Annotated in this window: 47 protein-coding genes, 1 pseudogene and 1 riboswitch (1 of these 49 running past the window's edge); of the genes and pseudogenes, 11 read left to right on the forward strand and 37 right to left on the reverse strand. The window is 45.3% G+C overall.

Annotated features, from left to right (window positions below):
- Nucleotides 1-143 precede the first annotated feature (143 nt).
- Nucleotides 144-1406, reverse strand: coding sequence for a cytochrome P450 (locus CRO25_RS30510; protein ID WP_079697577.1), 1263 nt, complete (start codon nucleotides 1404-1406; stop codon nucleotides 144-146).
- 35 nt (nucleotides 1407-1441) lie between these two features.
- Nucleotides 1442-2023: a cysteine hydrolase family protein gene (locus CRO25_RS30515; RefSeq protein WP_079697578.1), complete on the reverse strand. Its 582-nt coding sequence runs from the start codon at nucleotides 2021-2023 to the stop codon at nucleotides 1442-1444.
- A gap of 128 nt (nucleotides 2024-2151) precedes the next feature.
- On the opposite strand from CRO25_RS30515, the gene CRO25_RS30520 reads away from it, so the two are divergent.
- Nucleotides 2152-2748: a TetR/AcrR family transcriptional regulator gene (locus CRO25_RS30520; RefSeq protein WP_079697579.1), complete on the forward strand. Its 597-nt coding sequence runs from the start codon at nucleotides 2152-2154 to the stop codon at nucleotides 2746-2748.
- A gap of 90 nt (nucleotides 2749-2838) precedes the next feature.
- Here CRO25_RS30520 and CRO25_RS30525 read toward each other — a convergent pair whose 3' ends face one another.
- Nucleotides 2839-3309: a GNAT family N-acetyltransferase gene (locus CRO25_RS30525; protein WP_079697580.1), complete on the reverse strand. Its 471-nt coding sequence runs from the start codon at nucleotides 3307-3309 to the stop codon at nucleotides 2839-2841.
- Between the two features lie 86 nt (nucleotides 3310-3395).
- Nucleotides 3396-4571 carry an MFS transporter gene (locus CRO25_RS30530; protein ID WP_079697581.1) on the reverse strand — a complete coding sequence of 392 codons (1176 nt, stop codon included), beginning with the start codon at nucleotides 4569-4571 and terminating at the stop codon, nucleotides 3396-3398.
- 202 nt (nucleotides 4572-4773) lie between these two features.
- On the opposite strand from CRO25_RS30530, the gene CRO25_RS30535 reads away from it, so the two are divergent.
- Nucleotides 4774-5322 (forward strand): TetR/AcrR family transcriptional regulator, encoded by a 549-nt coding sequence (locus CRO25_RS30535; RefSeq protein WP_079697582.1) that lies wholly within the window; start codon nucleotides 4774-4776, stop codon nucleotides 5320-5322.
- 150 nt (nucleotides 5323-5472) lie between these two features.
- Here the strand turns inward: CRO25_RS30535 and CRO25_RS30540 are convergent, their stop codons facing one another.
- The 8 genes and pseudogenes from CRO25_RS30540 to CRO25_RS30575 form a co-directional block, all read right to left on the reverse strand.
- Nucleotides 5473-5823 (reverse strand): MmcQ/YjbR family DNA-binding protein, encoded by a 351-nt coding sequence (locus tag CRO25_RS30540; protein WP_079697583.1) that lies wholly within the window; start codon nucleotides 5821-5823, stop codon nucleotides 5473-5475.
- 229 nt (nucleotides 5824-6052) lie between these two features.
- Nucleotides 6053-6382: an antibiotic biosynthesis monooxygenase gene (locus tag CRO25_RS30545; RefSeq protein WP_063565129.1), complete on the reverse strand. Its 330-nt coding sequence runs from the start codon at nucleotides 6380-6382 to the stop codon at nucleotides 6053-6055.
- A gap of 174 nt (nucleotides 6383-6556) precedes the next feature.
- Nucleotides 6557-7936 (reverse strand): DEAD/DEAH box helicase, encoded by a 1380-nt coding sequence (locus CRO25_RS30550; protein ID WP_079697584.1) that lies wholly within the window; start codon nucleotides 7934-7936, stop codon nucleotides 6557-6559.
- A gap of 177 nt (nucleotides 7937-8113) precedes the next feature.
- Nucleotides 8114-8428, reverse strand: a complete 315-nt coding sequence (locus CRO25_RS30555; RefSeq protein ID WP_079697585.1) for a multidrug efflux SMR transporter — start codon at nucleotides 8426-8428, stop codon at nucleotides 8114-8116.
- Complete coding sequence (locus CRO25_RS30560; protein ID WP_063565132.1) at nucleotides 8425-8766, reverse strand: multidrug efflux SMR transporter; 342 nt, start codon at nucleotides 8764-8766, stop codon at nucleotides 8425-8427. Before CRO25_RS30560 ends, CRO25_RS30555 begins: the two co-directional genes overlap by 4 nt.
- Before the next feature lie 95 nt (nucleotides 8767-8861).
- A riboswitch (guanidine-I (ykkC/yxkD leader) is annotated at nucleotides 8862-8962 on the reverse strand.
- Nucleotides 8963-9070: 108 nt separating this feature from the next.
- Nucleotides 9071-10048, reverse strand: a complete 978-nt coding sequence (locus CRO25_RS30565; RefSeq protein ID WP_079697586.1) for an aldo/keto reductase — start codon at nucleotides 10046-10048, stop codon at nucleotides 9071-9073.
- Between the two features lie 106 nt (nucleotides 10049-10154).
- Nucleotides 10155-10472, reverse strand: a pseudogene (locus tag CRO25_RS30570) (aldo/keto reductase); the annotation flags it as partial.
- A gap of 82 nt (nucleotides 10473-10554) precedes the next feature.
- Nucleotides 10555-11142 carry an NAD(P)H-binding protein gene (locus CRO25_RS30575; RefSeq protein ID WP_079697587.1) on the reverse strand — a complete coding sequence of 196 codons (588 nt, stop codon included), beginning with the start codon at nucleotides 11140-11142 and terminating at the stop codon, nucleotides 10555-10557.
- A gap of 244 nt (nucleotides 11143-11386) precedes the next feature.
- Between CRO25_RS30575 and CRO25_RS30580 the strand changes: the two genes are divergently transcribed.
- Both CRO25_RS30580 and CRO25_RS30585 read left to right on the forward strand, forming a co-directional pair.
- Entirely contained in the window at nucleotides 11387-12304 is a 918-nt protein-coding gene (locus CRO25_RS30580) for an AraC family transcriptional regulator (RefSeq protein ID WP_063565135.1), read from the forward strand.
- Nucleotides 12305-12486: 182 nt separating this feature from the next.
- On the forward strand, nucleotides 12487-12945 hold the full coding sequence (locus CRO25_RS30585; protein ID WP_063565136.1) for an OsmC family protein: 459 nt from the start codon (nucleotides 12487-12489) through the stop codon (nucleotides 12943-12945).
- Between the two features lie 133 nt (nucleotides 12946-13078).
- Here the strand turns inward: CRO25_RS30585 and CRO25_RS30590 are convergent, their stop codons facing one another.
- Both CRO25_RS30590 and CRO25_RS30595 read right to left on the reverse strand, forming a co-directional pair.
- Nucleotides 13079-17158, reverse strand: coding sequence for an S-layer homology domain-containing protein (locus CRO25_RS30590; protein WP_179132313.1), 4080 nt, complete (start codon nucleotides 17156-17158; stop codon nucleotides 13079-13081).
- 229 nt (nucleotides 17159-17387) lie between these two features.
- The gene (locus tag CRO25_RS30595; RefSeq protein ID WP_079697589.1) at nucleotides 17388-18899 is read right to left on the reverse strand and encodes a glycoside hydrolase family 30 beta sandwich domain-containing protein; all 1512 of its coding nucleotides are present in this window, start codon (nucleotides 18897-18899) and stop codon (nucleotides 17388-17390) included.
- Nucleotides 18900-19253: 354 nt separating this feature from the next.
- On the opposite strand from CRO25_RS30595, the gene shc reads away from it, so the two are divergent.
- Nucleotides 19254-21149, forward strand: a complete 1896-nt coding sequence (gene shc / locus CRO25_RS30600) for a squalene--hopene cyclase (protein WP_079697590.1) — start codon at nucleotides 19254-19256, stop codon at nucleotides 21147-21149.
- A 126-nt stretch (nucleotides 21150-21275) separates the two neighbouring features.
- On the opposite strand, the gene CRO25_RS30605 is transcribed toward shc, so the two are convergent.
- Together CRO25_RS30605 and CRO25_RS30610 are read right to left on the reverse strand one after the other, a co-directional pair.
- Nucleotides 21276-24659, reverse strand: a complete 3384-nt coding sequence (locus CRO25_RS30605) for a discoidin domain-containing protein (protein ID WP_079697591.1) — start codon at nucleotides 24657-24659, stop codon at nucleotides 21276-21278.
- Nucleotides 24660-25236: 577 nt separating this feature from the next.
- On the reverse strand, nucleotides 25237-26292 hold the full coding sequence (locus CRO25_RS30610) for a YeiH family protein (protein WP_079697592.1): 1056 nt from the start codon (nucleotides 26290-26292) through the stop codon (nucleotides 25237-25239).
- A 182-nt stretch (nucleotides 26293-26474) separates the two neighbouring features.
- On the opposite strand from CRO25_RS30610, the gene CRO25_RS30615 reads away from it, so the two are divergent.
- Nucleotides 26475-27368 (forward strand): LysR substrate-binding domain-containing protein, encoded by an 894-nt coding sequence (locus CRO25_RS30615; protein WP_079697593.1) that lies wholly within the window; start codon nucleotides 26475-26477, stop codon nucleotides 27366-27368.
- 30 nt (nucleotides 27369-27398) lie between these two features.
- Here the strand turns inward: CRO25_RS30615 and CRO25_RS30620 are convergent, their stop codons facing one another.
- From CRO25_RS30620 to CRO25_RS30705, 18 genes are all read right to left on the reverse strand, one after another.
- On the reverse strand, nucleotides 27399-29021 hold the full coding sequence (locus CRO25_RS30620; RefSeq protein WP_079697594.1) for an alpha-glucosidase: 1623 nt from the start codon (nucleotides 29019-29021) through the stop codon (nucleotides 27399-27401).
- A gap of 59 nt (nucleotides 29022-29080) precedes the next feature.
- Nucleotides 29081-29974 carry a carbohydrate ABC transporter permease gene (locus tag CRO25_RS30625; RefSeq protein ID WP_079697595.1) on the reverse strand — a complete coding sequence of 298 codons (894 nt, stop codon included), beginning with the start codon at nucleotides 29972-29974 and terminating at the stop codon, nucleotides 29081-29083.
- A gap of 13 nt (nucleotides 29975-29987) precedes the next feature.
- Nucleotides 29988-30902 carry a sugar ABC transporter permease gene (locus CRO25_RS30630; protein WP_063565144.1) on the reverse strand — a complete coding sequence of 305 codons (915 nt, stop codon included), beginning with the start codon at nucleotides 30900-30902 and terminating at the stop codon, nucleotides 29988-29990.
- 61 nt (nucleotides 30903-30963) lie between these two features.
- Entirely contained in the window at nucleotides 30964-32700 is a 1737-nt protein-coding gene (locus CRO25_RS30635; RefSeq protein WP_079697596.1) for an extracellular solute-binding protein, read from the reverse strand.
- A gap of 337 nt (nucleotides 32701-33037) precedes the next feature.
- Complete coding sequence (locus CRO25_RS30640; protein WP_256863800.1) at nucleotides 33038-34696, reverse strand: extracellular solute-binding protein; 1659 nt, start codon at nucleotides 34694-34696, stop codon at nucleotides 33038-33040.
- Nucleotides 34697-34745: 49 nt separating this feature from the next.
- Nucleotides 34746-36152, reverse strand: coding sequence for a response regulator (locus CRO25_RS30645; RefSeq protein ID WP_072732748.1), 1407 nt, complete (start codon nucleotides 36150-36152; stop codon nucleotides 34746-34748).
- A complete protein-coding gene (locus CRO25_RS30650; protein ID WP_079697597.1) occupies nucleotides 36149-37861 on the reverse strand; it encodes a sensor histidine kinase in 1713 nt (570 codons plus the stop codon). Before CRO25_RS30650 ends, CRO25_RS30645 begins: the two co-directional genes overlap by 4 nt.
- Before the next feature lie 158 nt (nucleotides 37862-38019).
- The gene (locus tag CRO25_RS30655; RefSeq protein ID WP_079697598.1) at nucleotides 38020-38142 is read right to left on the reverse strand and encodes a sporulation protein YjcZ; all 123 of its coding nucleotides are present in this window, start codon (nucleotides 38140-38142) and stop codon (nucleotides 38020-38022) included.
- A 133-nt stretch (nucleotides 38143-38275) separates the two neighbouring features.
- Nucleotides 38276-39118: a DUF427 domain-containing protein gene (locus tag CRO25_RS30660; protein ID WP_079697599.1), complete on the reverse strand. Its 843-nt coding sequence runs from the start codon at nucleotides 39116-39118 to the stop codon at nucleotides 38276-38278.
- 1 nt (nucleotide 39119) lies between these two features.
- Nucleotides 39120-39947, reverse strand: a complete 828-nt coding sequence (locus CRO25_RS30665; RefSeq protein ID WP_079697600.1) for a DUF427 domain-containing protein — start codon at nucleotides 39945-39947, stop codon at nucleotides 39120-39122.
- A gap of 36 nt (nucleotides 39948-39983) precedes the next feature.
- Nucleotides 39984-41528, reverse strand: coding sequence for a histidine ammonia-lyase (gene hutH, locus CRO25_RS30670; protein ID WP_079697601.1), 1545 nt, complete (start codon nucleotides 41526-41528; stop codon nucleotides 39984-39986).
- Entirely contained in the window at nucleotides 41521-42627 is a 1107-nt protein-coding gene (locus CRO25_RS30675) for a DUF917 domain-containing protein (protein WP_079697602.1), read from the reverse strand. The genes hutH and CRO25_RS30675 overlap by 8 nt, the downstream gene beginning before the upstream one ends.
- 45 nt (nucleotides 42628-42672) lie before the next feature.
- The gene (locus CRO25_RS30680) at nucleotides 42673-44343 is read right to left on the reverse strand and encodes a urocanate hydratase (protein ID WP_205412014.1); all 1671 of its coding nucleotides are present in this window, start codon (nucleotides 44341-44343) and stop codon (nucleotides 42673-42675) included.
- 67 nt (nucleotides 44344-44410) lie between these two features.
- The gene (locus tag CRO25_RS30685) at nucleotides 44411-45772 is read right to left on the reverse strand and encodes an LLM class flavin-dependent oxidoreductase (RefSeq protein WP_256863801.1); all 1362 of its coding nucleotides are present in this window, start codon (nucleotides 45770-45772) and stop codon (nucleotides 44411-44413) included.
- A 76-nt stretch (nucleotides 45773-45848) separates the two neighbouring features.
- Nucleotides 45849-46787 (reverse strand): glycine betaine ABC transporter substrate-binding protein, encoded by a 939-nt coding sequence (locus tag CRO25_RS30690; protein ID WP_063565154.1) that lies wholly within the window; start codon nucleotides 46785-46787, stop codon nucleotides 45849-45851.
- Nucleotides 46788-46816: 29 nt separating this feature from the next.
- Nucleotides 46817-47467 carry an ABC transporter permease gene (locus CRO25_RS30695; protein ID WP_063565155.1) on the reverse strand — a complete coding sequence of 217 codons (651 nt, stop codon included), beginning with the start codon at nucleotides 47465-47467 and terminating at the stop codon, nucleotides 46817-46819.
- Complete coding sequence (locus tag CRO25_RS30700) at nucleotides 47464-48603, reverse strand: ABC transporter ATP-binding protein (protein WP_063565156.1); 1140 nt, start codon at nucleotides 48601-48603, stop codon at nucleotides 47464-47466. The genes CRO25_RS30695 and CRO25_RS30700 overlap by 4 nt, the downstream gene beginning before the upstream one ends.
- A 297-nt stretch (nucleotides 48604-48900) precedes the next feature.
- Nucleotides 48901-49647, reverse strand: coding sequence for an IclR family transcriptional regulator (locus CRO25_RS30705; protein WP_257018803.1), 747 nt, complete (start codon nucleotides 49645-49647; stop codon nucleotides 48901-48903).
- A 203-nt stretch (nucleotides 49648-49850) separates the two neighbouring features.
- Here CRO25_RS30705 and CRO25_RS30710 point away from each other — a divergent pair, with 203 nt between their 5' ends.
- The 3 genes from CRO25_RS30710 to CRO25_RS30720 all read left to right on the forward strand — a co-directional run bounded on the left by CRO25_RS30710 (nucleotide 49851) and on the right by CRO25_RS30720 (nucleotide 53664).
- Nucleotides 49851-51377 (forward strand): multicopper oxidase family protein, encoded by a 1527-nt coding sequence (locus CRO25_RS30710; RefSeq protein WP_079697604.1) that lies wholly within the window; start codon nucleotides 49851-49853, stop codon nucleotides 51375-51377.
- Between the two features lie 395 nt (nucleotides 51378-51772).
- A complete protein-coding gene (locus tag CRO25_RS30715) occupies nucleotides 51773-52258 on the forward strand; it encodes a CcdC protein domain-containing protein (RefSeq protein WP_063565158.1) in 486 nt (161 codons plus the stop codon).
- 224 nt (nucleotides 52259-52482) lie between these two features.
- Complete coding sequence (locus CRO25_RS30720; RefSeq protein ID WP_079697605.1) at nucleotides 52483-53664, forward strand: multidrug effflux MFS transporter; 1182 nt, start codon at nucleotides 52483-52485, stop codon at nucleotides 53662-53664.
- 162 nt (nucleotides 53665-53826) lie between these two features.
- Here the strand turns inward: CRO25_RS30720 and CRO25_RS30725 are convergent, their stop codons facing one another.
- Nucleotides 53827-54996 (reverse strand): MFS transporter, encoded by a 1170-nt coding sequence (locus CRO25_RS30725; RefSeq protein WP_079697606.1) that lies wholly within the window; start codon nucleotides 54994-54996, stop codon nucleotides 53827-53829.
- 91 nt (nucleotides 54997-55087) lie between these two features.
- Nucleotides 55088-55678: a TetR/AcrR family transcriptional regulator gene (locus CRO25_RS30730; protein WP_064638602.1), complete on the reverse strand. Its 591-nt coding sequence runs from the start codon at nucleotides 55676-55678 to the stop codon at nucleotides 55088-55090.
- A 145-nt stretch (nucleotides 55679-55823) separates the two neighbouring features.
- Between CRO25_RS30730 and CRO25_RS30735 the strand changes: the two genes are divergently transcribed.
- Nucleotides 55824-56480 carry an NADPH-dependent F420 reductase gene (locus CRO25_RS30735; RefSeq protein WP_072732739.1) on the forward strand — a complete coding sequence of 219 codons (657 nt, stop codon included), beginning with the start codon at nucleotides 55824-55826 and terminating at the stop codon, nucleotides 56478-56480.
- Between the two features lie 73 nt (nucleotides 56481-56553).
- On the opposite strand, the gene CRO25_RS30740 is transcribed toward CRO25_RS30735, so the two are convergent.
- Complete coding sequence (locus tag CRO25_RS30740) at nucleotides 56554-57432, reverse strand: helix-turn-helix domain-containing protein (protein ID WP_079697607.1); 879 nt, start codon at nucleotides 57430-57432, stop codon at nucleotides 56554-56556.
- Nucleotides 57433-57567: 135 nt separating this feature from the next.
- Here CRO25_RS30740 and CRO25_RS30745 point away from each other — a divergent pair, with 135 nt between their 5' ends.
- Nucleotides 57568-57671, forward strand: the 5' end (the start) of a protein-coding gene (locus CRO25_RS30745) for an alpha-amylase family protein (RefSeq protein WP_079697608.1). 1873 nt of this gene lie beyond the right edge of the window; only the first 104 of its 1977 coding nucleotides appear in the window; its start codon is at nucleotides 57568-57570; its stop codon lies off the right edge, out of view.

Genomic DNA, 57671 nt, shown 5'->3' on the forward strand with positions numbered 1-57671 from the left:
GCCGTGGAGGTTATTCGTGTTGGTCGGAAAAAGTATACCACGAAAAGAGAACTCATCCAACCAGAAATGCTTGACAAACATTAGCTGGTTTTTGTGTATTTATTTTTTTCTTACCAATAGAAGCTTAGCTCTAACTCTTGCTGCTAAAATGCGACAGGTAAGGCAGCCAAGCTCTGCGAACTTAGCGCCAAATGCCACTCAATGTTTTCCCGAGGAACATTAAGTCGCAGATTAGGCATGCGTCTTAACAATGTTGTAAAGGCGATATCTCCCTCCACACGAGCAAGTGGAGCTCCCAAGCAGGAATGAATGCCATGACCAAAAGCCAGATGACGATTAATATGACGTGTCACATCCAGATCCTCTGGCTGTTCAAATTGAAGTTCATCCCGATTGGCTGATTTCAGCACGGGGATGACCATATCTCCCTTTTTGATCTGTTGCCCTGCCAGCTCTATATCCTGAGTCGCAAAACGAGGTCCAGCAATGGTTGCAGGCCCGTTAAAACGCAGCAATTCTTCAACAGCAGAAGGTACCAGACTAAGATCAGCCTTAAGCTTCTCCAATTGTTCAGGATGATCCAATAACATCATTGCACCCGTAGCAATCAGATTAGATGTCGTCTCATGGCCAGCAAAGATCAATAACGTAATCATGGATAGCAGTTCTGGTTCACTGAGTCGATCGCCCTCTTCTTCTATAGCAATCAACTGACTGATCAAATCATCCGCAGGATGTTTGCGTTTCTCAGCTACCAGTTGTGCGGTATAGTCACCGAAGGCTTTGAGGTGTTCCTCCACTCCCGGTTCACGCACTCCGAGGCCCAGACCGTGTGCAATCGCGGAGGACCAGGTCTGGATCTGCGGGCGATCTGCTTTAGGTACTCCCAGCATATCCGATATCACATGAATCGGTAAGGGAAAGGCGTAGTCCTTGACCAAATCCATCTCGCCCTGGGCTTGAACCTGATCCAGTAATTCATCAGCGATCTGCTGCACACGTGGACGAAGACTTTCCATATATTTGGGGGTAAAGGCTTTGGAGACCAGTCGGCGTAATCTCCGATGATCAGGATCATCTACAGAGAGCATTGATTTTCCGGTAAAGAACGTTGGAGGAGCATCTGGATCTACGTTTTCCACATAGGCTTTCAGGATATTCTCATTGCCGTCGATAGAGAGTGGGTCTACTGTGAAGTGGGCATGATCTTTGAGTACCTGTGACGCTTCTTCCATTCGTGTGACCAACCACTGCCCGCGATCTGTACCACCCATTGGTAAGGATACTGGAATAACAGGACCTGTTTCACGCAATTGCTTGATCAGTGAAAATGGATTTTCACCACTATCCCCACTAAACAGGCTCAGTGCTGCTTTTTGTGAAACATTAAGATCTAACTCACTCATCATAACCATCCCTTCGCTTCGACCATTTTATTGGTTTACATTAATGAATTTATCCAATCATCTACAGTCATCACATCAGCTTGTTTGGGGAATACGCTCTCTACGAGAACTCGATGAACTTCAGGGTCCCTATCCAGACAAGCATCAGAAAGTACAGTCAGCGCGTAATCCTTATCCGCCGCCTCACACAAGGTAGACAGCACTACTCCACTTGTTGCGATACCGCTAAGAATAAGTGTATTAATGCCATGGGATTGAAGAAGGGTCTCCAGGTTGCTTCCCGAGAATCCACTGACGCGGAACTTGTCCACAATTAGCTCTCCTGGGAGCGGCTGTACCGATTCGTGAATGTCCATTGCCACTTTCATCGCCGGATTGGCTGCGTTCTCTCCACCACGGCTCGACTTTTTTCCAAACAACTTGTTACGCTCACTGATTGGAGGGGAATCCTCGCGATGACCAACCTTCACAAAAATTACGGGTACGTTATGTCTACGAGCTGTTTCTACTGCTTTCTGAAACGGGAACAGTGCATCCTCGTGCTTCGCATATTGCGACACGATGATGTTCTGCATATCCATGACCAGAAGTGCAGCGTGGTTATGATGACTCTCCATGGGTTGCACATCCCTCTCATTTTGATTAAGATTAAGGGGAGAACTCTCCGCTTAACCTCTTCTTGATATTAAACGGAGGGTTCTCCCCTTGTCAAATTTTGAACGTTGAAGGATAGGAAGTGACGATAATGGATAGAACCAATACAACCTCTCGCTCGGAACGACGGGATGCCGCCGAGAATCGCCAACGTATCTTGGATGTGGCTAGCAAATTATTCGAGCTGCACGGCGTCGAGCGGGTCAGCATGAATCAGATCGCTTCCGAAGCGCAGATTGGAGCGGGTACCTTATACCGCCGATACCGCAATAAAAGTGAGTTATGTATGGACTTGATCAAAGATAACGCAGCGCTGTTCTTCGATGATGTGGAGATATATGTGCAGGAGAACGCACAGCATCCACCATCTGAGCGATTGCGGGGTCTGCTGACGTTGTTTATCCAGTTTAGAGAGAAAAATGCGGAGCTGCTCTCGGGCATCGAGAATGCAGTATATCAAGGATCAGAGTCCAGAACCTCAAGTCCTCTTTATGACCAATTGCATCAACAGCTATTTGGATTATTTGAAGAGATGGCAACAGAGAGCGATGAATCGCAGGCCATCAGCTTGTTCAAAACGGACATGCTTCTGACTGCCATGAGTAATGATTCGTATCTGTTTCAAAAAAACGTACGCGGCAACTCTCCCGACCGCATAGTGGAGCAGCTCTGTTTGACGTTTCTTTAAGGTATATGGGTATATAAAAATGCAAAAAAGCCTAATTCATCGTCGGCAATCTGCCGCTTGAACCAGGCTTTTTGAGCATGAGGTGTGAATTTATAATGTTTTGATATACCATGCATCACAAGCAAAATGCTCCGTTGCATTTAACGGTTCTTCTAAAAGAATAAAACCGTTCTTGATATAGAACTTGTTGGCTGCAACCATATTGTTAAGCGTCTCAAGATAACATTGTTCATAGTGTTCATTGGCAAAATCAAGGGAAATCCGAAGCAATTCATAGGAGATTCCGGTACCTCGTGCTTCTTTTAAGGCATACATCTTCTGCAATTCACAAATATGTGAAAATCCCTCCACGGGTCCGATACCGCAGCCAGCTACAACGGTTGAGTTATGCTCAACCACCCAATACCTGGAGCCCTCGCGTTGATAAAGATGATAAAAATCGCCCAGATTCGGATCAGCCCACGCCGTTCCTGACTTATTGGCCCCGAATTCGATCAAACAACTACGAATCAGAGACTCTACTTCTTGATTATCTTTTTCTTCAATCTCTCTAATGAACATGCAGTAAGCCTCCGCATCATGAAATAATTGCTGCTCTTAACTGCACAAATTATACTACAATTCTGATTTAACACACTACCATTCAACTACAATGAAACGGAATCACTCGTTTTGGCAGGCAACGTCTGTTTGATTTTCAACAACCGTCTTACGTAGATCATGAAAAGCAGAAAAGAAACCAGGACCGACAAGGCACTAACCATAAACAATATGTGATAGCTCATGTATTCAGAGACCAGACCCAAGACCATCGCACCCAGTCCGATACCGAGATCAGTCGCCGTTGAAAAGAAAGCATTGGCTGCCCCTTTCCGATCCTCGGGGGCAAGGCGGAGCGTAATGGCCTGAAGAGCTGGCTGAGCGGAACCAAAGCCGATCCCGTACAGAACTGCTGAAGCGAGCACGCCAAGCAAACTGGTTGCAAAGCTAAGCACGATCAAAGCAATGATCGTAATGATAAGCGCCGGGAGAATGACTGCTGTCTCTCCTTTCTTATCGGATAGCTTTCCCGCAATGGGCCGGGATAGTGCAAGTGTCGCGGCATAGACCAGAAAGAATGTGCCAGAATTGACTTTGATCTGCTCCGCAAACAAGGGTACAAATGTAGTAATTCCACCATATGCAATGAAAAGAAAAAAGATTGGCGCCATCACAGGCAGGACTGATTTTTCGAAGATTTGGATTTTCTTTCTGTCCGTATGTGGTTGAAATGGCATTTTGGCTCCCAGCGTCAAAAGCAGGGCCACGACGGACAAACCAACAGCAAAGAGAAACATCGTCTGATATGATGTGCCTTGCATAATCCCCAGACCAATCAGGGGGCCAACCGCCATTGCCAGCGTCATGGAGGTGCTAAACCACCCCATACCTTCCCCGCGCCGAGCCGATGGAATCATGTCAGTCACAGCTGTCATCATGGAAGTTGTGGATACAGCCCAGCTCATTCCATGCACGATACGAAGTCCAATCAGCATGATAATTCCACCAACCCAGTTGTACATGTACATCGCCAATATAAATAAAATCAACCCTCCGATCATAAACGGACGTCTGCCGAATCGATCCAGTAGTCCACCGACAAAAGGACGAAGGATGACGGAAGATAACATTAAAGCTCCCATGGCCAAGCCCACCTGTTTTTCATTGCCACCCATCTCTTTAATGAAGAGCGGCAGTGTGGGATACAGCATATAAAATGCAGTAAATAAAAACAGCAAACCCAGCGTCATCAGAATAAATGACTTTGTCCATAAACGTTGCATCATTCATCCCCCACTCTAGTTATGAAATCTATGTTTTGACCTGTTTTTGTATAAAAACAAATATTGATATATTAATGAACATCTGTTAATAATTATAGACAGAATAAGAAAGCTTACCATTGTTAATTGAACGCGTTTCGTTAATTAGTGAACATTAAACATAAATTTGTTTATTATCTTTAGAAAGTTTGGTGAGAATCACATGACCAAAGTGGATCGAAGAATTCGAAAATCACAAGAAGCCATCAAAGCAGCAGTGATTGAATTGATGTCAGAAAAAAATTTCGATGATATTACCCTACAGGATATCTCGGATAGAGCGGACGTTAGCAGAGGCACCATTTATCTGCACTACGTCGATAAGTATGATCTGTTGGACAAGCTCATTGACGGGCATATCAAAGAATTAAGTGAAATTTGTCATTCGGTTGCAGACCTGGAATGGAAAGAATCCATCGTTCCCTGGTTTACCTATCTGGAAAAGAATTACTTGTTCTTCTCGACGATGATAGCCAGTAAGGGAGCGGTACAATTTCGCAACCGCCTGGTTGAGTTTCTTAATGAGGATTTCAAGGAGGAAGTACACTTATCTCAGGCCAGTAAATCCGGATTAAGTGAGGATATCATTCTCCAATATGTGGTCATGTCTTATGTAGGGGTCGTTGAGTGGTGGATCAAGAACGAAATGCCCCATCCACCCGAAGTCATGTCTGCGCAATTAGGAGAATTAATCAAAATGAATTTGGGATAACGTGCAATGTGCACGTAACCAAAACAGCGGTAGTCTCAGGATACGAAGTTAACATCCTGGGACTACCGCTATTACTTTTCGAAAAAAGCTGATTTTTCTGCAATTGGCGCCGACCACCTGCTGTCTAAATTGTTATTGCATGTGGTCTAATTAAGATATGGATTCCAAAAGACTCTTGGACAGAGTTTTGACAACCAAATCGTACGAATGGTCAATCATAACAAAGATATCCTGCTCCGACAAGGAACCATCTAGAACAATGGTATTCCAATGTTTTTTGTTCATATGATACCCCGGTTGAACGGCTTCATGCTGCTCTCTCAGGTTTTCCGCAATGATCGGATCACATTTTAAGTTCAAGCGAACGTTATCCACCTTGTCCTCAAAAATAAGCGCAAACATTTTCCCTGCAATTTTCATAGCAACAGGATCGGCTCCGAAGGGATAATCCTTCGTTGCACCTTTTTTCTTCAAACAGTACTCTATAATCTTATTCTTCAATTCAGTATCTCTCCTTTGCGCAGAAGACAACAACTTTCCCTACCCAATCTAATGATACCGAATGTACGTTTGCATGTAAATATCAAGCATTTCATTTCAACTATTCTTCCTGTATCACAGGCATCATCTTCTCAGACAGCTTCCTTGATGCTACGCAACTTATATGGACATACAACAAAAAAACCGACTCCATGGAATAATTCATGAAATCGGTTTTTCATCATTCGAATTATGCATTCGATACTCTAGCTGTCTTCACTTTCTGTACTTCGTACATATTTACCGTAGTGCTAATCAGATACTCGGGTTTCTCCTGTCCTCTTTTCTCCTTATGACCTTTAATATGCACGTCGCTTTTCTCCCAATTCTTCCAGTCTTCTTCCGATTCCCAACGAATCAGCACCATCACTTCTTCGTGTTCTTTACTTTTTTTATTAACCATTACACTGAAATCAATCAGTCCCGGCATTTCCTCTACAGGGCTAGGGGCACTGAAACGTTCCACCAGTTTATGACTATGGCCCTTTTCGACTACCATAACGCGAGTTTGAATGAACATGAATTACGCCTCCTGATTTCCTCAAGTCACTGCTTGGATACAATGGTCTTGGGATATTTTTTAAGTTCCTCTCTATTATTTTATTCTTATTGAAAATGATTATCAATATCGTATCGATTTTGTGTTCATAAAAAAACCTCCTCCACGAAATGGAGAAGGCATTTGCTCGTTATTTTAGAGAGCTTTATTCACTTTGCTGCTCTTTGGTTTACTGTGACTTGTACTATTGTGGTTTGGTTTACCGCTATTTGGCTTACTACCGTTTGGCTTACTGTGATTAGCTTTACCGCTCTTCTTAAACCACTCGGATTTAGGTTTGCGAGCCGGATTCGCTTTTGACTTCGCAGGTTTATCGGCAGCAGATTTATGAGATGCAGACTTCGATGTTTGATTCGATTTTACAAAAGCAGGCACACTTGTCATCGGATAAGGATGATTTTTTACTTCAGGGATGGTCTTCTTGATTACTTTCTCAATATCCTTCAGGAACGGAAGTTCTTCCTTTTCACAAAAGGAAATCGCCATTCCGCTATGCCCTGCTCTACCTGTACGGCCAATTCGGTGGACATACGTTTCCGGAATATTAGGAAGGTTGAAGTTGATTACATGTGACAGCTCTTCAACATCAATGCCCCTTGCCGCTATATCCGTCGCCACCAGTACTCGTGTAACTCCACTTTTGAAATTATTCAAGGCTCTTTGACGCTCATTTTGAGATTTGTTGCCATGAATGGCCTGCGCCGTAATATTCACTTTGGACAAATCGCGAGTTACACGGTCAGCTCCGCGCTTTGTACGAGTGAATACCAATGCCGAAACAATAGATTTATCCTGCAAGATATGATTCAACAGATTCTGTTTCTTACCATTTTCCAATAAATACACAGACTGTTCAATTCGATCCACTGTGGAGGAGACGGGTGTAATTTCTACTTTTACCGGATCAACGAGCAGTGTTTTTACCATTTTTGTGATTTCAGGAGGCATTGTAGCTGAGAAGAATAACGTCTGTTTCTTGCTCGGCATCTTCGCAATGATTCGTTTCACATCATGAATGAAGCCCATATCCAACATGCGGTCTGCTTCATCAAGAACCAGTATTTGCACATGTTTCAGATCAATACGCTTTTGATTGACCAAGTCAATCAGTCTACCGGGCGTTGCAATAATAATATCTGCACCTTGATTGAGCGCACGCTCCTGGACTTTCTGTGAAACGCCACCAACGATTGCGGCACAACGAATATCGGTAAAACGGCTATATGCCTTAATATTATCTGAAATCTGAATCGCAAGTTCTCTTGTTGGTGTTAAAATCAATGAGCGAATATGGCGTGCGGCTTTGGGGCCGTTCGAATTTTCGCTTAATAACTGAATGATAGGCACAGAAAATGCTGCCGTCTTGCCTGTACCTGTTTGCGCACAGCCAAGCAAATCTCTGCCTGCCAATACGGCCGGAATCGCCTGTTCCTGTATAGGTGTAGGGGCAGTATAGTTTGCTTTGCTTAAGCCTTCCAAAATTGCGGGTATAATATTCAAGTCTTTAAATGTCATTAGGTCTCCTTAATTTACGCAACAAATATTCATTTGACGTATATCTCATTTCAAAACGTAACACATAAGGATAACATTAAAAAGCACTTCTGTATATCATATTTTGAAAATTCAGCCCTGGATGCCATTTTGGTTGAACAACAATTAGCTCTGAACAAACGATGAAACATCAATCTATTAACTTACCAGTTTCAACCCTACTGCTGATCCAAGCACCATGGCAATAAACAGAATTCTTAACGCATTTCGAGATTCTCCATAAAATATCATGCCGAGAATAGCTCCCCCGGAAGCTCCGATTCCCGTCCATACGGCGTATGCCGTTCCCATCGGAAGAGTCTTCATCGCAAGCGATAGGAAGAGAAAACTTAGTCCAAAACCCGCAACCAATAGTATGATTGACATCAGGTTACGATCTTTGTGCAATTTATTTATCATCAGAACTCCAATCATTTCAAAGACACCTGCCAAAATAAGAAATACCCAGTTCATGATTCATGTACCTCCTTTGTTTTTCCTTTGCTGAGCATTTTAAGACCGATTACGCCCAATAAAAGAACCCCAATGAGCAGCATTTTCCCAGATTGAATCGCCGCATCAAACAATATAATCTCTGCCAGTACAGTCCCTGCTGTACCCAATCCAACGAATACCGCATATACAGTCCCTACATCAAGTGAGCGGGATGCTGCAATCATCAAGGTGAAGCTGACAATAATGGCGATCAGTGTAGCTCCCCACTCCAGAAAACCACTGGCATGTTTCAATCCAATGACCCAACCGACTTCAAATAAAGCTGCAATAACGACGGACAACCAGGTTTTGTTCATTTCTACACACTCCTTATCAAATTTTGCTACGTGTATTATTAGTTACATGAAGCCAAAATAAAAAAGCCCGGGAAACAAACTGCATTAAGCAGTTCATCTCCCAGGCTTTTGTCCCTCCGTGACACAACCAATAGGCTGTGAGTTTTCTCTCGGACCAGACCGACATAACTGTCGCGGAACCCTAGAAAACATTTGAATATTTTGATGTGACTCCAATTATACACAATTCTTTTTGATTGGCAACCCTTTGGCACATTGTAATTTAAGTAGGATAACCTTTTTCCGTTACTGGGCTAGAGGGAACTTACATGCCATATATTTTGTGTGGTACGTAGTATTCCTCCAAGCTTGCAATCTCCTGCGCATCTAGCTTCACGGACAAGGCTGTTACGGAATCCTCCAGATGATGTTCTTTTGTTGCACCAACAATTGGTGCGGTGACACCTTCTTTTTGCAATACCCATGCCAGTGCAACGGTTGCTCTGGAAACACCTCGTTTGTTCGCAATATCAGCGACAGTCTCCACTATTTTACGATCGGCATCAACCATTCCCGCAGCAAGTCGGTCTCCTGCTTCGTCGTTCGATGAACGGGCTGTTTTCTCATCCCAATCCCGAGTAAGACGCCCTTTGGCAAGAGGACTCCATGGAATTACACCCACTCCCTCTTCACGACAGAGAGGCAGCATTTCCCGCTCTTCTTCCCGATACATCAGATTCAATAGATTCTGCATGGAGACAAATGGGGTCCAGCCGTTGCGTTCCGCCGTATGCTGAGCCTTCATAAACTGCCAGGCGTACATTGAAGAAGCTCCTATATAACGGACTTTCCCCGCCTTAACAACATCATGAAGGGCCTCCATCGTTTCTTCTATTGGAGTACTGCTGTCCCATCGATGGATCTGATACAGATCCACATAATCGGTGCCTAGGCGCTTCAAGCTGTTATCAATCTCATTCATAATGGCTTTTCTCGACAAACCTGCACCATTTGGCCCCGGCTTCATGCGGAAGTAAACCTTTGTTGCAATAACAACCTCATCACGACGAGCAAAATCCTTCAACGCACGACCCACGATTTCTTCGCTTGTACCATCCGAATAGACGTTGGCTGTATCAAAGAAGTTAATACCCAAGTCCAGCGCTTTTTGTATAAAAGGACGACTCTCTTCCTCATTCAACGACCATGGAGCGATTCCGCGTTCAGGGACTCCATAGCTCATGCAACCAAGACATAATCTCGAAACGTCCAGTCCGGTACGACCCAATTTTACATATTCCATGTTAAAACACTCCTTTATGAAGTTAATTTTATCCAATAACTGAGATACAATTCTTTGAAAATCGGATTTTCTTCCCATTTGATCTGGGACTCCAATCTCTCGATTACAATTTGCTGATCTGCTCAGGGCGGCTATTCATCCCGCTCTGTTTGCCACCTTGAATGTCAAATCCGAACTTTGTCGCTATGACAACCTGATCACGTACAGGGGAAAGTGCTTCGCCGACGAGTTCTTCATTGATATATGGACCATAGACCTCGGCGGTATCAAAGAAAGTTACACCGCGTTCAACAGCTTCCCGTATGACCGCGATCATCTCCGTTTTGTCCGAAGCCGGACCATACCCGTAGCTCATTCCCATACAACCAAGCCCAATTGCCGATACTTCTAACCCGTTATTTCCCAGTGTTCGTTTTTGCATCATATAACTTCCTTTCTTCATTCAAATGATGTGAATGTGAACTAATGTACATGAATTTATTATCTCCATTTAGGAGTACACTGAATTAATGGGGTTTACTCACACCAAGACTGCGTCGTATTTCCAGTTCTGGTGACTCTGCCAGCTTAACCACCAGAACGGCCACGCTTTTGCAGGATACTTCGCTTCCTTTGAAAGGCTCGCCTTTCTGGGTTATTTCATAATCAATCTCGTTTGATCTGGTAAACCACGCTGGCCGTAAGATTGTATAATCTAGATCTGAAGCTTCAACAATGGAAGCTGCTTTACGATAAGGGTCCAATATACTGCTGTACTTCTGTCCAGGCACTTCATCGTAGATCCCCATAGAACTGATAAAAATCAGTCGTTTCACTCCTGCAGATTTCATCGTTTCCACGATGGTTCTGGCGTACTGTTCCAGATCACCTGCAAGATTGACATAGACAACGTCCACGCCATTCATGGCGTCTTTCAATTTGACTTGATCCATCACGTCACCGTCGATCACACGCGCACGATTCGAATCGATATTTCCAAGCCTGCTGGATTTCCGCAAATAGAGTGTTAGCCTGACATCGGTTTCCTTGAGAAACAAGTCTATCGCTTCGCGGGCGATTTGACCGTTGGCACCCAAAACTAATACATGACTCATTCCCATACCTCCTTTTGTTCAGGATAAATTTTCTGTTTTCGTAGAAGTACTACAGGTTTGCTGGCTGATTGCCTTTTTGCGTCCCCTTGCTTGATTCTGCGAGCCTAATATTATTATGCCGAACTGAAGGAGCGAAGCGGTATATCATTTGTCTTAATTGATTGCCTGATCCTCTCAGGCCCACTTTTGTCTAAGGTCGTTAAGTCTTATAATGAAGCAAGAACAACTTGCAAGGAGGATATGTATGTCCGATAACGCAGTGCAGCAGAAACAGGAACTCACCGAACTAATCAAGCGCCATTCCATTCATAACAGCTCTAAGGAAACGGTAATCCCTTCCCTGTATGTCTATCAGCATTCCAGCATAAGTGAACCTGCTTACAGGGTTTACAAGCCTTCCTTTTGTGTGATCGTTCAAGGCTTGAAAGAAATCTTGCTGGCACAGGAAAGATTCGAATACGGACCTTCCAATTATCTGATTGCTTCTATGAACCTGCCAGTGATTGGTCAGATTATAAAAGCATCCACTGATATGCCTTACCTGAGTCTGAAGCTTGAGTTTACACAGAACCAGATTCTTGAAGTACTGAATGAATGTAATATTAAGGTCACGTCTAAAGAAAACGCCAGACGCGCCCTATTTGTTGGACAGATGGAGCCCTCCATTCAAGATGCTGTACTTCGATTGGTTCGGCTGCTGGATACACCAGGAGAAATCCCGTTCCTTGCCCCACTCTATACGCGGGAGATCCTGTACCGGCTTTTGCAGGGACCTTATGGAGCTGAACTGGCCCAGATTGCCGTGGAAGGCAGCAGCAGCTACCGGATTCGGGAAGCCATTGAGCATATTGTTCGACATTGGGAGCAACCTTTTCGAATCGAAGATCTTGCGGAGACAGCCAATATGAGTGTGTCCTCGTTCCATCGACATTTCAAAGAAATTACCGCCATGAGCCCACTTCAGTTTCAGAAGCAGCTGAGGCTTCAGGAAGCACGTCGACTCCTTATGGCTGAGTCAGCTGATGCTGCGGATGTAGCATTCCGGGTTGGTTACGAGAGTGCGTCGCAATTCAGCCGGGAGTACTCCCGCATGTTCGGCGCGCCGCCGAGAGCAGATATCAAACGTTTGAAGGAAAAATATGATCATGTTATGAGTGAATAAGTACACCGGCTGAGAAGTTGAAATGTTAGAGAAATGGATAGCCAATACGCTATCCATTTTTTAATTTAAAGAGTGACTATCTTATTCTATTCCCATCCTTATATTTACAACTTGTGATTCATGGAACTATAATCCATACTAAACCAAGTTACATACAATGTTTTATAAAGGAGAGGTATCGGATGGCTAATGTTCAGACTTTCAAAGCTACTGCACACCTACAAGATGGGGTTAAAGTAATCACCAAAGCAAGACAATTCGAACTGATCATCGATGAGCCAACAAACCTCGGTGGTACGGATACAGGAATGAATCCTGTAGAAGCTCTACTTGCCTCCCTTGGCGCATGTCAATCCATTGTGGCCCGGGTCTATGCATCCAAATTCGATGTTGTACTTGATGATTTCAGAGTTGAAGTTGAAGGTGAACTGGATCTTGATGGATTTTTTAACCGATCTGATGTACGCCCCGGTTATTCCGATATCCGATACACGTTTTATATCAAAACCAGCTCATCTGAAGAAAAAGTTGAATCATTTGTACAATTTCTAGAAAGTAAATGTCCTGTGGGTGATACGATTTCCAATCCGGTGAATACCAAGCTCAATCGCGTCATTATCGAAAATGGGATATCGTTGTAACAAAACGAATGAACCAGATACAAAAAGATACAAGCAATACAAAAACATACAAACAATACAGAAAGGCTGCTTCCCAGCAAGTTAAACTTGCTGGTGAGCAGCCTTTTTTAAAATCTTGGATTTATTTTGTTAATTATTTTGTGAATTGTTTTGTGAATTGTTTTGTGAATTGAATAGTTCTTTCGATGAGTGCAGCAGCTTCTGCGCGAGTTGTATTCCCTTTCGGTTTCAATGTTCCGTCTGGATAACCGTTAACGAGCCCATTGGTAATGGCCGCAGCAAGTGTTGAACGTGCCCAACCGGATATTTCAGCGCCATCGGAGAAGCTGATATTAGTATCTGAATCCGCGATCTGCGCTGCACGAACGACCATTGTCGCCATTTGCTCGCGAGTCACCAATTCGTCTGGACCAAATGTGTTATCACTATATCCATTCACAATGCCCAGACCTGCCGCAGTGGAAATTGCGTCTTGCGCCCAATGCGTCGTAGTATCCGCAAATCCTTTGTCAGCAAAGCCTTGCAGATGTAAAGCCTTAATGATAAGAGTAACAAATTCGGCTCTGGTAATTTTTTTATCCGGTCTGAAACTGTTATCCGGATAACCCTGGATCACACCGAGTTCAACCAAATCCATAATACTGCCGGAAGCCCAATGTCCTACGAGATCCGTGAAATTCTTGGTTCCTTCCGGAGCTTGCGTTACGGTCTTATCGGATACCAGAACAGCAAACTTGGTAAAATGATTAATGGTTCCTGATACCGTTCCATTCATTTGATCCACTTTCATATTATCGAGTGAAACCCACTTTTGGGCCTGCTCGTTGAACCAATACAATCCCACTATTGATTTGTCAAAGTCCACCTTGTTCTTGTCGAATGGCAAGGTGACAGTTACCGGTTTGCTGAAATTCCCGCTCTTGCTTGCAGTAATCTCATAGACATCTCCGAGCAGTTTCAATGTGGAATCGGTAAACAGATTCAACGTTTGGCTTACTTTATTTACGGAAATGACGATGCTGCTCTCCATCGCTCCGGCTGGCACATTGATTTTGACTCCGCCCAAGCTCAACGATCCACCATTCACACTAATCGTTCCACTGTTGGCATTGGTACCCGTTTGATCACCATTCGTTCCTCCACTTGGAGTTGAAGGAGTCGAAGACGTTGGTGGAACTGAGGTGGAATCTCCGGCTCTGACGACAGTTATACTGTAAGTCTTGCTTGATCCATTACGTGCTTGCACCGTAATTGGAATTACATTTTTTCCAACAGACAACCCGAAAGATTGATTTATTCCGTTTGCATAGGGTTCACCTTTAGCAGACAAAGTAGCTTGGCTATCCGTAGCCTTCGCCGTAATACTGATGGAGTCTGTTGCTTGTTCAACATTCAGAGTATACGCCGTGATTGCAGGATTGAATGCTGGAGTCAAAGCGCCTTGATCAACAGATAAATCATCCAATGTGGAAACGTCAATCAGCTTCCCGGTTCGCATATCTTCCTTCACAAGCGCAAAATCAGCTGCGACCTGGTGGGAGTAATCCTCCGCTGCATTAAGAATAAAGTTCTGCAAATTATCCCAGATGGGTACGATATTTGTTACAAAACGTTCCTCAAAACGGTAGTTCAACTCATCGGATACCTTGTCCAAGCGCGAGCTTGCATAAGCGTAAGCCTTGGCTGCATCGACCAAATACTGCTCCAGCTCTTGCTTGTTCTTAAACGGCTTATCCGTGTAATCCCCTTTAAAAGGTGAGACTTCCTTGATCAGATACGAGCGATTCATTGCTTCGAGTACACCCAGATAAGAATCGGGATCAACTGAAGTTTTAAGATAAGCATCTTTCGATAAATTGGCGTCCCGGGTCTGCTCTTTCACGTCGAGCAGAATATCATCCGTATTGGCCTCACTTGCTCCTTCGATTAACACATTGTAGCGTTCAACCCCAATGCTGCCAATTCCCTGATGAATACGGCGTACAATATCCTTTATCTTAAAATAGGCATCGAATTCACCATCGCTCAGATTGAGGAAATTGCTTCTGACTTGCAATTTGTATGCTTCCCAAGCGTCTTGCAGGGAAGATTTCTCCGCATCTGTAGCGGCTTCAAACTTATCGGAGTTGCCGGCAATGTTTAATTTTCCATCAAGTGCCCGCTTCCCGAGCAACTTTTGCAATGCTTCCTCATAAGACACTTTGGAGACTTTGTCCATGACCTCTTTCGTATATGGAGTTACATTGCTTTTGGTCAACTTAGTGTTTTTGGGGCTTATCTCGCTATTAATCTTTATCAGAGTATCCTTATAGGTATCTAGAAAAGTACGAGATACGTCCCGGAAATCGGCGTCCTGCAGATTGGTAATCGCAGAGCTGTCTTTTTCGTATTTGACTACATAAATACTTGTAACAAAGCGAATCAGATCATCATAAAAGCTGCCGATGCCGGAAGAATCCACATCGTTCAAGCTGAACACCATTTGATTAGTACTGTCGTTAAAAGTTCCCACATTCTGAATATGGGCATCGCCTTGCGTGTACGTAAGGATTTCCTTCTCATTCCAGCCTGGAATGACCGAATTCGGTGAAGGAATAAGACCCGCTGCCAGATCAGCCTTGAATAAGGAATGTGTACCACGCAGGAAGGTATATTCATTCGCTCCCATGGCGTCACTTCCATATTTATATTCTTTGGTGGCAGGGTCATTAAAACCTGTATTGTCCGCTATGATGCTGTTTTCAACGACATGTTTGCGATTCTCATCAGCAAGAAGTGGTTGACTGTACCGAAGCAGGGGGACGCTGATCACTTCCGAAGCCAGGCAGTCCGGATCCTGCACAGCCTCAGCCATTAACGTCACATTCAACATGACGGAGTTCATGACAGCAGAAGTGGATGTACCCGAAATGGATAGCGTAATTGTACGATCACTGCTTCGGCCCTCAGCCTGAATACTCCAGTCTCCCTCAGGAAGGCCCGTCACACTGTAAGCATTCGAGTCCAATACCCCATCCACGGGAACGCCGGCGCTAAGATTGAGTTGGATCGTGGTATTTAAGTCCTTCGCGCTGTTCATACGAATGTTGGACGATGAGGAGTCCAATGTTGCTACAATCTTATTGGATGGTGTGAATTGAGCCAAAGTTACGGTGTTGCTTCCTTGATACACCGTTAAGGATGAGGTTGGTCTGTGTACTTGATCCCACGCACCAGGATGAATCTCAAATGTCAGAAGGCTGTCTGAAACCACATTCCCGGTATCGTCTCCAGTTATGGTCACTTCGATCTGATCTCCGTTCGCATTGGCTTCAGCAGTGAATCCTGCCGGGAGGCCGAGCACACTGAAGTCGTCGGATGACCATGGTCCCTGCTTAACCAAGCCTCCAAATGCATTCAACACAATCTTGTTATGTACAGGATCTACGCTCGAAGCCGATTGCATTTCTAACCTTTGATTACTTTCCAGAATGACATAGGCGGAAGTTGTGCTTGAATTGCGAGCCTTCGCGTCTTTGACCTTCTCGAAGTCATTTCCGTTATTCCGAGTGTCCCAGTTGTTTCCGTGATTCGGGAACGCAGCTTCTTTAGTGGATTTCTCCGGGTTCAGCGGATCGAACACCAATCGTTGCATGGTGTTTTGTTTGCCCGCTTCTGGAGCCGGACTTCCCCAATAAGCATCCGCATTATATCCAACAAAATCAATCACATGTTCCTGTAAAGAATCAGACATCGGATCGCTGGTCGTCAACAATTGTGTCATATTCAACAAGACCAGCTTTCCACTTTTGTTATCTAGTTTAAATGAAGCATCGCTGGCATCCGGCTGTGGAAGTTGCCCTCCCACGTTGCCGTTGCTGCCAAGCGCAATCAGATAATAACCAAATGCCGGAATCTGGGCAGTCATTGTCCCTAGATGAGCTACTTTCCAGTTATTCTTTTGGTTATCAGCAAATTGTATAGACCAGTCGTTCAGCGAAACAGGTTCTGCTGTCGGATTATATAGTTCTACAAAGTCGTTGCCGTACACGTCGAGTACGTCGTCTTTTTTGCCTCCATAAAAATGGCTGATCACCACGTTTTTCGCTAAATTGCTGGTGTTAAGGTTTTCTGATGCTGCAGCATGTCCGATTCCTGCAAATGTCCAGAATGATTGGATAACCATTACTGCCACAAGGATCGTCGCTACCCAGCGTTGATTGATGTCTTTCAAGTTGTCTAACCCCTCTCCCATATAAAAGCTCAGGCTAGTATATCAACCCAATGTAAGAGGACAGTTAAACTAAAAAATCATAATATTAAAATTGTAAAATCCTTGAATATGTAAAAATCACAACAAATGTATACGATGGATGATCTTTAAATAAAAACAAATGAAAAGAGCCGCGACTGCTCGCGGCCCCTAGCTTGTTGGATGCGGGAATCTGAATTCCTGCTACCCCTTAAGAAACATTTCCATTCCATTTATACGTCATAGCGGACTTGCCTGGAATAGTGACAACGAAGCTTTGGCTGCCCCATTGGATCTTCACATTTTTCGACGAGCTGGAAGAGTTGTAGGCAACTACCACTTTGGAACCGTCCGGATTGCGGAAAGCCACATTTTTGACTTCAGATCCAGTGTTGCTGTCAATGCGGTATGCATTGGGTACTACAAATTTACTAAAGTGACCCAGCAAATAATATTGTTTGTGATATGTGACATTATTCTCAGGTGCGTCATTACGGTTGTCCGAGTTGCGGATTGTAATCATGCCTTTGTTCGTGTTGTTCGGTGAAAGCAATGCTGGACCGTCTTTTTGATCCAGGGCAGCATTCCAGAGAATGATCGATTTGGACCAGTTTCTCGTAATATTAATGAACTCATTCATCATATTATCGAAACCAGATGAGGTACCATTCTGCGGATCATTCCAGTTGCCGAAACCACCCTCCGTGAACCAAACTTCCTTGTCCGGGTGACTGTTATGCATGGAGGTCATTGTTGATCCGTCCCCACTGTCATAATGGTGGAATGCGCTCCCGGATACGTAGCTGCCTTTGCCTGCGTTCTTCAGATTCGTAATGACCTGGTTCGGGAAGGTCCAGTTCAGAAAGTTATGGTCGAATGCAATAATCTTGGTGTTGATTCCGGCATTGCGGAGTGTTGGTCCAAGATAATCGCCGATAAAGCCCGTCTGATCCTCTACATTCATACCCATGGAAGGATAATGGGATGGCTCGTACATTGGCTCGTTTTGCAACGTAACAGCATAGATGGGTACCCCTTCAGCCTGGTAGGCTTCAATGTACTTTTTGAAATAATTCGCATATGTTCCGTAGTGTTCTGCTTTCAGTTTGCCGCCGTTCAGATTGTTGGAATATTTCATCCAGGCAGGCGCACTCCATGGGGAACCCATTACTTTGATATTGGGATTCTTGGCGATTGCCGCTTTGACCATGGGCAGTATGTAAGCCTTGTCCCGGTCGATCGTGAATTGGCTGAGTGAAGTATCATTTGCCGTATCGGCATAGGTATAGGCGGCCCAAGCAAAATCGGAGCTGCCGATCGGCTGTCTCAATAAGCTAAGTCCAATGCCTGTGTTGCCAAACAGCCTCTCCATGACTTCCGCGCGCTTATTGTTATCCAGCTTGTAGTTCATGAGCCATGCGGACGCATCCGTTAATGACACTCCAAAACCATCCATCTGCTGATACGTCTGGTTTTCGTTGACCGTAATGGTAACATCCGCATTGCCTGAGTTGCTGCTGAAGTTTTTTGATGCAATCTTGGTGAGTCTCGCATCTGTTCTAAGCCCCACTGCCGGTTCAGAATTAGGGTCTGAAGTTGAAATCCATACCTCCACCTGTTCACCCGCTGCATGCGCAGTCTTGGGCATATATGAACTATATGAACCCGCCGTTACCAGAAAAGTGGACAGCAACACTAACGCACTCTTTTTCCATATCTTCATAAACATATCTCCTTTGATTTATGATAATTTGGACTGCCGAATATCAAATACTACAAAATGAAATCGATTTCATTTAAAAAATCATAAAGTCCTTTTTTCAGTTATTGCATGTCGTAGTACTTTCACCTCCTTTTTGAAGGGTATCGGAGAAAGATGTAGATCAAAATCTTGTAAGCGTTAACAAAGATATTTATACACTTTATTGGAAAAAATTTCAACACTAAATTTTATTTTTTTATATAAAATTGTAGAAAATCCTGAAATGGACTGGATTCCACGCTCATTCTGCTCCTCATTTCCCCCTGATTGCCATCATATAATACAAAAATGACGTCCTCTGGAGGTATCCCTGGAATGAGCCATGTACTGAGCGCAATTGATGAGGAAATAAATCGGATCATGACTTCCTTGCTTCAACAGCAGCAACAAGATGGTTCCTGGCATTTCTGTTTTGAGAACGGTACGGTAATTGATGCTTATGTCATCATTCTCTTTCGGATATTGGAAGTCCCGAATGAAGCGCTGATCCGGGAGTTGCATGATCGTATCCTTAACGAACAGCAACAGGATGGATGCTGGAAATTGTACGCCGATGAAGAGGATGGAAATTTATCCGCATCGGTTGAAGCGTACTACGCCCTGCTATACTCCGGGTACAGCCAGAGTACGGACGAGCCAATCCAGCGGGCCAAACAGTATATTCAGTCCAAAGGAGGTATTGGAAAAGTTAGCAGCATTTTGACCAAAGCCATTCTTGCCGCTACCGGACAAATGAAATGGCCTTTATCCATCTCTATGATCCCCCTGGAAATACTGATGTTCCCTACCTATTTTCCCATCAACTATTTTGAATTTTCCGGTTATTCCAGAGTTCACCTCACTCCCATGCTCATTATGGCCGACTTGTGCTTCGCCCTTACACCACCCCATGCGCCCGATCTATCTGATCTGACCGACTCACGAAATGTTGGAGATGAGCTAACGACTCCGGGATATCAGGAAATGCAGGACGACATTCTAAGCGGAAGCAGCCGACTGATCGGTAACCCTCGCCACATCCACGACACTGCACGAAAAAAGGCAGAACAGTTAATAATAGAGCGGATTGAGTCTGATGGCTCATTGTACAGCTACGCCAGCAGTACAATTCTCATGATCTTTGCCCTATTGGCCCTAAAATACGATAAGCAGCATCCCCTGATTACGAAAGCCATAACCGGACTCACGGCAATGCAGTGCCGTTCTTCAGGAGGTCAAACAACAATTCAAAACTCCCCCTCTACCATATGGGATACGGCCTTAATCACCTACGCATTGCAGGAGGCTTCTCTTACCGATGACCATAAGGCTATTCAACTCGCGGCCTCCTATTTGCTCTCCCGTCAGCAAGATAAAAGAGCCGACTGGAGCATCCATAATCCGAATACCGTCCCTGGAGGATGGGGATTTTCGGAGTCGAATACAATCAATCCAGACGTGGATGATACAACAGCAGCTTTACGGGCTATTCGAAGCTTGTCCACTACTCTTCCAACGTTTCAGGAATCCTGGAATCGTGGGCTGAATTGGGTCCTGTCCATGCAAAATAAAGACGGCGGCTGGCCGGCATTCGAAAAAAATACGAACAAGGAGATGCTCACCTGGCTCGCCATCGATGGTGCCAAATCTGCGGCTACAGACCCTTCAGAGGCTGACCTAACGGGACGTACCTTGGAGTACCTCGGAAACTTTGCCGGGCTTGATACCAGGCTTGAATGGATCAAACGTGGAACAAAATGGCTCATTCGAAACCAGGAGAAGGATGGCTCATGGTACGGAAGATGGGGCGTATGTTATATCTACGGTACCTGGGCTGCATTAACCGGTCTTACGGCAGTTGGACTACCAGCAAGCCATGTTACATTGCAAAAAGGAGCGCAGTGGCTCTTAAGCATCCAGAACTCCGACGGTGGCTGGGGAGAATCCTGTCAAAGTGACCGACTCTTGCACTATGTGCCATTAGGGGAAAGTACTCCTTCCCAGACCGCTTGGGCACTTGACGCGCTCATTGCAGTCCAACCCAAGCCTACACCTGAGATGAATCAAGGCGTTCTAAGGCTTATTGCATCAATGCACGAGAACGATTGGAGAACCTCATATCCCACAGGCGCAGGTCTTCCCGGGAACTTTTATTCCCATTATCACAGCTATACATATATTTGGCCTCTTCTCACGTTAAGTCACTACAGAAGCAAATATGGGGTATCTTAAAAATTTACTTTGCGCGGCTATTTTTTCAATATTTCAAATCCGGATCAATCAATGTTCACCTTACTTCATCAAAGTAACCTAAAAAACAGGGAACTCATAGAGCTCCCTGTTTTTGTTTGAAATAATTTATTGAATGATCAAATTAAAGCCATTTTGAATCTGATTCACATTAGGGTTGGCAATGTTGCTTGTTGTCAGATTATTGAATGTGGCAGAACCATTACCGGTATAAGTGTATATTGCTGCACCTTTATGTGGGGTTGTGAACCTAGATGTCTCAATTCCGTCCAGACCGGTACCATTAATGTTGATGTTATTAAACACAATATTCTGGAAACCGCCGCCGTATCCGAATTGAACAGCACTGCGCTGCGTATTGAGGATGTCAATATTGGTAAACGTAACGTTCTTGATGGAATCATTGGAAGCTTCAAGATCAATAGCTCCGCGTTCACCATTGTACAGATCTTTACTCGTGCCGCTGTTAATAATCGTTGTATCGGAGAACAGAATACCTGTGTTATCTTGGAAATGGTATCCAGGGAAAACAGTGTTCATCCGGATCGCCGAACCGCCAACCGTGTCAACAATCAGGTTGTTGGTTGCCTTATGTCCACTGCCACCAAAAAATGCAATGCCTGCTGCGCGCCAGTTATTCTCAATCGTGTTGAACGAGAATGTATTGTTCACACCAGCAGGAGCACCATTCACGTTGCTGGTCCATACGGCCAGACCATCATCACCATTGTTACGGACACTGCTGTTGCGTACAGTCGAATTGCTCGTGCCTTGGGCAAAGTTGACACCGTCAGCAAGGTTGTTCCGAATACGACTGTTCTCGATCACTAGGCCATCGGCAATGATTGCAGGTGTGTGGGCGTAATCCCCTACCCAGAAACCACATTCAAAGTGTTCAACCCATACGTTGCTAACCTTTGAATTTTTACCGAAATTGTCCATAAAACCTTTGTAAACTGCATTCTCGTTATAGCGCGAACGCAGCATGGAATTCATATAAATATTGCTGAAATCCAGCTTACCCTGCACACGGAAAGAAATCCCGCCTGAGGCTGCATTAGGGTTGGTAAATTGAATGTTCGTATGCCAGATACCTGCACCTACAATGGTGAGGTTGTTAATCATATTCGTCGGCGTACCAATTTTCCACATATTGCCCAGATGGAACGTGCCCTCAGGGATATATAGAGTCTTGCCTGTAGATACCGCGGATTGGACCGCCGCTTCGAATGCGGCAAGGTCATCTTTTCCATCATTTGCAATCGCACCAAAATCGGTTACAGAGACAGAGTTAGCCGGGCGCGGGATCACCGCCTGAACGGGTTCGATTTCGAGGAAATCCACACCGTATTCCAGGTTATCTCCATTGTTTTTCTGAATACGAATGGTATCTCCAGCTTTTAGAGGTGTATCCAGTTTCCAGTGCACTTCATCAAAACGGAACAACGGACGTCCTGCACTTGGCGTATCCCCCGGATGATCACTGGAGAAGTACTGCCAATTGTAGTAGGAGGTCAAAGGAACCGTTTTGGCCTTGGTCCCGTTAACATAAACGTCAAGTGCGCCGTTAAGACCCATGCCATCTGTGGAATCCGGCATTGTGAATCGCATAGTTACACCTGCGCCTCCCTCCCCTTGTCTAACCGTCCATTGTGCATAGGAACCGTTGGAAGGAAGAGCGATATAGCGCTGCCCAGATGCTTCCGAAGCCGTCAGAGCCTGATCAAAGTTCGGTGCGGATTTCAGTGTGGCACTGCCACCCCGCGTAGCATCATCCGTATCATACCGGGTATAAGGCATGCTTGCACCACGGGCTGAATATACGTTCAAACCTGTTGTAACGACGTTATTCGTTTGTTTGACCGGAGCTTCATTGTTATCCACTGCTACGGTAGTTGTCACATTGTAGTTACCGGTTGCAGCAGTCCAGGTACCCACATTGATATTGACCGAAGCTCCAGGTGCCAATGTACCGGTATAGGAACCACTATACGTCTGAAGTGTTGCTCCGGCAGCGTTCTTGAGAACCACTGTAACTCCGTGTGCACAACCTGCGGAGGCCATGTTGCCTTGATTTTTCAGATTAACTGTAAATGTTACTGTGCTGTTTGCTGTAGGGGTTCCTGGACTCCAAGAGACCGTGCCTACCAGATCAGAACTTGTAATCGGTGCAACCACCAAAGAAGAAGCGTGTGTGTAATTATTGTTTCCCTCATTCTCTTCAATGATCTGGTTATTCTCATCCACTTTGGCACTGAGCGTATATGATGCAGCTGCTTTATTGCCAGCATTAAGCGAGACCGTAGTCGAAGCCCCTGCTTGCAAAGCAGCTACTGATGAGGAACCTGCTAGCTCGTTGTTCAGATAGAAGTTGACGTTAGAAGCTGGAGAAGCAGCGGAACCAATGTTTTTGACGATGGCATTTAGGGTGATGGCATTGTTCTCCACTGGAGAAGATGGAGACCAGGACATGCCTGTAATCGTCAGATCAGGATTAGGTGCAGGTGTGCCGAATACCTGAAATTCGGCAATTTGCCCGGCAGGAGCGCCCAAGTTCGTCGTAATGTTCAGTTGCAGACGTTTAACCGTGGCTGTAACGGGAATGGTCACCGTGTTACCGGAAGCCGGGTTGAATGTATATGATTGGGCGGAAACCAGATTGCTGAAGGTGGTTGTATCCTGGTTATGTCCAAGCACTTGAATGGTCTGTGTTCGGGTGCTCCAGACCGGATCCGGGTTTAGTTTAAGTACAATGGATGTAATCTTATGATTGGAGCCGAGATCCAACGTCAGTGAGCTTGGATTGCTGCCCCCTTCCCAGTACGAATTGATATTGTTATCGTTTGCATTCGCAGCTACGAAGGATAAGGTACTGGACGATGCAGTAATCGACTTACCGATGGCGATGTTGCTTCCCTCTGTAGGGATGATTGGGGGATCCACAGGATCGGGGCCAGGTAGCGTTGGTCCCTCACTGGCTGGACCGTAAATTTCAAATGTCGACAGTTGAGCTGCCGGCCACTCGGAATTGCCCGTTACGCTTAAGCGAACGTACCTTGTCTCGACAGCAGGAAAATCGATGGTAACCGAGTTCTCCCCAACGGTTGGATTAAATACATAATCCGCAGAACCTACGATATCTGTGAACGATGAACCGTTCGTGCTGCCTTGCACGGTTATCGTTTGGGTTCTCTTTTCCCACACTGTCGGAATCTTCAATACGATTTGGTCAATGTTGGTGTTGGTGCCAAGATCCACTTGAATCCATTGGGGGAACGCGCTATTCGTACTTTCCCAATAGGTTGCTTGGTTACTGTCAATCACATTGGTCGGGCTGTATGTTTGGTTGTACCCGCTCGCGGTAACCTGTTTGCCCTGTGCCAGGTCCGGTCTTTCGGCTGCTGATACAGGAGATGGAAATCCGACAGTCAGGAATACGTTCGAGATCAGCATCGTTAATACGAGTGACCACATAATGTACTTGTTGCGCAAATTCAATTCCTCCTCAGGTTATTAGCAAAATGGTTTTTCAATGAAAATGGACGGTTGATCTGCCTTATTTTTTCGCTGCGCCGATCATCACCCCCTTATCAAAGTACATGACAAAAAAATAGCAAAGGCATTCAAAAAGGATTGTGAAACCATAATATTGGGTCGCTACTTACCTTGAGGAGTTTCTTGGATAAACTGATTTGCTTTTCTGCTTGGATTTGTCATCTATGGAATAGATTAAGTATAAACCGCTTCCAATTCTCCTTATCGGACCCCTAGAGACGGTATTCGGACTTCTGATGTTCCATTTTGGATGTTAACGAGCAGCCTTAAGGCTTGCGAGCAGAAAATACATCGTTATCCAGACTTTCCTGTGTGCATTTCGGACTTTTGAACCAAAAGAGGGAAATATTTATAATTTTTCAAACAAAGAATTTATACTATTCCTTTCGTGTTCATTCTGGATCTAATGACCAGCTTCTTTCAAACAACAAAAAGCACACATTGATCCACTTAGGGTCAATGCGTGCTTTTTATTAAATTCATTTAGGGGAATACCTAAGTTTGAATACAATCCTTAGTTCAGGCCAAAGCCACGAACAAGCATGAAGCCTAGAATGGACAACACCATAGAGCCCAGCAATCCTGCCAAAAAAGGTTTCTTGCCCAGACGACGGAAGGTTGCAATATCCACACCCAACCCCAATCCAGCCATGGCCATCGCGAGCAGCATATAGGAGAGAACCAGAAGCCCTGAGATCAACTCTTGCGGAATAATGCCCAGCGTGTTTAATCCACTCATAGCCAGAAAACCGAAAATGAACCAGGGCACTGGCAATTCTCGCCAGCGGATACCTTTAGATGATTTTTGCTCTCCCTTACGCGCCTGTCGTCCACTCCACAAGCCGATGATCAGCGCAATGGGCACCAGCATGGCGACCCGGGTTAGCTTCACGATGACTGCCATATCCAGTGCCACTTGCCCTCCAGGTGCAGCCCCAGCGATGACGTGTGCCACTTCATGCAGTGTAGCCCCTGTGAATAGGCCATATCCATTCGCACTTAAACCCAACACCGGGTATAGCAATGTATAGGCTAAAGTGAAAATTGTGCCGAGTATCGCCACTGTGGCCGCACCTACTGCCGTTTCTTCATCTTTGGCCTTGATCTGTGGCGCAATCGCGACCACTGCCGCTGCACCGCAGATGGCTGTTCCACAAGCAGTCAGCAGCCCTATTCGTTTGTCGATCTTTAACCACTTGCTCAGTCCGTAGACAACAAAAATCGTGACAACAACATTGATTGCCGCTAGCGCAACGACTTTGTATCCTGCATGGACAATATCCATAAGGTTCAGCTTCAAACCCAGCAGGATGATGCCGAACCGCAGCAATCGTTTTCCCGAAAAGGAGATCCCTGATTGAGCGGTCAGCGGAACGCCACGCACCGCCCGGTACAAGATGCCAAGCAGAATTGCAATAACGAGTTGACCCATAATATTTAAGAGCGGCAGATAACCCAACAGCTTGGCAATGAACGAGAGCAGTAAAGTCAGTCCGATTCCCAGCAGAAATCCCCTGTTCCTAACACCTTTTATGTTTTTAACGAATCTCAATTGTGTCTGTAAAATCATAGCTCCACACTTCCTTGTTGGATAAAGTATATCCTTACTATAGAAGTAGACAGGAAGGAAGTGAAATATGAATCTGCGATCCTAATCATTACAAAAACTTATGATTGATTAGGTATCTTATGCTAAAATGAGCTCAATAGGCTTATAACCAAGAAAATACACTGTTCAAATGAGGAATTCTAATGATAACTGATGCGTTAAAAGTCTTCGTTACCGTTGCGGAACAAAGCCATTTCTCCAAGGCCGCAGAACTGCTGAATCTGTCCCAACCTGGGGTAAGCCTTCATATCAAAAATCTGGAGAATGAGCTGGGAGCCAAACTGCTGCATCGTTCTCCAAAACAAGTGTCCCTGACTGAAGCGGGGGCAATCCTCTACAGACATGCCAAAGTCATTCAGGCCCGCTACGATGAAGCTCGGCAGGAGATTCAGATGCTGCGGAATGAGGTGACCGGAAGCATTCAGATCGGAGCCAGCTTCACCATCGGTGAATACATTTTGCCTAAGAAATTGGCAGAATTCGCAGCGCAGTATCCGCAGGTCAACATTCAGGTGACGATTGGCAATACCCAAGAGATTCTGTCTGCGGTTAGGGGAAATCAACTGGATATCGGATTTGTGGAGGGTGAAGCTCAAGCCTCGATTGACCTTGACGTTATCCCTTACATGAAAGATGAGATGATCGTTGTAGCTCCTTCCGGTCATCCCCTCACCGGTTCCGTTGTGGTAGAGCAGAATATGCTTCAGGATCAGGTCTGGGTTCTTCGTGAGTTGGGTTCGGGAACACGCGCGTTTAGCGATCATTTTATGGAACAGACTGCAATCCGTCCCAAGCGGTCCTATGTCTTCACCAGCAGTCAGGGTGTGAAGGAAGCTGTTGCTGCGGGACTCGGAATTGCTATGGTATCCAGGTGGATTGTTCATAAGGAGTTGGCAACCGGGGAAGTCGAAGAACTGCGAATCAGACAGCTGCATCTGGAACGCAGCTTCTCCATCATTCGCCACAAGGAACATTCACATTCCATGGCGCTTGATGTTTTCTTGCAAAAGCTTCTTTTCGTCAAAAAAGAGGGTTGAAGGCTATTCGCCATCAACCCTCTTTTGAAATTACACAAGCAGATACATCCTTGCTTCATAAGGACGAAGTGCGTTTTCTGAAACAACGTCCGAATAGTTACTAATTAATAATCTTTTATCCCCTGCAAATTCGCTTGGAAGCTGGAATGGAACAACTTTGCCATAGAAGTTGCACAGGACTAGCAATTTGGTATCACCAAGTGTTCGTGTGTAAGCAAAAAGGTTGGTGTCTTCCGGATACAACAGTTCATAATCCCCATAAATGATCACTTCATGCTCTTTTCGCAGCTGAATCAGTGTTTTATAGTAATGGTAAATGGAATCTGAATCATGTATAGATTCTTCCGCATTAATCTCCGTGTAATTCGGATTTACCAAAATCCATGGTTTGCCTTCCGTAAAACCCGCATTTTCGGAAGCATCCCACTGCATCGGCGTACGTGCGTTATCACGGCCTTTTGCATAAATGGATTCCATCACTTCTTCCTCTGGATACCCATTCTCGACCCGTTCCTTATACAGATTCAGCAACTCAATATCACGGTATTCTTCAATAGGGTAACGTACGTTCGTCATGCCTAACTCTTCACCTTGGTACACATATGGCGTACCTTGCATGCCATGAAGAAGAGTAGCCAGCATTTTGGCAGACTGCACACGATATTCCCCGTCATTTCCCCAACGGGACACGATCCGCGGAAGGTCATGGTTGTTCCAGAACAAGCTGTTCCAGGCTTCTCCTTTCAGCTCGGTCTGCCATTTGGATAACACTTTCTTTAATTGAAGCAGATCCAGCGGCTGGAGATCCCACTTGCCTTTCCCCTCCTGCTCATCCAAGCTAATGTGTTCAAATTGGAAGACCATGGATAGTTCACTGCCGTCCGGGTTGCTATAAAGCTTGGCACTCTCGGGCGTTGCTCCCCAGGTTTCTCCGACGGTTAGCAGATCACCCTTCTGGAATGTCTCTATACTGAGTTCACGCATATATTCATGCAGATTTGGCCCATTGCCTGTAATTTTGAGGTCAGGCTGCTTGCCAATCAGATCGATAACATCAAGACGGAAACCACCTACGCCTTTATCCATCCACCATTGAATCATATCATATATCTCTTGCCGTACCTTGGGGTTCTCCCAGTTGAGATCCGGTTGTTTAACAGAGAAAAGATGCAAATAATACTGTCCCAGCTCGGGAACCCATTCCCAAGCTGATCCACCAAACGTTGAACCTAAATCGTTCGGCGGTGTTCCTTCCACACCATCTCTCCACACATAATAATCGTGGTACGGATTATCCTTGCTTTTCCGGGCTTCCTTGAACCAGGGGTGCTCGTCTGATGAGTGATTAAGCACCAGATCCATGATAATTCGGATGTCCCGCTTGCCCGCCTCCTGAATTAGCAATTCCATATCTTCAAGTGAACCAAACATCGGATCGATATCCTGATAATCGGAAATGTCATACCCGTTGTCATCTTGCGGGGACTTGCACACTGGTGACAGCCAGATCGCACCGATGCCAAGATCCTTCAGATAATCGAGTCGGGATAATACACCTTTCAGATCCCCGATTCCGTCACCATTGCTATCTTGAAAGCTGCGGGGATAAATTTGATATACGACAATTTCTTTCCACCAACTTTTATTTCCCATAACGCACCACCTTTCTCTTGAACCAGATTCTGCTTATCCAATTTCCGTTTCATTCACTATTATTCTTTTACCGACCCCACAACAATTCCGGTTACAAAGTATTTTTGCAGCAGCGGATAAATCAGCAGCAGCGGAATGACAGCCACTACGATTTTGGCTGCATTTAGATTTTTGTTCGAAATCTCAGTCAGATTGCTGAGCTGAGCTGAGTTTGTGCCGGATTGCAGAAGTTCAGCAATATTTACGTTAAGAGACTGTATGTAGGTCATTAACGGATAATTGCTGACTTTGGTCATATAGATCAATCCACTAAAGAAATCATTCCATGTGCCCACGATACTGAATAGGGATACAGTCGCCAGCGCCGGAATAGACACGGGCACGTACACTTTGAACAGAACCTGCAATGCGTTCGCTCCGTCGATGAATGCCGCTTCTTCAAGTGCTTTCGGTACTGCGGCGAAGAAGTTCATCACAAGGATGACACTGAATATTGGGACAGCACCTGGCAGTACAAGTGACCAAATCGTATTGAGCATATCCAGGTTTTTGATCAACAGATAACTAGGGATCATGCCCCCACTGAACAGCATGGCAAAAATCATGACATTCATATATATATTTCTGCCCTTAAACTCCCTTTTCGATTTGGAGAGCGGGTAAGCCATCAAAACAATAAGAATCATGTTGAGTATAAGGGATAGAGCCACACGTAGAACGGAAATGCCAAAGGATCGCCAGAACTGCGCATCCTCAATAATTTTCGAATAAGCGGCTGTTGTAAACTTGACGGGTAACAGACCTACGGCATTGGCCGAGACGGCCTCACTGCTGCTGAATGAAATCGCAACGATATTCCATAATGGAAGGAGGCAGATCAAAGCCAGCAATATAACGATGGCGTAGATGACAAACCGGCCCATTCGGTCTTTCAGGCTTGCGGAATAAGACACAAGTTTCGCCTCCTTAGAATATTTTTCTGTCGGTGTATTTTTTGGCCAATTCGTTGGCGGACAATAATAGAACAATACCGATCACTGACTTGAACAACCCAACAGCCGTACCAAAACTATACTGTCTGCCAACGAGACCAATCCGGTATACATAGGTATCCAGAATATCGCCCGACTCATAGACAACCGGGTTATACAGATTGTAGATTTGATCGAAGCCTGCGCTCAAAATATTGGTCAGACTCATGACCCCCATGAGCAGGATAATAGGCAGCATACCCGGCAATGTAATATGCCATACTTTTCTCCACCAGCTCGCTCCATCTATGCCTGACGCTTCATATAGGCCGGGATCAATCGAGGTAATTGCAGCCAAATAAACGATGGAACTATAACCGAATTCCTTCCATACGTCCGTCCCGATAATTAGCGGTTGGAACCAGGTATTGCTTCCGAGAAAATTAATATTTTCCAAGCCGAAAAAGGCTAAAATCTGATTTACACTTCCATCCAGGCTGAACATGTTAACGACCACGGAGGCCAGAACGACCCAAGACAAAAAGTGAGGCAGATATACAATGGTCTGCACGGATTTTTTAACGAATTTAAAACGGATTTCATTTAATAAAATGGAAAAAATGATGGCCATCAGTGTCCCGAGTAGAATCTTGGCGATGGCAATCACCAACGTATTGCTGATCACTTGGCCGATGTCCGGCAGTTTGAACATATAAATAAAATGCTTGAGTCCAACAAACTCGGAGCCAAACATACCTTTGGCTGGTACATAATCCTGAAACGCCGTAATGACACCAACCATTGGAATGTAGCTGAATACCAGCAAAAATAAAATGCCTGGCAGCATCATCATATGATACATGGCACCCGTGCCCAAGCGGTTTCTTGCTTTATATTTTTCCTGCTTCATGGATGAACCCCTTTCCTGAAGAAAGGCTGCTTAGCGCAGCCTATCAGCAGTGTTAGCTTAATTATTTTTGGGATGTGGTCTCGGCTTCGATCTCCTGGATCACTTGATCGCCGCCTTGTTTCTTCCAATTGGTGACGAATGTTTCGAAGTAATCCAGCGGTTCTGCACCCGTTATGATTTTGATGAAAGATTCCTGTTCCATCTTGGTCAGGTTAGCCCACGTCTGTTTCATGCTTGGTGTAGTTCCAGAGAACGCTGGCGTCATCCAGTTAAATTTGCCTTCTTGGGTCAACTTATCAATTAGCCCCACTCCGTTCATACGTGAGTGATATTTCGACCAAGCTGTTACATCATCCGTATCCTGGTCTTTCAAGTACGTTTGGATACTGCCAATATTGTTCTTCGATTCTGTTGTACGAACTTGATCCAAACCGATCTCGCCTTTAATTCCACGAACGACGTCGGAGTAATCATCCAGCAGTGAGGTTGCCGAGTTGACTTCGATATTAAAAGGTCTGGTTGAACCGTCTACGCCGCTTTCCAAATACTTGGCTGCCTCTGGCATGGTAGTTGCGACATCTTTGTCATTTGCCAGTTTATCGTAGAACAGATTTATAATTTTAATCGCGAGTTCCGGGTGTTCATATCCTTTTCTCACTACGATAAACTGACCGGATGGATTGGCGTGTGCCACGTTTACCTTGCCGTCTGCATCTTCCAGCGTGTAAGCCGTGAATTTCGCATGTTTATCCATCTGTTTAACACTGCTCAATCCCCAGTCTGGAATGTGCCACGGTCCAAAAGCAATTCCGCTCTGCCCGTTTGTGTATAGTGCATTGATATCGTCAAATGTACGGGTTCCAAATTGCGGGTCAATGATACCTCTCTTGAACCAGTCGGCCATAATGCCCAGCATCTGCTTGGTTTCCTCTGTAGTTGAACCATAAACGATGCTGCCGTCTTCACCCTTCATCCAATATTGAGGATACGCCCCTTCGGTTGAAGCAACACCCAGCATGGTGTAGGCAGAACCATTATAGTCCGTCGTATTCAGGGTGTTCACAAAAGGAATGCCCACCGGTTTCCCGGTTTGCCCAGGATCTTTTTTCAGGAACTCTTCTGCTGTTTTCTCTACATCTTCGAGCTTGATGGCACCGTCTCCGTCAGCATCTAGTTTGATTCCCAGCACATCCAGCCAATCTTGACGAACCCAAACCATAGTTGGTGCGGAGTCCAGAGAGGTTGCTGGAAGGCCCATCAGTCGGCCATCAATCGTGGCATTGTCCAGTGCACGGCCATCGTAGGAGTCGTAAACCTGTTTGATGTTATCGGTGGCATATTGTTTGTATACTTCCGTCAGATCTTCAATCAGATCATTATCAACCAGTTCTTTAAGTTCATCCTTGGAATCGACACGCATCATATCGGGCAGTTCCCCGGAAGCGATCGCAAGAGAAACTTGACGACTGTAATCTTCACCGTTGGCCTCAAATTGATCCTTAATTTGTGCGTTAAACGATTCTTTAACCAGACGGGTATACGCATTGTTCTCATATGTATCTCCAGCCGGTAATTTCGGGTTCGCCGTCGTAACACGCCCCATCGTTACCGTCACTTCGTCTTTATAGGCACTGAACGGATCTCCAGGTGTTACCTCATATTGGCCTGCATCCTCAGCAGTCGGTGGATTGGAGGATCCCCCACAGGCTGCAAGGACGGAAACCATCAATGCGGACATGGACAGCACAGCCAGTCGTTTCGTCAACAGTTTGCTTTTTATTGACCAATTATTTCTCATCAAATTCAACTCCCCTTCGTTCTGATTATTTCTCTATCATGTTGTTTGCGCTTTCATTATAAAACTTGGAGAAGCTTAATCGAGATAGGGATTAAACGCTAGTTTGGATAGAGAAATGTATACAGTTTTCACTCGGATCAACGAGCAACATGGAGGTTGTGAACATTTATCTTACCTACTGACTTACATTTGTCTATCCTCGTTAATAAGGGAAGTTAGCACAGCGAGTGTGGCACAAAGAAAAACCGGCAAACTCCTCAAACAGGAGTCTACCGGCTATGAATGATTGAATTGAGTACAAAAACGTGTGGAATTCAGCGTTGTATAGGTTAGCTCTTCAGCGTTGAATCTGGGATGCAATCACTTCAGCAGTTACTTGATCGCCGCCCTGTTCCTTCCACTCCTGTACAAATTGATCGAATGAATCGATCGGCGCAGCGCCTAAAATAATTTTCAAAAATGTATCATGTTCCAATTTGGACAGTTTAACCCACGAGCTCTCCACGGCTGGCGTGCGTTTGTAGGTAAGGCTTCGAACTTTATGAATATTCGGATCAAAGAAGTTTCTTCCACCCACGAGTAGTGAATAACCACGCATAAAGTTCTCACTGTGCTGATCCCAATACGAAATGCCAAGTTGATCATAAGGCTTTAGCTTGGTTTGTTTTATCGTCGAAACTGTATTTTCCAGCAGCTTATATTCGGACTTGTCCTTGAAATCAGCTGGGGATTTGGTTCCGGCCAGAATCTCCTGCACGGCTTTGGATTCAAATCGTGCTTCATCTGCTGGAGCAAAGAAATTGCGGCTCAGCATAAAACTCGTACCATACTTGAACTCATCCCGGAGGTACAGATTGTTTATTTTAATGATCGCTTCCGGATGAGCATACCCTTTGCGAACCACCAGGAAAGAACTTGAGGGATTATCCACCTTCACACGAAATGCTCCATTTGCATCCAGTGGGAGCGCGTAAGCCTGCCAGTTCGCCTTGGGATCATTCAGCCAAGCGCTTGGGAGCGGCCAGTAGCCTGCAAAGAAACCTTGAAAGAACATCCCCGCCTGTCCGCTAATAACAGTTTCCTCTGGCTCTTTGCGAATGCCCAGATCTGGATCAAGGAGACCTTTGGCATACATATTACGAAGCCTGACCAAAGCGTTCTTTGTCTCTGGTAGAATCGAACCGTATACAGGTTTTCCATCTTTTTCGAGCCAATATCCGGGGAAAGCTCCATAAGCCGAGAAGATCGGTGTTAGATCAAAAGCAAAAGCACTGTTGTTGAAATCGTTAAACAGACTTGTGCTTGAGGCAAGCCCGATCGTATCCCGTTTTCCGTTCCCATCCGGGTCCTGCTCCACAAAGGCCTTCGCGATCGCTTCCAATTCGTCCACCGTTTTCGGTGGTTTCAACCCAAGACGATCCAACCAGTCCTGCCTGATCCAGAGCATGCTGAAGTCTTCCGCCGTCACAGACGGAACAGCCATCATTTTCCCTTCAAAGGTCACTTGTTCCCGTGCCAAACCATTGGTGCTGTCGATAATTTTCTTCATCTCGGGTGAAGCGCTGCTTGCGTATGCCTTGGTTAGATCTTCAATTTCTCCCGCTTTGACCATCTCATTCAACTGAACCTGATTAACGATCATCGCATCTGGCAAATCATTGCTGGCGATAGCCAAATCAATTTTCTGACCGAAATTCTCTTTGGATACCTGCCACATGACTTCAACATCAATGTTAAGGTTTTGTTTAATCGCCGTTTTCCACATGTTCTTTTCTAATGTCTCTCCTTCAGAGAGATCCGTACCAGTTGGGTCGACCACATATCCCAACCGAATGGAAACGGGATGTTCATATTTGCCAAATGGATCGGTGGCAGCTGTGTCAGGTATGGTTGTTGCTGGTCCAATTGGCGATTCCCGAAAGTAAGAAATACTGAAAAATACGATACCTGCAATCAAGCTGACGACAACAACACACGCAGCCATCTTCTTGATCATTGCTTTCCCTTCTTTCACCGGATTGTCAGTCGGTTATGTGGAGCGTACACTATTTGTCCGCTCTGCCTAATTGTCGATATTCACTAGGCAGCACACCTGTCAGTTCGCGAAAGATTCGGCTGAAATATTTCTCATCCGTATAACCCACCCGCTCTGCAATCCAGAAAATCGTGTTGTTTGTGTTCAATAAATACTCTTTCGACTTCTCCATTCGGATATATCGGGAATAATCATTAAAGGTTTTTCCCATGATGTCCTTGAAGCATTGGCTGAAATAACTTCGACTAATGTTGAGTTGCTGGGACAGCCCTGAAGCTGTAAAAGCCTGATCCAAATCATTTTGCATAATCATCACGGCTTTTTTCACACCATCTATCATTTCCTGAGAATACGAAGTCTGTTCATCCGCCTTTCGAATACTCTCAGATGTCTGCTTGATCCACTGTTCCACTTCGTACCAGGATTGAAAAGAATGGATCATTGAGATTCTGCCCAGCGTAGTCTGGGCAAAAAGATGGTTCCACTCCATGACAAGGGAATACAGTAATCCCATCAATTGCCCTTTTTGCAGCCTTAGGGATTTAAACTCTTCAACAAGCTGGTTATAAAAATTGTCGTTATGCGTCCACGGAGATAGAAACCAACTTCGCTTAATTCGATCCATGTCCTCATCCTGAGGTTCTGTTGGAGAAGTGTCTTGTTCATTCAAGGAAACGGCAATAACCGGATCTTGGGGTTCATACGCATAAAATAAGGACGTTTCTGTATAGTTTATAATCCAGTTTTGAATTTGCGACCATGTCCGTTCTTGAACATCAGACAGCACCAGTAGGGCTCCTTGGGGAATTTGATCCAAGTATCCCTTCAATCTATCGAATAGCTGATCCTCTCCATCCAGGGATGCCGCCCACATCCAGCTGTTCCGTTCCACTTCAAATAGGACCTCGTCTACATTGGATTCGAGTCCAATGGGCCAATTCTGGCCGGACTTTCGGTCCAGTGAAACCAGAGCATACACTTTACGGTAATGGATATTAGTTTCACCAAGCTGCGGCAGCTTTCGTCTTGTATTCGCGAGCTCACCAATCCGGGTATGTATTCGATTCAGCACATGTTCGAACTGCTCCTTCTCGAGCTGAACTTTGGCTATATAATCGATCGCTCCCAGCCTAAGCGCCTCTTGGATATAATCGAAATCCTGATGAAGGGTAAGCACGACAATATGAAGCTCGGGATAGAGCTGCCTTGCAGCGCGCATCAGTTCAATGCCAGACATCACCGGCATCGCCAGATCCGTTAACATCAGATCTACCGAGTTGGATTCCAGAAAATCCAATGCCTTAGCCCCGTTACTTGCTTCTCCAACTACCTCCATGCCGAACTCGTTCCACGGCATCGCGGAGCTTATTCCTTTTCGTACCAATTTATCGTCATCCACAATCAATACCTTAATCATGCCGAGATATCTTCTCCTTTGATCGGAAGTATAAGCAATATGCTTGTCCCTGTTCCCAATTCACTCTCAATCACCAGTTGAGCTTGATCACCGTATTGTGCTTTTAACATGCGGTGAACGTAATTGAGCCCAATGCCCATCCCTACTTTTTGATGTTCAGCTACACGATTGTTTAGAAGTCTCTCAATCGCTTCCTCCGTCATGCCTGCTCCGTTATCCTGAATCATAATGTTTAGCGTTTCTTTGCGTGTGACTTCAATTTGAATAAAACCTTCGTCGCTCAGTCCGTGATAAAGTGAATTTTCAACCAACGGCTGTAGTATAAAACGAGGTACAGGTATTTGAAGCACTTGCTCATCTGCGGAAATACGCACATCAAATTCAAAATCATATCGGATTTGCTGCAGGATCAAGTACTGTCTAAGCGCGTCAATTTCCTCTTCCATCGTGGAAACCTGTCCTAATTTACCCAAATTGTAGTACAACAACTTATTCAGGGACTGCACCAGCTTGTCAATCTCCCCTTGTCCATTCATTACCGCCAGCCAGTGCACCGTATCCAGCGTATTCATCAAAAAATGAGGATTAATCTGATACAACAGCTTCTCTACTTCAAGGTCTGCACGAATTTTCTCTTTCTGCTGGACCTCTTTAAAGAGGTCACCGATTTGATGCTGCATATTCGAGAATTCGCCTAACAGAAAATCAAATTCGGGAATTTGCGTGCGTGTCTGACTGCCTGCCGTTTGTGGATTTTGAGACATTCCGTTGATTTGCGAATGGAACAGACCGAGGGGTTTATAAACCATCTTCCACAGCAACCAAGCCAGAAATACCGTAAAGCCAAGGAAAAATAAAGCGACCAGTAATATTTGAAGCAACCATTGGTTTTTCTCCTGTTGATACTTGGCCTGCGAGATCACCGACACAACGCTCCAGTTCTGAGTGGAGTCCTGTCTGAACCAATGATGACCGCGAGCTATTCCGTCCGATGCTGTACCATTCGATAAGCTGGAAAAATTCTCACCGACTTTCATCGCTTCGGGAATCTCACTATACACAATATTTCCCTCTCCATCGAGGATCAGATGGGATAGATCTCCCTTGTACTGATTGTAACCCAATATATCCTGCGCAAGGTGAAAACCGGATTCAACGTAAATATAAGCATCGTCCCTCTGGGGTAATTTTACCTTCCGCATGGCGGATAAGACGAGTTGATCATCAAACCGGTTCATACTGACATGAGGACCATAGTAGGTGATCCCATATGCTTTGGAGAGCACAGGCAAAGATTCGGGTGAAAAACGGTCCTTTATGGGAAAGTTTCCGAACTGTGTGGAGCCATCCTTCTGAAAATAATACAATGTCAAACCTATATTCGGGTTGGTAAACGTTACGACATTTAATTCGCTCTTTAATTCATCCCGCGTTTCAATCAATTCAAATATATTGGAGGATGGTTTCAACACCTCATCCAACTTTTTACCTAATGTACCACTGTAAGACAATTGCTGAGTAACATGATTCAGGTTGGTGATCGAATTCTCCAGTGAGGAAGTCACCTGCTGTAAATTGCTCCGAATGCCATCATCGATCTTGTTCGCAAAAATGGAATCAATGGTGTAGTAGGAAATTGCAAATATACTAATGAAGGGAATAAACGCACTGAGAAAAAACAGCAAAAAGATCCTTTTTTTAAGTGTCATTCCAACCTATTCTCCTTAACTTCATCCATTCTATGTTGAATGCATAACTCCATAATTATAGATTGATAATTCTATATGTCAAACGCTTTCAAATTGTAATCATGACAAAAAGACTCTGCCAGCGGAATGCCAGCAGAGTTGTTCATAAGGTAAAGGAATTAAACCAGGAACGCTTTAGAGATGATGACCAACAAGATGAACAGAACAAGGATTGCACCGATGGATGTGAAACCACCGTATCCACCAAGACCTCCAACATTTCCATATCCTACTTCACTCATGTAATCTCCTCCTCTTTTGTGTTATGTCATAAGGTATTCAGATCGTTGTGTATTGACAAGGCTTTTGAGCCAATCATCAAAAAAAGGGCGCTATCCGCTTATGCAGCAGACAGAAACCCCCATCACACACTCATCATTGTCTTCTGACAGTTACTTCAGTTTCATTAAAGAATTCAAGTGCAGAATAGTACCATTTTGGTTTGGGCTGTAACTCGCCATCCACATAGACATCGACTTGCTCATTATAAAACGACATCAATCCAGCAATCTTTGGAATTTCAGGAATTGGATTTAGATAGCTCCACACGATATTCTCATAGGTCTGTCCATTGAGAACAGCCGTCCAGTAGGATGCATCACCTTTATAAGGGCAGGATGTATGCTTGTCATTTGCGGTGAGCACATTCTGATCCACGTCTTCAATCGGAAGATAATAGCGAACGGGGACGCCCGTTTCAAATACAATCATCGGGCGGCGGCTATCTGCAAGCTTGATGCCATCTAGAACGATCTGAACATGGCAGGAACTTTGGATCGCATCAACTCGCTTGTATGGGTCACGCGGGTGGACGAAGATCTGCTCTTCTTCTTCATACCAGGCGTCCACCTTGTTCCAATAGAAAGCCACAAAACCTTTGATCGACTCGATGTCCTTAAGTGGATTCTCATAACCCCAGACTGCATTTTCAGAAATACGCTCACCCACTTGAATGGTCCAGTAAGAAGCATCCCCTTTAATAGGGCAGTGGGTCTGCAACTCGGTCTTCACCAGAAATTGTTGCGACACATCTACTTGTGGAAAATAATATACCGGTAGCTTGCCGCGCTCATGAAGTGTAATAACACGTGTGCTGTCCGCAATAGTCTCACCAGCAAACGTGATGTGAACCCGGCGCGGATTTAGATCTGCCTTCAACGTTAGTTTATCTTCCTGACGCAGAGAGCAGGCAATAGATGAATCCAGATGATTTACCATTTCAATTTACCCCCCATCCTAAATTGCGGTAAGGAAGGCGATCATCAGCAGATAGGGACCACTTTACCCCATCCACATAGAGCGCATCCACTGACTCATGATAAAAGCATAACAGTCCTTCAACTTCATGAACTTCTGGTAATGGGTCCTGATAGCTCCAAACAAGATTATTGTATTCTCTTCCATTAACTGAAGCAGTCCAATAGCTGGCTATCCCTTTATAAGGGCAAGTTGTGGTTAAATCAACGGGCTTCAACAAATCAAGGCGCACATCCTCCTGATGAAGATAATAACGCGGGGTCAATCCTGTCTCATAGAGAATCACAGGTCGCTTGCTATCAGCAACAATTACTCCATCTAACTCGATTTGAACATGACGTGAGGCTGGAATCGCATCCACCCTAGAATACGGGTCCCGCGCATGAACGAATATTTCTTCCTCTTCTTCATACCAGGCATCTACTTTATTCCATGAAAAAGAATAATGATTCTGCAAATAGACCTCTTCCTGTTGCACACCCGAATAGCTCCATACCGCATTCTCTACCGTACGTCCACCGCTGCTAATATGCCAAAACAATTGATTTCCTTTATACGGATCATTCACCAGCTTTTCTGAAGGTATGAATACGTCAAGGTTCACATCTTTCTTCGGAAAATAATAAACGGGGAGTCTACCTGTTTCGGTAACAACGAGAACTTCCTTGCTGTCTGCGATAAACTGCCCGTCAAATTTTACGCGAATCCACTTTGGACTGACCTCCGCACGAATTTGCCAGCCCTCATGGGAATGGTCCCGTAAAGACCACTGGGGATCAACATGTGCCATTGTAACTTCCTCCTCTTTCCATCATTATTGAGAGAATTAATTCATCTTCCCACGAACTGCTTTCAGCCATTTCCCTTCCTTAAGCAGAAGGTAAGCACGCTCTATATCTATGGTTTGATTACGGTCTTCTGACAAAAAAGGAACCTCGGAACGCAACAGTTCATAACCTGCTCTTGTCCCCTCACCCAGAGTCATATCCATACGCAGATCAATAGCTTGAGCAGCATGGAGCGCTTCAATCGCCAAAATATAAGTAACACGATCAACAATCTCTCTTACCTTGCTTACAACGTAAGGAGAATTGGCTGCATGATCCTCCATGTCTCCCGCCAGTGAGAAATAATCAGATGAAACCGGATTACTCAGATGACGAATTTCTGCATCCAGTGAGGTTGCTGTTTTCTGAACCGTGCAGAAACCGACGGAGCTGCTCGAATCAGCAGTTAAGAAACGGCTTAACCCTGTAAAGTCCGGGTCACCCAGCTTGATCATGCGATAGCATGAACTTTTGGATACATGATGCAGCGCACTTCCAAGCATCTCGAAGCCTAATGTCCATGTTATGGGATCATAATTGGCGCAGGACAAGATTCTCCGCTCTTCCGTCAGCACACAGGGGTTATCGTCCGAGCTATTGAGATGAACTTCAAGCTGCTGGCGCGCATAGGCATAAGCATCTCTTGCCGCACCATGAATCTGGCAAGCGTCACGGAAGCTCAGCGGGTCTTGCAGCGAATCCGGATTAAAATTATTCCAGAGTCCGCTGCCACGCAGACTACGCCGGACCATGGCCAGGCTCTTTAACTGCCCTGGAAAAGGACGCTTGAGATGAACCGCTTCATCCAACGGACTAATATTTCCCCGGATGGCTTCCAAAGACAGCGCGTATACAGAGTCTGCGGTATCCAGTAATTCTTGGATGTCGAAGAGCGCCAGTGCTCCGTTTCCGGCTGAGAGAGCATTGGAACTGACGATAGCCAGACCGTCCTTGGGGCCAAGGCGCAGGGGTTCCAAACTCATTACCATTAACGCATCGCTCGCTGGTATCCGATTGCCTGCCATGTTCACTTCACCTTTACCAATCATGGCCAGACCGATATGCGAAATCGAGGTAATATCCGCCGCACCCACAGATCCGCGAAGCGGTAGAACCGGGTGAATACCCATATTGAGAAAATCTGCATAACGTTTGGCAATATCGGGCTGAGCACCGGTAGCTCCTGCAAGCAGGCTATTTAACCGGGCAAGCATCACAGCACGAACGACATCTTCTGTAGCCTCCGGCTTCACCCCAGCACTGTGAGATAACAATAAATTCCGGTTATAATCTTCAAAATAATCATCTCCGATGACCTTGTCCTTATTCCAGCCTACTCCACGATTCAGTCCATAGACAGGAACGCCTTCTGCAGCTAGTTCATAAATTACTTTACGTGCAGAGACTAGTCGTTCCCAGGCTTCATCTGCAATCACTACGGATCTCCGCGAACGAGCCACACTCTCCACATCCTCAATGGTCATGCGGCTTCCGTCCAATACAATTTGGTTAGAGCTGAGCAAGAGAATGCTCTCCTCAAGCATAGATTGTTTTCTCCTTGTCAAAAGCATAGCTCTGCAAATCGATGCCCAGCATTTCTTCCACCTCGGGATATACGGTGGGGTCCTTTACACTGGAACTCAGTGGTACCTTGGATTTATCAATGGCGAAGACCGCTATTTCCATACCCTCTTCAACATCTCCTACACTCACAGGCAGACCCTTCTTCAGGTCAAACGTAGTAATTACGTCCGGGAACGTGGTCAGGCGTGTACCTTCATCGTCCTCAACAGCCATATATTCATTCATCACATGAAGTGTAAGCCTACGGTTGGGGATGGATACTTCGATCGTACCCACATCGAAAGCACCTGAATAATGAACATTTTTTGTCGTCACCGTCCCTCTGCCGAGGATTCTTCCATTGCTCTTGTGTACCACGGCCTCTAGCACCGCTTCCGGACCATCCGGCTCTGCCTCCATAATGACACGGCCCAACTCAATCGCTATCGAGATGCCACCGATCGCAGCGTGCTTCTTAATATGTTTGATCGGGAGCGGGTGCCGTGCGGCAGCAATAAACCCACCCGCCATGTCCGAAGCAGTACGCAGTATATTGGAGGTCCGTGCCGGAGTTCCCTTAACCACAAGTTCCATGTAGCTGCCAATCTCTGGTTTGCCGCCAGCCACTGCTTGTATCGTCTCGTAATCAATAGAAGACGCGAGGCCAAGTGAGCCCATCTTGCCTGTCGGATGTGCGCGGATATCTCCAGTAGCATCAATAACAGCAAGACCAAGGGCTGCTGCTGGCAGCCAACCGTTAATGGTGCTGGACATACCATTCTGCGGAGTCATGACCCCGGCTATTTTGCCATCATAGTTTTCAATGATTAGCTGTACAGCCTTAATGTAGTCCTTTCCAAGCATTTGCCAGTCTCGTCCGGCAGGTGCCCCAATTGCGGTACATGTCAATATAATGGCGTCATCCGGCAGTTCATCTACCGACAGGAGCTTCGGTCGTCCGATACTCAGTGCCGCGTGTCCAATCTCCAGTCCATGATCCACCCAGCCTCCGCCGCCGCTGGCAAATACAGAGCCGCCTTTGACAGCAGCGTTTACATCATCTCTTGTTAATTCCCGCATAAAATCTCCTCCTAGATGAAAATTTCGTTGAACCATTTCCCGATGTTATTTTACAGTGGATGAAATGGTTTCATATTGATGGGTATCAATTCGGGCAATCCCCTTTGTTTTAACCTCGGCCAACGATTGCTCATAACCGGCATCCGCATATCGGAGTACGCCAAGACCAGTATCATTGTCAAGCGCTGTACGAAGACGTGCATCACTTGCCTCTGATCCGTCGGCTACAATGGTGACTCCCGCACTTGTCATATAACCAGAGTAGCCCCCTCCGCCGGAATGAATCGCCACCAGATCAGCCATGGATGCACAATTGAGCATGGCATTCAACAACGGCCAGTCCGAAATCGCATCGCTTCCGTCTTTCATTCGCTCGGTCATAATGTTGGGATGAGCCATAGCTGCTGCATCCAGATGATCTCGGGAGAAGGCGACTGGTCCTGCAAGTTTTCCTTCTCGAACCAATTGGTTAACCGCGAGTGCCAGCTTGCTGCGGTCTTTATGCCCAAACCAGCCTATACGGGCCGGCAATCCCTCAAACGGCACATACGTATTCGCGAGTTTGATCCAATTGGATACGATGTCATTATCACTAAATTCTTTCAGGATATAATCGTCAATGATTCGTATATCCTCTGCCTCGCCGCTAAGAGCGATCCAGCGGAAAGGACCGATAGCCCGCGCAAAAAGGGGACGAAGAAAAGCTTCCGTAAATATATCGATCTCAAAAGCATTCGTAACTCCATATTGCACTGCTTGTGAACGGATATTGTTACCATTGTCAAAAACAACCGCGCCCCGTTGTTTGAATTCCAACATCGCCTTTACTTCATTCGCAATTGAAGCTCCGGCAGCGGCTTGAAGCTCCGTCGGATGTTCTCGTCGTGCCACACCAGCGGATGCAGGTGAGTATCCGCTTGGAATATAGCCGTATAACAAATCATGTGCAGATGTTTGGTCAGTCACAATATCCGGCTGGACACCCCTCCGAAGCAGTTCTGGATAAACATCCGCAGCATTTCCGAGCAGTCCAACGGACAGGCTTGTGCCGCTGCTTACAGCTTCATTAATCCATAGTAATGCTTCATCCAGGCTATCTGTCTTTCGCTGTAAATAACCGGCAGCAATTCGTTTGTCTATTCTCTCCTCCGCAACCTCTACACAAAGGATTGCCGCATTAGCCATATAACCTGCTAAAGGCTGCGCGCCCCCCATACCTCCCAAGCCAGCGGTTAGAATGAAACGTCCTCGCAAATCGCCGCCGAAGTGCAGCCTTGCGATACTTTGGAAGATTTCATAGGTTCCCTGTATGACACCCTGTGATCCGATGTATTGCCAAGCAGCCGCAGTAAGGCCGCCCCAAATGATCAGTCCTTTATCTTGCAACTCATAGAAATTCTCGCTGGTTGCCCATCGGCCGACCAGATTGCAGTTAGCCATTACGACAAGTGGTGCTTGCCGATGGGTTCTGAATACACCAATCGGTTTGCCTGACTGAATGACCAGTGTTTCGTCTTCCTCCAATTGCTTTAGGGTATCGACAATTGCCAGATAGGAAGGCCAGTTACGGGCGGCCTTTCCAAGGGAGGCATAGACGATCAGCTCCTTCTGGTTCTCACCGTTCTCGAGCACGTTCTCCAGCATGCGCAGTAGTGCTTCCTGACGCCAGCCTTTGCATCGCAGCACGCCGCCTCGTTCGGCAACAATCTTTTTCACAGTCACTCCTCGCTTTCCGTCTCCTGCTAAATCATCACATTAGAGCTATTTGTACTTCCTCGTTGAGTTATCTTTCTGCCGTTCCTAAAGTAATCTTTTCTTGTGAATAGCGGTTCTCTGGTTTGCTGAGTCCAAAATGGTCCCTCAGTGTAGTGCCTTCATATTCTAGGCGCAACAAACCTCTACGCTGAAGAATGGGCACTACCTCTGCTACAAAATCATCCAGAGCACCAGGAAGGTGAGTAAAGGCAATATTGAATCCATCCGCAGCACCATTGTTGAACCATTCCTCAATATGATCGGCAATCTGCTCGGGAGTTCCGGCAAAAGCCCGTTTGCTTACAATCCGTTTGGCAAGCTGAATCAGCGTCAAATCTTCTTCCTTGAGGATACGTCGGATACGTTGTAAACCACTTTTACTCTGGTTAAAGCCTTCTACTTCAGGTAGAAAAGGCAGCGGTTCATGCAGCGGATAGCCGGAAACGTCTACCACGATGTAATGTGATAGCAAGTCCAAAGCCAGTCGGTCTGGAGTAAGATTCTCCACAATAGCAAGCTGCTCTGCTGCCTCTTCCGCAGTAGCACCAATAATGGGCATCAAGGCAGGCAATATCTTGATCTCATCGGGAGAACGTCCATATTTGGAAAGCCTTCCCTTGATGTCTTCATACAGCGCTTTCCCTTCTGCGAATGTGCCACCAGGGGCAAATACAATTTCGGCCGTTGCCGCGGCTACCTCTTTACCGGCTTCCGAAGCTCCGGCTTGGATCAAAACAGGATACCCTTGTGGTGGACGGGAGATATTAAGGGGTCCTTTTACTTTAAAATGAGTACCTTCGTAATCCAGATTGTGCAGCTTGTTCTTGTCTGCAAAGTACCCATTTTCCTTGTCGAACAGCAGTGCATCCTCTTCCCAACTGTCCCAAAGTCCTTGCGTTGCCTCTATAAATTCTTTCGCACGTTCATATCGCAGCTCATGCTGCAGATGGCGTTCCTTACCGAAGTTCCGGGCCTCTTCGTCCGTCTGAGACGTCACAATATTCCACGCGGCTCGCCCGCCACTGAAATGATCCAGCGTCGCCAGCTTCCGGGCAATATGATACGGATCGTTATAGGTCGTCGAGATGGTCGCCGCCAAACCAATATGAGACGTTACCGCCGCCAAAGCGGAAAGCAGTGTGAACGGCTCCGGCCGAATGCTATTGGCATGGCTAATACCGGATTCGAATCGATCCCAGACGTACAGTTCATCGGCGTAGAAGAACATGTCGAATCTTCCACGCTCCGCCGTCTGCGCAATTCTTTTGTAATAATTGAAATCAAGGAGTCCCTCTGCTTCAGACCCGGGATGTCTCCAACTTGAAATATGCTCACCCGCCGGAAAAAACATCATTGCCCCCAGCGCAAGCTGCCGTTTATCATTACTCACAATGCGTCACCCTCTCTTATTAACTCGTTGTTAGACAACGTAATTACCATTAATTATTGATCCATCATGTAGAAATTCACTTGATTAGCCCTTGGGCTTTCAGCCAGTCCCTCGCAACATCAAGTGCCGGTTTCTGATCCTGTTCCACCTCTGCATTCAACTTTTGCATTGCCTTCTCATCCAGTTTTCCTGCCAACTTGTTGAGGACTTCTTTCAACTCCGGATGTTCATCCAGCGTCTGCTCACGAACCACTGGAAATGCATCATACGGAATAAACACATGCTTGTCATCCTCCAACGCTACGAGGTCATTGGCCAGGATTTGGCTGTCCGTTGAATACGAGAGCTTCACATCAATCAGCTTTTGCTTTATCGCCTGATACTGCAAGGAAGGGTCCTGAATGGACTTTGTCTCCTTGAACTTTGGTTTGTATATGCTCTCTACATAAGGCCAGGCATCTGGGCGATTCAGAAACTCCTCACTGGCTCCAAAAACCAGTTCACCTGATTTCTCAGCAAGTTGAGAAGCTGTCTTTAGCCCATACTTCTCAGCGGTTTCTCTACGTACTGTAAAGACATAGGTATTGTTGAACCCTAGGGGGTCTAGCGCAATCAATTTGTTCTTTTCCTTGAGTTGGGTTACGACTGTTTTAAATGCTTTATCTGCATCAAATTCTGGTTCCTGCTTCAAAATATTGATCAAGGCCGTCCCGCTGTACTCTACATAGGCATCCACATCCCCTGAGTCAATGGCATTCCAGAGCAGTGTGTTGTCCAGCTTCTTAATCTCTGTCTTCAGCTTCGTGTCATTCTCAACCAAGAGTTTGAAGGCGTTGGCCAAAATATCAGACTCTGCGAATCCTTTCGTGGCCAGTACGATGGTATCGTTACGCCCGGACGCATTGGAATTCGAGCACCCCACTGCTGTCAGCACGGTTGTCAACACCAGCCCAAGGGTGATAAGTAGCCTGCCTCCTTTGGTTACATTCCATCTTTTTTTGTTGGTGGTTGTCATGATTGGTGCCCCTCTCCCTAGGTAAAAGCTTAAAATTTATTCAAATGCCGCAACCCCTTTGGGGTAAGTGCCCTGTTAAGAAGCAGCAAAATGAAGTTAACGGAGATTACCAGCAGCGAGACGGGGATGGCCCCTTCCATAATGGTAACCGTATTGATCATGGCAATGCCTCTTGTGATGATATCTCCCAGTCCTCCTGCGGCAATATAGGTCGCAATTGTCGTAAGACTTATCGTTTGCACCGCGACGAGTCTTACGCCGGCCATGATGACACTACGCGCAATCGGAAGCTGAATCATCTTCATCATCTGCCATTTGGTCATGCCCATCCCGGTTCCTGCCTCAATCAGAGAAGGATGAACTCCATTAATACCGACATAGGTGTTCTGGAGCATCGGAAGCACGGCATATAAGGTCAATGCAATAATGGCAGGTGTTGTGCCGATGCCTACCAGCGGAATCATGAATCCGAACAACGCCAGACTTGGAATGGTCTGGATGGCAGAGACTACAGTAATGATTGTATCGGCCATCCGCTTGCGGCTGGTCAGATAAATACCAAGGGGTATTGCAATGATTCCCGCCATGAGGACGGAAATGAGGGACAGATACATGTGCTCTCCCATTTTCTCAACGATCATCGGCCAGTCAGCAGCTAACGTATCCCATATATGGTTCATGCACTGGTCTCCTCTCGGTGAAAGTGTCGACCAATGGCTTCAATAACACCTGAACGGGTTACCGTACCGATTAAACGGTTCTGATCATCCACGACAGGCAATATTCGTTGACTTTGCATCAGTTCGAATACATCAGAGATCGGTGTGTTCTCAAAGAGGGCGCGGGTCCCATTTTTCACAATATCACCGACCTTCATTTTGCTATCATGCTGCAGATGTTCGCTGATTTCTTCGATTCCTACAATACCCAGCAGTTCTCCCCAATTCCCGGTCACAGCAAGAGCATCAGCCTGATTCAAGCGCAGGAGTTCAAGTGCCTCTGAGATTGTTGAAATATTACTTATCGAGATACCGTCAATCATAATATGCTGTGCCATCCCACTTGGAAAAGAAGGACGAAACCTCTCCTGGCCGATAAATTCGATCACAAAGTCGTTTGCCGGATGGGCCAGCAGCTCCGCAGGTGTACTGTTCTGAATTACCTCACCCTCCTTCAGTAGAATAATCCGATCAGCGATCTTCAGCGCTTCTTCAATGTCGTGGGTGACAAAAATTATCGTTTTATGCAGCCGCTGATTCAACTGGATCAGTTCTTTTTGAAGCTGGACTCGGCTGATGGGATCAAGTGCGCTAAAGGGTTCGTCCATTAAAATAATGGACGGGTCTGACGCCAATGCACGGGCTACACCGATCCGTTGCTGCTGCCCGCCACTAAGCTCATGGGGATAACGTTTGCTATATTGTTCAGCTGGGAGACCGATCAGGTTCAGTAATAGATCAACCCTCTCTTTTCGTTCTTCTTTTCTCGCTCCCTTAAGCCTCGGAACAATGCCAATATTCTCTTCAATAGTCATATGTGGAAACAAGCCAATTTGTTGAATTACATATCCGATATCGCGCCGGAGTTGGACTGCATCTGCAGCTCCTACGTCTCGCCCTTCAACAAGAACCTTTCCCTGACTCGGTTCCTCAAGACGATTGATCATTTTGAGCAGTGTAGTTTTGCCGCAACCCGAGGGTCCTATAATTGTTACAATCTGTCCTTTCGGTACCGTAAGATTAAAATCATGTAGCACACTGCCAGAGCCATAATTTTTATTTACATGCTGGAATTCAACTGCCACTGCTTCAGTCATCGTTCTTCCTCTCCCTCCAAAATACAGTAAACAAATTTGTTAACTCGGATAAACGAATAAATTTTTTACATCCTTCAGTCATCATTTAACTATTATTGCGAATTCTTGCTAAAAAAGAAGAAGGCCTTATTTCTCGCCAATAGGCGAAAAACAAGACCTCCACTGTTATGGTCAGCCATTTATTATTAACATGCGATAATTAAATTTCTTATTTCAATAATATTACCAAGAACATTCTTTTGTCAATCATTAATTCCACTATTTCTATCGGGATTAATTATGATCGGTGATTTTCTTCTATTCCCCTCCAAGTAGATTGGAGAGATGCTTGGACGATTCCATAACGCTATTAATCATTTCGGGTATCCTCTCTTTCGTCCCGCGAAATAAAGGACCCGCAATAGATAGACTTGCCACGACAAGACCATGACTATCCAATACCGGTGCTCCAATCGCAAATACATCGGGATCATATTCTCCTTCAGTACAAACGAAACCCTGTTCCTTGACAGCTTTCAAACTATCAATCAATTCCGATCGGTTCCGATCGTTTGTAATATTCGCTACAACCTGCTCAATCGTCTTCTCATTTTCAAAAGCCAGGATACTTTTTCCAGAAGCGCCTTGATGTAAAGGCAAACGTCTACCGTTTTCGATTACAAATTGAATAAGACCTCGGCCCTTCACATGTTGAATGCATACAGCATCATTTCCAGTTCTAACGAACAATAACGAAGTTTCCTGTGTAGACTCCATCAGATTGATCATAATAGGCAATGCAAGTGACAACAACTCACGATGAATTTGCTGATTCAAGCTACGAGCTAAATCCAGAATACGCAAACCAAGTCCGATCTGATTTTTGCCCCTACGCTCCACAATCCCGTTCTTTTCAAGCGTTTGCAAAAAACGATAGGTTGAGCTTTCTGGAATGCTGACCTTTTCTGCGATCTCACTAACTGATAATGTTCCATTCGCCTCAGATAACGCAAATAAAATATCCAAAGCCCTTCCAAGAGTGTTTGTTCCACTTTTCCGATCCAAAGCGACGCTCCCTTTCATTGAAATCATCCATTTCTTTTATCATATAGTGAAAGATTGCGGAAATCACTATCGTTTTACTCGTTTGTATAAATGACATACAAATAGAATGCATACCCAATAGTTATATACAACTAACATAATGAACAAGTTCAAGATCATAAAATTACATAGTAATTCTAACCGTAGGGAGGCTCCCAATTCTTATGCCTGACAAGATAAAACTACAAAAATTCGTGGATGAACTGCCTATTCCAAACACATTATCTCCTAGGAAGCGAAGCAGTAATAGTTCTTATTACGAAGTGACTATGAAGGAGTTTTCTCAGAAGCTGCATAGAGACCTCGGGCCTACCCGTTTATGGGGTTATGACGGAACATTTCCAGGTCCTACGTTTGAAGTGATGAAGAATGAAACCGTGTTTGTTAAATGGATGAACGACCTGCCCAATAAGCACTTTCTTCCCGTTGATACTACGATTCATGGTTCGGAAATTACTGTTCCAGAGGGTAGGAGCGTTGTGCATTTACATGGAGGAAGAACGCCAGCTCATAGTGATGGCTACCCCGAAGCTTGGTTTACGAGAAATTTTGAGCAAACGGGACCTTTGTTTGAACGAGAGGTTTATACGTATCCAAATATTGAACGAGCTACAATGTTATGGTACCACGATCATACAGTAGGCATTACAAGATTGAACGTCTACGCAGGACTCGCGGGATTTTATTTCATTCGAGACCAAAATGAACAATCCCTTAATCTTCCGAAAGGAAAATATGAAATCCCTCTACTCATTGTGGACCGATCTTTCAATCCGGACGGATCTCTAAACTACCCCAGCAAACCGGATCAAAACGATGCAAACTTGCCTCATCCTTCCCTTGTTCCTCCTTTTGATGCGGATACCATTCTGATAAACGGCAAGGTTTATCCATTTTTGGAGGTAGAACCAAGAAAATACCGTTTTCGGATTTTAAACGCATCCAATAGTCGAATCCTTACATTAAAAATGGAATCCAATCAACCATTTTATCAACTTGGAACCGATAGCGGCTTTCTTGAGACAACAATAAGAATAAACGAATTTGTACTTTTAAGTGCCGAGCGTATAGATGTAATCATTGATTTTTCTCAATATTATGGTCAAACTATTATTCTCAAAAATGTCACCAAGAGTGCGTCCCCTGAAACAATAGATATCATGCAATTCAGAATAAGTGTCCCATTAAAAAGTATAGATACCAGCTCACTTCCATTTTATTTAGAAGCATTCGAACGACTCCCAAAAAGTATGGCAAAGAGAACAAGATATTTAACACTTGTCAGAGTGAAGGATCAATATGGTCGCTCCTTAAATCTATTAGATGGAAAAATGTGGATGGATCGAATTTCCGAAAGAATTGAAGTAAATACGGTTGAAACCTGGCGCATCATCAATATCATTGATGATGATCCTCATCCCATTCATATTCATTTGGTTGATTTTCAAATTCTTGATCGTCAACCTTTTGATGTTTCTCATTTTCAGAAAACCGGAAAACTTATTTTCACAGGCCCGCCCAGTCCTCCTAATCCGTATGAAATGGGATTAAAAGATACTGTAGCAACCCCCTTCGGTTACGTTACAACGATTATTGCTCGTTTCGGACCTTTTACCGGGCGTTATGTATGGCATTGTCACATGCTTGAGCATGAAGACTACGAAATGATGCGACCGTTTGATATTTTTTAGCTCACTCCAGCACTGCAATGAATGAGTGGACATATCCAAAAAAATCACTAAAAAAGAGATATGTACCAGCCAACGGAACTTATAACGAACAAGTAGTTGTCCGTTGCCACCATCAGGGCCGTTACGATCTAACTGTAAAAAATTGCTGCGGTCAAGTTGTTCTACTTCGTCAAATTGAGCGACAGGTGCCTTCCGAGGTCATAGCCCTGTCACATAGACAATAAAAAAAGATTTTTGAAGCGGCGACTTTTTCCCGGATTCAATTGGGAAGAGGCCGCCCTATTTGTTTTGGGAAGATGACAAAAGTCACCTTAAACGAATTACTTTGTACACTGATATAAATTTTAAATATCCTCGATACTTAGGTTACACAAAAAACAGACGAGGTGCTTACCATGAATCCAATATCTTTAACAATCTCATTATTAATTGTCGTACTTATCTTAAGGGGCGTTATCCAGGGTAGCAAGAAGCCATTGCACGAATCAGGCCGGAAATTATTAATTCCGATCCTTTATATCTCTTCATCTTTGTTTGAATTGTTCGACCCTACATTGGTGCTTACATCAGGCAGAATGATCAGTTCGATCGCTATAGGTGCAATTCTGTCGATCCCATTAATTCTGGTGACGCAATTCGAGCGGAAATCGGATGGCAAGATGTATTATAAAAGAAACGTATCTCTTTATGTTTTAATTATTGTTATCTTCTCGATCCGATTCTTTGACTTCTTGTTCATCTCAGGCATTGATCCCAAGACTCTTGGATTCCTGAATAATGTAGTTGCCCTGTCCTATATTGCCATTTGGCGAATAGCTAGCTTCATTAAATTTCATAATTCCAAGTCTAGTACGTTCAGAGCTTGGGACAAAACTGCTTAATCGTACGATTAGCTAGAGCTGGTTGACTTGGCATATCAAGCATGTTAACCTAGGCCGAGTATTAACAATGATTGTCAAACCCTCCTACTCTTATAATGATGAAAGGTAATTCAACAAATGATGATTTATAGTCGTCTCGCCATCATGATGCCCCCCTTTCCCTAGCTAGGCTCATATTCTTGTTGTCATAACAGAGTATAAGCTTGTAGGAGGGCTAATATATAATGAAGAAATATGCTGTACCATCTTTGCTTTTAATGATTGTTCTTATCGCTTTTCCACAAATCAGCGAAACCATCTACACTCCATCGCTGCCAGATATCGCAGCAGCACTTGGTGTATCTAATAGTTCCGTACAATTCACGTTAAGCATCTATTTTATAGGATTTGCCTTAGGCGTTTTCTGCTGGGGCTGGCTGTCCGACTTGATTGGTCGCAGACCTGCAATGCTGGGCGGTCTCATCGTATATGGGATCGGAAGCTTGATGTGCTTTTATTCGGAATCGATTCAGTTGCTTCTCGTCAGCCGTTTCGTACAGGCTTTCGGTGCCGCAACTGGCTCGATTATCACCCAAACCATGCTTCGCGAAAGTGTATCGGGAGATCGAAGACATGCGATGTTTGCGCAAATCTCTGCTGTCATTGCATTTACACCGGCAGTTGGACCACTGATTGGTGGTTGGATTGATCAGGCCCTTGGCTTCAGATGGGTATTCTTTGCGTTAGTACTGATGAGCGTTTTGTTGTTCATATATGCTTTTATTAAACTGCCGGAGACAACGAACGTTTCTTTACGATCCAAGGTGGCTATACTTCCGGTTGTTAAAAAGATGCTCGCCATGCCGCGCGTAATGGTGTTTGGCGTATTGATCGGTGGTATTAACGGAGTTTTATTCAGTTATTATGCCGAAGCTCCCTTCATCTTCATTGAACACTTTGATCTGTCGCCTGGCGTTTATGGTTTTCTGGGCATTATTGTGGCCTTGGCATCGGTGTTCGGTGCAATGATCTCCAAAAGATTATTGACCGTTTACGCACCGGAAAAGATTATTCGTTTGGGTTGTCTGGTCATGACCAGCGGTGCTCTGCTCCTAACCCTTGGAAGCAGCTTGTCTATGCTGCCCAATCTTTTGCAAATCATCTGCATGTTAACTGCCATGTTTGTTCTGTTGATTGGCGCAGGTATTGCTTTGCCCAATTGTCTAAGTCTTGCGCTTGTTCATTTTCAAGATGTAATTGGCACAGCAGGTGCCATATTCAGCTTGGGCTACTATTTGCTGGTAAGCCTTACGACATGGGGAATGGGTGCTCTGCATAACGGTTCATTGCTGATAATGCCCTTATATTTTCTAATCATTAGCGTCGGAATGTTGTGGCTTGGCAAAAGATTTATCTCAGAAGAATAATCTATTAGGGTAATTCATTTGTATTATAAATAATACGAAGAAATGTCCCGGGGCACATTTCAAAAAAATAGAAGCAGTCCAGTACTTTTATCGTATCTGGGCTGCTTTTATTCATATTGTTGAACATAAAGTCTGAAAGCCGAATCGGCTTATCAAACGTTTTTAATGTTTTATATCCATATCTGCAACCTTAACTTTGAAGATTCCACGCATATACGGAAGCAGCGAAATTACACCTACCAAAGCCAACACAACCCCGACCCAGATCGGCGCAACCAGGCCGTAACCGGCACTAATGGCCAAGCCACCAACAGAAGATCCTACCACTACACCAAAGGTGACGATCGCGGTATGAACGGTGTTCACCATCAGACCACTTCCTCCCGTACGTATCACTCGCGCGACCATAGGCGGGTTCATTGGAACCCCGGCCAACCCGATGATGATTACGGCAGGAATAACCACGGCAGCTGTATGTACGCCAATGGCGAATGTTAGAAGACCAAACGTCAAGAGAACAAGCCCTATCGTTAGAATCAGCATAGTGTATCGGTCCGCCAGTCGACCAGTGATCAGATTACCAGCAACCGTAGCAGCTCCATACACAACAAACAATAGTGGCACCGCGGACGTTGAAAAGCCCGTCAGCTCTGTAAAAATTGGAGCAAAGTAGCTGAATGCTGCAAAGGTAGCTCCTATAATAAGAAAACTTGTCAGGTAAGCCGCCCATAGCTTGCGATTGCGAAAAGATTTCATTTCATGACGCAAACTTGTGGGCTCCGGTCTAGATAATACAGGGATCAACCTCAATGCAGTTACTCCTGACAGTAGAACAAGAATGGCGACCGCCCAAAAACTGAAACGCCAGCCATAAGCATCGGCCACCCACGTTGCAGCAGGTGTACCCAGAACCGTGGCGATCATAAGACCACCGAAGATTATCGACACCGCCCGTCCCCGCTGGTTTTCTTCCACGAGCGAAGCAGAGATCGAGATTGATACGCCAAACGCAGCCGAGGAAGCAACACCTGCTATGATCCGTGAGGCCATCATAACCTCATAGCTACCAGCGATCGCGCCAAGCAACTGTCCAGCGAGGAACACACCGGTTAGCATAATAAACGCTTTCTTCCTAGGCATATTCAGCAGAGCAGCGGTTAGTAAGGGACCTCCTACGACCATCCCCGCTGAAAAGGCTGTAATCAAATATCCTACTTGCGAGACAGATACTCCAAATTCCCCCGCAAGTGTATTCATCATTCCAGCTACCATAAATTCTGAGGTAGTCATACAAAAAATAGCCAAGCTAAGCACATAGATTGCCAATGGCATCTTCAATTCCCCTTTTCATATGAGTTATAAAACTACACTATTGTAATGATCGGTACAAAACTAATGCAAAAAAAAGTGCCGGATTACCCGGCTAGTAAATAGCTGCCAATGTACCTTCTACAATACTTTTTGCCAGATCACGGTTCTGTGAAGAACTGTTAAGCACGCGAAGTCCGTAATAGCTGCTTAGAAACAGGCTTGCCAGTTCTTTGGCTGGTCTCCCTGAAGTAATCTCTCCTGTCTGGACACCCTGCTCCATCAGATCACAAAGTGCATCCTCCAACAATCCGATATGCCGTGTCACCACTTCTTCAACCATAGGATCAACCCGTGCCCGTTCCATTGCTGCATTAATTAGGAGACAGCCTCTTCGCCCTGATTCCGAGAAATCTTCCTGTACACCCCACTCCAGCAGGCCGCGTAATCTTTCTTTCAACGGTAAGGGGCTCTGTAAAATCTCGCTTTGCTCCCGTATTCCTTCCTCATGGTAACGCTGGAGTACCTTTTCATATAAATCATGTTTGCTACCAAAAGCATTATATAAACTGCCCTTCCCGAGACCGGTCTGTTTACATAGATCCTCAGTAGAGCACCCTTCGTATCCGTTCAACCAAAAGGCATCCATGGCTGCGTCAATCACAGCCGTATCCTTAAATTCTCGTGGTCTTCCACCTCTGGTCACTTCATTTCCTCCCTTCTCAACGAAATAATAAATCTTAGTATAGGTAATTTGTAACGTTCAGTCAAGAAGTTGTTTACAGCTCTATTGTTCTCTGTTACAGTGAAGATGTCATACCATATTAAATCGGGAAAGGAAGTCGGAATAAATGAAAATCGCAATTATTGGAACGGGAAATATCGGTGGTAATCTCACCCGTCGTCTCACCAAACTTGGTCATGATGTCTCGATTGCTAACTCGCGCGGTCCTCATACCTTGACGGATCTAGCTGAAGAGACAGGCGCAAAACCGCTTGAAGTAACGGACGTCGCCCATGGAGCCGAGCTGGTCATTGTAACGATTCCACAAAAGAATATTCCGGATCTCCCTGATGGTATCTTAGACCAAACTGCACCTGGTGCTGCCATTATTGACACCGGGAACTATTACCCCCGTCAGCGTGACGGCTTGATTGCCGAGATCGAGGGTGGCTTACCTGAAAGCCGCTGGGTCGAGCAATTCTTGAAACATCCTGTCAACAAAGCCTTTAATGGGATTTCCGCTGTTAATCTGCTTGAACGTGGACTGCCTGCCGGCTCACCGGATCGACTTGCTCTCCCGGTAGCTGGTGATGATCCGGATACAAAGAAAATTGTACTTCAACTTGTCGAAGAGTTGGGATTTGACGCCATAGACGCTGGCGGTTTGGACGAATCGTGGCGCCAACAACCGGGGACTCCTAGTTACCAGGAGCATGGAGCGGATAGTCTTCGGCAGGCCTTATCGAATGCTAGTCCTGTACGAAGCGAGGACTTTAAAGCTTGATCATTTGAAATTCCAGGACATTGAATACGTCATCATCCACCGCCCTTTCGGGCGGTTTTTCGTTTGATCATATCTATTCCATGAAATACAACTGATGCTTCTTGCGGTACTCTCCAGGCGTGAGGGAAGTTTGACGCTTGAATAACCGTGTAAAATAGTTATGGTCCTGCAGTCCACATAATTCACCGATACGCTTCAGTGGAAGCTCCGAATGTGCCAATAACCGCTTGGCCTTCTCCATTTGCAGGTGATGCCTGTATTGCAGCGGGCTCATCCCCGTATACTGCTTCAGACAGCGGGCCAGGTAATCAAAATGATAAAGCAGATCACGCACCATCTGTCCGGAATCAAACGGCTGATCTAGACGTTGACCAAGATAAGTCGCCACCTTCTCGCTTAGAAAATAGGAACGAGCCTGCGGGCTGTTCTGTCTCATTCCCTTCTGTAACTGCAGCAGGAATTGGCCCAACAGAACATGCAGCTCGAAGGAGCGCTGACGGGTGAGTACATGGTGCAGATCAAGCATTTCTTTCATTATCGGCTCCAGGTTACGTAAATCCACCCCGGCGAATTTGGGAATTTCAATGACTCCTGGGGGTGCCTCAATATCCTGGTCTGTTTGTTGAAGTAAAGGCTGCTCCCAAGTCGTCTTTTCTTTCAAAATCATCTTTTGCACAGAGGGAAGCTGGAAATGAATCCAGTATACTTCCGTCTGCACATCCGTTGGTCTATAGCCACGGTGGTCTTTGCCAGGTTCAAGAACCAGCATCATACCTTCCGCAATCTCGTAACGGAGGCCATCTTCCTCCATGTACAGCTCTCCTTTGGCGCAAATAATAAGATCAAACACATCAAAGCTACGCTGGGCATGCTGGATGCCCGGCTGCCATTCGGTGTGCCCAATGGCTGCTAATAGCGGAAACGGCGGAACTTGAAGTTCAAGTACAAGCATGAGATCCCTCCTTTGTTTAAAATGTAGATAATGTGCTATATATAGTCGTGATTGTCAGCTGTATCGGAGCTGATGATCGATTAGAGTGGTAGATATAATATGATTCTATCATTTAATGACCAGGGGGATGCAAGCATGAAATTTCGTCAAGTTCATCTCGATTTTCATACGTCAGAAGCCATTGAAGGCATTGGCCGTGATTTTTCGAAGCAGCAATTTCAGGAGATGCTTAAGACTGG

Origin of the sequence: Paenibacillus sp. RU5M (assembly GCF_900221055.1) — a bacterium.
Lineage (GTDB): Bacteria > Bacillota > Bacilli > Paenibacillales > Paenibacillaceae > Paenibacillus > Paenibacillus marchantiae.

Excerpts from the sequence above, each read along its gene's own strand:
- CRO25_RS30510 (WP_079697577.1), bottom strand. The coding sequence starts at position 1,406 with ATGAGTGAGTTAGATCTTAATGTTTCACAAAAAGCAGCACTGAGCCTG.
- CRO25_RS30515 (WP_079697578.1), bottom strand. The coding sequence starts at position 2,023 with ATGGAGAGTCATCATAACCACGCTGCACTTCTGGTCATGGATATGCAG.
- CRO25_RS30520 (WP_079697579.1), top strand. The coding sequence starts at position 2,152 with ATGGATAGAACCAATACAACCTCTCGCTCGGAACGACGGGATGCCGCC.
- CRO25_RS30525 (WP_079697580.1), bottom strand. The coding sequence starts at position 3,309 with ATGTTCATTAGAGAGATTGAAGAAAAAGATAATCAAGAAGTAGAGTCT.
- CRO25_RS30530 (WP_079697581.1), bottom strand. The coding sequence starts at position 4,571 with ATGCAACGTTTATGGACAAAGTCATTTATTCTGATGACGCTGGGTTTG.
- CRO25_RS30535 (WP_079697582.1), top strand. The coding sequence starts at position 4,774 with ATGACCAAAGTGGATCGAAGAATTCGAAAATCACAAGAAGCCATCAAA.
- CRO25_RS30545 (WP_063565129.1), bottom strand. The coding sequence starts at position 6,382 with ATGTTCATTCAAACTCGCGTTATGGTAGTCGAAAAGGGCCATAGTCAT.
- CRO25_RS30550 (WP_079697584.1), bottom strand. The coding sequence starts at position 7,936 with ATGACATTTAAAGACTTGAATATTATACCCGCAATTTTGGAAGGCTTA.
- CRO25_RS30555 (WP_079697585.1), bottom strand. The coding sequence starts at position 8,428 with ATGAACTGGGTATTTCTTATTTTGGCAGGTGTCTTTGAAATGATTGGA.
- CRO25_RS30560 (WP_063565132.1), bottom strand. The coding sequence starts at position 8,766 with ATGAACAAAACCTGGTTGTCCGTCGTTATTGCAGCTTTATTTGAAGTC.
- CRO25_RS30565 (WP_079697586.1), bottom strand. The coding sequence starts at position 10,048 with ATGGAATATGTAAAATTGGGTCGTACCGGACTGGACGTTTCGAGATTA.
- CRO25_RS30575 (WP_079697587.1), bottom strand. The coding sequence starts at position 11,142 with ATGAGTCATGTATTAGTTTTGGGTGCCAACGGTCAAATCGCCCGCGAA.
- CRO25_RS30580 (WP_063565135.1), top strand. The coding sequence starts at position 11,387 with ATGTCCGATAACGCAGTGCAGCAGAAACAGGAACTCACCGAACTAATC.
- CRO25_RS30585 (WP_063565136.1), top strand. The coding sequence starts at position 12,487 with ATGGCTAATGTTCAGACTTTCAAAGCTACTGCACACCTACAAGATGGG.
- CRO25_RS30595 (WP_079697589.1), bottom strand. The coding sequence starts at position 18,899 with ATGAAGATATGGAAAAAGAGTGCGTTAGTGTTGCTGTCCACTTTTCTG.
- shc (WP_079697590.1), top strand. The coding sequence starts at position 19,254 with ATGAGCCATGTACTGAGCGCAATTGATGAGGAAATAAATCGGATCATG.
- CRO25_RS30610 (WP_079697592.1), bottom strand. The coding sequence starts at position 26,292 with ATGATTTTACAGACACAATTGAGATTCGTTAAAAACATAAAAGGTGTT.
- CRO25_RS30615 (WP_079697593.1), top strand. The coding sequence starts at position 26,475 with ATGATAACTGATGCGTTAAAAGTCTTCGTTACCGTTGCGGAACAAAGC.
- CRO25_RS30620 (WP_079697594.1), bottom strand. The coding sequence starts at position 29,021 with ATGGGAAATAAAAGTTGGTGGAAAGAAATTGTCGTATATCAAATTTAT.
- CRO25_RS30630 (WP_063565144.1), bottom strand. The coding sequence starts at position 30,902 with ATGAAGCAGGAAAAATATAAAGCAAGAAACCGCTTGGGCACGGGTGCC.
- CRO25_RS30635 (WP_079697596.1), bottom strand. The coding sequence starts at position 32,700 with ATGAGAAATAATTGGTCAATAAAAAGCAAACTGTTGACGAAACGACTG.
- CRO25_RS30640 (WP_256863800.1), bottom strand. The coding sequence starts at position 34,696 with ATGATCAAGAAGATGGCTGCGTGTGTTGTTGTCGTCAGCTTGATTGCA.
- CRO25_RS30645 (WP_072732748.1), bottom strand. The coding sequence starts at position 36,152 with ATGATTAAGGTATTGATTGTGGATGACGATAAATTGGTACGAAAAGGA.
- CRO25_RS30650 (WP_079697597.1), bottom strand. The coding sequence starts at position 37,861 with ATGACACTTAAAAAAAGGATCTTTTTGCTGTTTTTTCTCAGTGCGTTT.
- CRO25_RS30655 (WP_079697598.1), bottom strand. The coding sequence starts at position 38,142 with ATGAGTGAAGTAGGATATGGAAATGTTGGAGGTCTTGGTGGATACGGT.
- CRO25_RS30660 (WP_079697599.1), bottom strand. The coding sequence starts at position 39,118 with ATGGTAAATCATCTGGATTCATCTATTGCCTGCTCTCTGCGTCAGGAA.
- CRO25_RS30665 (WP_079697600.1), bottom strand. The coding sequence starts at position 39,947 with ATGGCACATGTTGATCCCCAGTGGTCTTTACGGGACCATTCCCATGAG.
- hutH (WP_079697601.1), bottom strand. The coding sequence starts at position 41,528 with ATGCTTGAGGAGAGCATTCTCTTGCTCAGCTCTAACCAAATTGTATTG.
- CRO25_RS30675 (WP_079697602.1), bottom strand. The coding sequence starts at position 42,627 with ATGCGGGAATTAACAAGAGATGATGTAAACGCTGCTGTCAAAGGCGGC.
- CRO25_RS30690 (WP_063565154.1), bottom strand. The coding sequence starts at position 46,787 with ATGACAACCACCAACAAAAAAAGATGGAATGTAACCAAAGGAGGCAGG.
- CRO25_RS30695 (WP_063565155.1), bottom strand. The coding sequence starts at position 47,467 with ATGAACCATATATGGGATACGTTAGCTGCTGACTGGCCGATGATCGTT.
- CRO25_RS30700 (WP_063565156.1), bottom strand. The coding sequence starts at position 48,603 with ATGACTGAAGCAGTGGCAGTTGAATTCCAGCATGTAAATAAAAATTAT.
- CRO25_RS30710 (WP_079697604.1), top strand. The coding sequence starts at position 49,851 with ATGCCTGACAAGATAAAACTACAAAAATTCGTGGATGAACTGCCTATT.
- CRO25_RS30715 (WP_063565158.1), top strand. The coding sequence starts at position 51,773 with ATGAATCCAATATCTTTAACAATCTCATTATTAATTGTCGTACTTATC.
- CRO25_RS30720 (WP_079697605.1), top strand. The coding sequence starts at position 52,483 with ATGAAGAAATATGCTGTACCATCTTTGCTTTTAATGATTGTTCTTATC.
- CRO25_RS30725 (WP_079697606.1), bottom strand. The coding sequence starts at position 54,996 with ATGCCATTGGCAATCTATGTGCTTAGCTTGGCTATTTTTTGTATGACT.
- CRO25_RS30735 (WP_072732739.1), top strand. The coding sequence starts at position 55,824 with ATGAAAATCGCAATTATTGGAACGGGAAATATCGGTGGTAATCTCACC.
- CRO25_RS30740 (WP_079697607.1), bottom strand. The coding sequence starts at position 57,432 with ATGCTTGTACTTGAACTTCAAGTTCCGCCGTTTCCGCTATTAGCAGCC.